Origin of the sequence: Vibrio sp. Isolate33 (assembly GCF_022397895.1) — a bacterium.
GTDB classification, from domain to species: Bacteria; Pseudomonadota; Gammaproteobacteria; order Enterobacterales; family Vibrionaceae; genus Vibrio; species Vibrio pomeroyi.
The window spans coordinates 115,343-173,013 of sequence record NZ_JAKEUP010000008.1; the positions used below are offsets into that span (position 1 = coordinate 115,343).

Annotated in this window: 54 protein-coding genes (2 of these 54 running past the window's edge); 30 read left to right on the top strand and 24 right to left on the bottom strand. The window is 42.3% G+C overall.

Features of this window, described 5'->3' with window-relative positions; translation table 11 throughout:
- The 12 genes from prc to rmf form a co-directional block, all read left to right on the top strand.
- Positions 1 to 1,964, top strand: partial view of a carboxy terminal-processing peptidase gene (prc, locus tag L1D37_RS13460; RefSeq protein WP_239848214.1) — the 3' portion only. It extends 31 nt beyond the left edge of the window; only the last 1,964 of its 1,995 coding nucleotides appear in the window; its start codon lies off the left edge, out of view; it ends in the stop codon at positions 1,962 to 1,964.
- 321 nt (positions 1,965 to 2,285) lie between these two features.
- Complete coding sequence (locus tag L1D37_RS13465; RefSeq protein WP_017630022.1) at positions 2,286 to 2,969, top strand: hypothetical protein; 684 nt, start codon at positions 2,286 to 2,288, stop codon at positions 2,967 to 2,969.
- Positions 2,970 to 3,186: 217 nt separating this feature from the next.
- On the top strand, positions 3,187 to 5,793 hold the full coding sequence (gene pepN, locus L1D37_RS13470) for an aminopeptidase N (protein ID WP_239848215.1): 2,607 nt from the start codon (positions 3,187 to 3,189) through the stop codon (positions 5,791 to 5,793).
- Positions 5,794 to 5,999: 206 nt separating this feature from the next.
- On the top strand, positions 6,000 to 6,218 hold the full coding sequence (locus L1D37_RS13475) for a DUF2835 domain-containing protein (protein WP_086711486.1): 219 nt from the start codon (positions 6,000 to 6,002) through the stop codon (positions 6,216 to 6,218).
- Positions 6,219 to 6,446: 228 nt separating this feature from the next.
- Positions 6,447 to 11,288 (top strand): NAD-glutamate dehydrogenase, encoded by a 4,842-nt coding sequence (locus L1D37_RS13480; RefSeq protein ID WP_239848216.1) that lies wholly within the window; start codon positions 6,447 to 6,449, stop codon positions 11,286 to 11,288.
- Positions 11,289 to 11,600: 312 nt separating this feature from the next.
- Positions 11,601 to 12,611, top strand: a complete 1,011-nt coding sequence (gene pyrD, locus L1D37_RS13485) for a quinone-dependent dihydroorotate dehydrogenase (protein WP_239848217.1) — start codon at positions 11,601 to 11,603, stop codon at positions 12,609 to 12,611.
- A 206-nt stretch (positions 12,612 to 12,817) separates the two neighbouring features.
- Positions 12,818 to 13,366: a cell division protein ZapC gene (locus tag L1D37_RS13490; protein ID WP_050642973.1), complete on the top strand. Its 549-nt coding sequence runs from the start codon at positions 12,818 to 12,820 to the stop codon at positions 13,364 to 13,366.
- 507 nt (positions 13,367 to 13,873) lie between these two features.
- Positions 13,874 to 15,994: a bifunctional 23S rRNA (guanine(2069)-N(7))-methyltransferase RlmK/23S rRNA (guanine(2445)-N(2))-methyltransferase RlmL gene (gene rlmKL, locus L1D37_RS13495; protein ID WP_239848218.1), complete on the top strand. Its 2,121-nt coding sequence runs from the start codon at positions 13,874 to 13,876 to the stop codon at positions 15,992 to 15,994.
- 25 nt (positions 15,995 to 16,019) lie between these two features.
- A complete protein-coding gene (locus L1D37_RS13500) occupies positions 16,020 to 16,280 on the top strand; it encodes a glutaredoxin family protein (protein ID WP_019823251.1) in 261 nt (86 codons plus the stop codon).
- Positions 16,258 to 18,174, top strand: a complete 1,917-nt coding sequence (locus L1D37_RS13505; RefSeq protein ID WP_057622362.1) for an ABC transporter ATP-binding protein — start codon at positions 16,258 to 16,260, stop codon at positions 18,172 to 18,174. The genes L1D37_RS13500 and L1D37_RS13505 overlap by 23 nt, the downstream gene beginning before the upstream one ends.
- Before the next feature lie 9 nt (positions 18,175 to 18,183).
- Complete coding sequence (locus tag L1D37_RS13510; RefSeq protein WP_239848219.1) at positions 18,184 to 19,893, top strand: DUF3466 family protein; 1,710 nt, start codon at positions 18,184 to 18,186, stop codon at positions 19,891 to 19,893.
- A 161-nt stretch (positions 19,894 to 20,054) separates the two neighbouring features.
- Positions 20,055 to 20,228: a ribosome modulation factor gene (gene rmf, locus L1D37_RS13515; protein ID WP_010440780.1), complete on the top strand. Its 174-nt coding sequence runs from the start codon at positions 20,055 to 20,057 to the stop codon at positions 20,226 to 20,228.
- A 270-nt stretch (positions 20,229 to 20,498) separates the two neighbouring features.
- On the opposite strand, the gene fabA is transcribed toward rmf, so the two are convergent.
- Together fabA and L1D37_RS13525 are read right to left on the bottom strand one after the other, a co-directional pair.
- Positions 20,499 to 21,014, bottom strand: a complete 516-nt coding sequence (gene fabA, locus L1D37_RS13520) for a bifunctional 3-hydroxydecanoyl-ACP dehydratase/trans-2-decenoyl-ACP isomerase (protein ID WP_017059675.1) — start codon at positions 21,012 to 21,014, stop codon at positions 20,499 to 20,501.
- A gap of 70 nt (positions 21,015 to 21,084) precedes the next feature.
- On the bottom strand, positions 21,085 to 22,737 hold the full coding sequence (locus L1D37_RS13525; protein WP_239848220.1) for a Lon protease family protein: 1,653 nt from the start codon (positions 22,735 to 22,737) through the stop codon (positions 21,085 to 21,087).
- A gap of 189 nt (positions 22,738 to 22,926) precedes the next feature.
- On the opposite strand from L1D37_RS13525, the gene matP reads away from it, so the two are divergent.
- The 4 genes from matP to L1D37_RS13545 all read left to right on the top strand — a co-directional run bounded on the left by matP (position 22,927) and on the right by L1D37_RS13545 (position 25,499).
- On the top strand, positions 22,927 to 23,382 hold the full coding sequence (matP, locus tag L1D37_RS13530; protein ID WP_239848221.1) for a macrodomain Ter protein MatP: 456 nt from the start codon (positions 22,927 to 22,929) through the stop codon (positions 23,380 to 23,382).
- A gap of 23 nt (positions 23,383 to 23,405) precedes the next feature.
- Positions 23,406 to 23,714, top strand: a complete 309-nt coding sequence (locus L1D37_RS13535; protein ID WP_239848222.1) for a DUF3634 family protein — start codon at positions 23,406 to 23,408, stop codon at positions 23,712 to 23,714.
- A gap of 105 nt (positions 23,715 to 23,819) precedes the next feature.
- Positions 23,820 to 24,134 (top strand): hypothetical protein, encoded by a 315-nt coding sequence (locus tag L1D37_RS13540; RefSeq protein WP_239848223.1) that lies wholly within the window; start codon positions 23,820 to 23,822, stop codon positions 24,132 to 24,134.
- A gap of 144 nt (positions 24,135 to 24,278) precedes the next feature.
- Positions 24,279 to 25,499 (top strand): hypothetical protein, encoded by a 1,221-nt coding sequence (locus L1D37_RS13545; protein WP_239848224.1) that lies wholly within the window; start codon positions 24,279 to 24,281, stop codon positions 25,497 to 25,499.
- 80 nt (positions 25,500 to 25,579) lie between these two features.
- On the opposite strand, the gene L1D37_RS13550 is transcribed toward L1D37_RS13545, so the two are convergent.
- Together L1D37_RS13550 and L1D37_RS13555 are read right to left on the bottom strand one after the other, a co-directional pair.
- The gene (locus L1D37_RS13550; protein WP_239848225.1) at positions 25,580 to 26,182 is read right to left on the bottom strand and encodes a DUF2971 domain-containing protein; all 603 of its coding nucleotides are present in this window, start codon (positions 26,180 to 26,182) and stop codon (positions 25,580 to 25,582) included.
- A gap of 337 nt (positions 26,183 to 26,519) precedes the next feature.
- Positions 26,520 to 27,119: a porin family protein gene (locus L1D37_RS13555; RefSeq protein ID WP_239848226.1), complete on the bottom strand. Its 600-nt coding sequence runs from the start codon at positions 27,117 to 27,119 to the stop codon at positions 26,520 to 26,522.
- Positions 27,120 to 28,160: 1,041 nt separating this feature from the next.
- Between L1D37_RS13555 and L1D37_RS13560 the strand changes: the two genes are divergently transcribed.
- A complete protein-coding gene (locus tag L1D37_RS13560; protein WP_239848227.1) occupies positions 28,161 to 28,526 on the top strand; it encodes a regulator in 366 nt (121 codons plus the stop codon).
- Positions 28,527 to 28,796: 270 nt separating this feature from the next.
- Here L1D37_RS13560 and L1D37_RS13565 read toward each other — a convergent pair whose 3' ends face one another.
- On the bottom strand, positions 28,797 to 29,231 hold the full coding sequence (locus tag L1D37_RS13565) for a hypothetical protein (protein ID WP_239848228.1): 435 nt from the start codon (positions 29,229 to 29,231) through the stop codon (positions 28,797 to 28,799).
- Positions 29,232 to 29,449: 218 nt separating this feature from the next.
- Between L1D37_RS13565 and L1D37_RS13570 the strand changes: the two genes are divergently transcribed.
- Positions 29,450 to 29,818, top strand: coding sequence for a regulator (locus L1D37_RS13570; RefSeq protein ID WP_239848229.1), 369 nt, complete (start codon positions 29,450 to 29,452; stop codon positions 29,816 to 29,818).
- A 289-nt stretch (positions 29,819 to 30,107) separates the two neighbouring features.
- Positions 30,108 to 30,470 (top strand): hypothetical protein, encoded by a 363-nt coding sequence (locus L1D37_RS13575; RefSeq protein WP_239848230.1) that lies wholly within the window; start codon positions 30,108 to 30,110, stop codon positions 30,468 to 30,470.
- 233 nt (positions 30,471 to 30,703) lie between these two features.
- Here the strand turns inward: L1D37_RS13575 and L1D37_RS13580 are convergent, their stop codons facing one another.
- The 12 genes from L1D37_RS13580 to L1D37_RS13635 all read right to left on the bottom strand — a co-directional run bounded on the left by L1D37_RS13580 (position 30,704) and on the right by L1D37_RS13635 (position 40,647).
- On the bottom strand, positions 30,704 to 31,345 hold the full coding sequence (locus L1D37_RS13580; protein ID WP_239848231.1) for a retron system putative HNH endonuclease: 642 nt from the start codon (positions 31,343 to 31,345) through the stop codon (positions 30,704 to 30,706).
- Positions 31,332 to 32,993 carry an AAA family ATPase gene (locus tag L1D37_RS13585; RefSeq protein WP_239848232.1) on the bottom strand — a complete coding sequence of 554 codons (1,662 nt, stop codon included), beginning with the start codon at positions 32,991 to 32,993 and terminating at the stop codon, positions 31,332 to 31,334. Before L1D37_RS13585 ends, L1D37_RS13580 begins: the two co-directional genes overlap by 14 nt.
- The gene (locus tag L1D37_RS13590; protein ID WP_239848252.1) at positions 32,986 to 33,933 is read right to left on the bottom strand and encodes a retron St85 family RNA-directed DNA polymerase; all 948 of its coding nucleotides are present in this window, start codon (positions 33,931 to 33,933) and stop codon (positions 32,986 to 32,988) included. The genes L1D37_RS13585 and L1D37_RS13590 overlap by 8 nt, the downstream gene beginning before the upstream one ends.
- 719 nt (positions 33,934 to 34,652) lie before the next feature.
- The gene (locus tag L1D37_RS13595) at positions 34,653 to 36,020 is read right to left on the bottom strand and encodes a zonular occludens toxin domain-containing protein (RefSeq protein ID WP_239848233.1); all 1,368 of its coding nucleotides are present in this window, start codon (positions 36,018 to 36,020) and stop codon (positions 34,653 to 34,655) included.
- The gene (locus L1D37_RS13600) at positions 36,020 to 36,361 is read right to left on the bottom strand and encodes a DUF2523 family protein (protein ID WP_017067264.1); all 342 of its coding nucleotides are present in this window, start codon (positions 36,359 to 36,361) and stop codon (positions 36,020 to 36,022) included. The genes L1D37_RS13595 and L1D37_RS13600 overlap by 1 nt, the downstream gene beginning before the upstream one ends.
- Positions 36,361 to 37,989, bottom strand: coding sequence for a hypothetical protein (locus L1D37_RS13605; protein WP_239848234.1), 1,629 nt, complete (start codon positions 37,987 to 37,989; stop codon positions 36,361 to 36,363). The genes L1D37_RS13600 and L1D37_RS13605 overlap by 1 nt, the downstream gene beginning before the upstream one ends.
- Positions 37,990 to 38,119: 130 nt before the next feature.
- Entirely contained in the window at positions 38,120 to 38,320 is a 201-nt protein-coding gene (locus tag L1D37_RS13610) for a hypothetical protein (RefSeq protein ID WP_017067262.1), read from the bottom strand.
- Positions 38,321 to 38,359: 39 nt separating this feature from the next.
- Complete coding sequence (locus L1D37_RS13615) at positions 38,360 to 38,584, bottom strand: hypothetical protein (protein WP_239848235.1); 225 nt, start codon at positions 38,582 to 38,584, stop codon at positions 38,360 to 38,362.
- Between the two features lie 3 nt (positions 38,585 to 38,587).
- Entirely contained in the window at positions 38,588 to 38,929 is a 342-nt protein-coding gene (locus L1D37_RS13620; RefSeq protein ID WP_239848236.1) for a DUF1293 family protein, read from the bottom strand.
- Positions 38,917 to 40,029, bottom strand: coding sequence for a replication initiation factor domain-containing protein (locus tag L1D37_RS13625; protein ID WP_239848237.1), 1,113 nt, complete (start codon positions 40,027 to 40,029; stop codon positions 38,917 to 38,919). Before L1D37_RS13625 ends, L1D37_RS13620 begins: the two co-directional genes overlap by 13 nt.
- Positions 40,019 to 40,219 (bottom strand): hypothetical protein, encoded by a 201-nt coding sequence (locus L1D37_RS13630; protein ID WP_239848238.1) that lies wholly within the window; start codon positions 40,217 to 40,219, stop codon positions 40,019 to 40,021. Before L1D37_RS13630 ends, L1D37_RS13625 begins: the two co-directional genes overlap by 11 nt.
- Positions 40,220 to 40,221: 2 nt before the next feature.
- Entirely contained in the window at positions 40,222 to 40,647 is a 426-nt protein-coding gene (locus tag L1D37_RS13635; protein ID WP_239848239.1) for a hypothetical protein, read from the bottom strand.
- A 130-nt stretch (positions 40,648 to 40,777) separates the two neighbouring features.
- On the opposite strand from L1D37_RS13635, the gene L1D37_RS13640 reads away from it, so the two are divergent.
- Positions 40,778 to 41,146, top strand: coding sequence for a DUF3693 domain-containing protein (locus L1D37_RS13640; protein ID WP_108145223.1), 369 nt, complete (start codon positions 40,778 to 40,780; stop codon positions 41,144 to 41,146).
- Positions 41,147 to 41,296: 150 nt separating this feature from the next.
- Here L1D37_RS13640 and L1D37_RS13645 read toward each other — a convergent pair whose 3' ends face one another.
- The 3 genes from L1D37_RS13645 to L1D37_RS13655 form a co-directional block, all read right to left on the bottom strand.
- Entirely contained in the window at positions 41,297 to 43,021 is a 1,725-nt protein-coding gene (locus tag L1D37_RS13645) for an ATP-binding protein (RefSeq protein WP_239848240.1), read from the bottom strand.
- Positions 43,021 to 44,205 (bottom strand): FIST N-terminal domain-containing protein, encoded by a 1,185-nt coding sequence (locus L1D37_RS13650; protein ID WP_239848241.1) that lies wholly within the window; start codon positions 44,203 to 44,205, stop codon positions 43,021 to 43,023. The genes L1D37_RS13645 and L1D37_RS13650 overlap by 1 nt, the downstream gene beginning before the upstream one ends.
- 115 nt (positions 44,206 to 44,320) lie before the next feature.
- The gene (locus L1D37_RS13655) at positions 44,321 to 44,686 is read right to left on the bottom strand and encodes a hypothetical protein (RefSeq protein WP_239848242.1); all 366 of its coding nucleotides are present in this window, start codon (positions 44,684 to 44,686) and stop codon (positions 44,321 to 44,323) included.
- Between the two features lie 258 nt (positions 44,687 to 44,944).
- Between L1D37_RS13655 and ccoN the strand changes: the two genes are divergently transcribed.
- From ccoN to uspE, 10 genes are all read left to right on the top strand, one after another.
- Positions 44,945 to 46,372: a cytochrome-c oxidase, cbb3-type subunit I gene (gene ccoN / locus L1D37_RS13660; RefSeq protein ID WP_050645360.1), complete on the top strand. Its 1,428-nt coding sequence runs from the start codon at positions 44,945 to 44,947 to the stop codon at positions 46,370 to 46,372.
- 11 nt (positions 46,373 to 46,383) lie between these two features.
- Complete coding sequence (gene ccoO, locus L1D37_RS13665) at positions 46,384 to 47,004, top strand: cytochrome-c oxidase, cbb3-type subunit II (RefSeq protein WP_004742292.1); 621 nt, start codon at positions 46,384 to 46,386, stop codon at positions 47,002 to 47,004.
- 9 nt (positions 47,005 to 47,013) lie between these two features.
- Positions 47,014 to 47,190: a CcoQ/FixQ family Cbb3-type cytochrome c oxidase assembly chaperone gene (locus L1D37_RS13670; RefSeq protein ID WP_004742291.1), complete on the top strand. Its 177-nt coding sequence runs from the start codon at positions 47,014 to 47,016 to the stop codon at positions 47,188 to 47,190.
- A complete protein-coding gene (ccoP, locus tag L1D37_RS13675) occupies positions 47,190 to 48,164 on the top strand; it encodes a cytochrome-c oxidase, cbb3-type subunit III (RefSeq protein ID WP_086711456.1) in 975 nt (324 codons plus the stop codon). The genes L1D37_RS13670 and ccoP overlap by 1 nt, the downstream gene beginning before the upstream one ends.
- An 85-nt stretch (positions 48,165 to 48,249) precedes the next feature.
- Entirely contained in the window at positions 48,250 to 48,729 is a 480-nt protein-coding gene (locus L1D37_RS13680; RefSeq protein ID WP_123301700.1) for a FixH family protein, read from the top strand.
- Positions 48,730 to 48,734: 5 nt separating this feature from the next.
- Positions 48,735 to 51,107: a heavy metal translocating P-type ATPase metal-binding domain-containing protein gene (locus L1D37_RS13685; protein WP_239848243.1), complete on the top strand. Its 2,373-nt coding sequence runs from the start codon at positions 48,735 to 48,737 to the stop codon at positions 51,105 to 51,107.
- The gene (gene ccoS, locus L1D37_RS13690; protein ID WP_017632473.1) at positions 51,107 to 51,343 is read left to right on the top strand and encodes a cbb3-type cytochrome oxidase assembly protein CcoS; all 237 of its coding nucleotides are present in this window, start codon (positions 51,107 to 51,109) and stop codon (positions 51,341 to 51,343) included. Before L1D37_RS13685 ends, ccoS begins: the two co-directional genes overlap by 1 nt.
- Positions 51,333 to 52,007, top strand: a complete 675-nt coding sequence (locus L1D37_RS13695) for a sulfite exporter TauE/SafE family protein (RefSeq protein ID WP_239848244.1) — start codon at positions 51,333 to 51,335, stop codon at positions 52,005 to 52,007. The genes ccoS and L1D37_RS13695 overlap by 11 nt, the downstream gene beginning before the upstream one ends.
- Before the next feature lie 86 nt (positions 52,008 to 52,093).
- Complete coding sequence (locus L1D37_RS13700; RefSeq protein WP_017632474.1) at positions 52,094 to 52,840, top strand: FNR family transcription factor; 747 nt, start codon at positions 52,094 to 52,096, stop codon at positions 52,838 to 52,840.
- 132 nt (positions 52,841 to 52,972) lie between these two features.
- Positions 52,973 to 53,923 carry a universal stress protein UspE gene (gene uspE / locus L1D37_RS13705; RefSeq protein ID WP_176681181.1) on the top strand — a complete coding sequence of 317 codons (951 nt, stop codon included), beginning with the start codon at positions 52,973 to 52,975 and terminating at the stop codon, positions 53,921 to 53,923.
- A gap of 123 nt (positions 53,924 to 54,046) precedes the next feature.
- Here the strand turns inward: uspE and ttcA are convergent, their stop codons facing one another.
- From ttcA to L1D37_RS13725, 4 genes are all read right to left on the bottom strand, one after another.
- Positions 54,047 to 54,940, bottom strand: coding sequence for a tRNA 2-thiocytidine(32) synthetase TtcA (ttcA, locus tag L1D37_RS13710; RefSeq protein WP_017632476.1), 894 nt, complete (start codon positions 54,938 to 54,940; stop codon positions 54,047 to 54,049).
- A gap of 311 nt (positions 54,941 to 55,251) precedes the next feature.
- Positions 55,252 to 55,902: a DUF2987 domain-containing protein gene (locus L1D37_RS13715; protein ID WP_239848245.1), complete on the bottom strand. Its 651-nt coding sequence runs from the start codon at positions 55,900 to 55,902 to the stop codon at positions 55,252 to 55,254.
- 120 nt (positions 55,903 to 56,022) lie between these two features.
- A complete protein-coding gene (locus tag L1D37_RS13720; protein ID WP_239848246.1) occupies positions 56,023 to 56,874 on the bottom strand; it encodes a glucosaminidase domain-containing protein in 852 nt (283 codons plus the stop codon).
- A protein-coding gene (locus L1D37_RS13725; RefSeq protein ID WP_029405598.1) for a hypothetical protein crosses the window boundary here: on the bottom strand, positions 56,867 to 57,671 show its 3' portion. 11 nt of this gene lie beyond the right edge of the window; 805 of the gene's 816 nt are visible here — the last part of the coding sequence; the start codon falls outside the window, past its right edge; it ends in the stop codon at positions 56,867 to 56,869. Before L1D37_RS13725 ends, L1D37_RS13720 begins: the two co-directional genes overlap by 8 nt.

The window sequence follows — 57,671 nt, forward strand, 5'->3', positions numbered from 1 at the left end:
CTGCTAGCTTTTGGCTAGCAGCTTCAGCTCAGGCTCTCGAAGCCAAATTAGATCAGGACGATTTACCTCTACTCGCTCCTGAGGTCCAACACGAAACTGCTAGTAAACGTGTTACTTCTCGATTTACTCGTTCTCACTATAAACACTTCAATCTCAACGATGATTTTTCTCAAGCTATCTTTAATCGTTACTTAGAGATGCTGGATTATAATCGTAATATCTTCACTCAAGCTGATATTGACTCTTTCTCTACTTCATCTAAACAAATTGATGATCAGCTGAAATCGGGCAATAACCAGATTGCATTCGATGTTTATAATCTGTCTATGCAGAAGCGTTTCGAACGTTTTCAATATGCATTGTCTTTGCTAGATACTGAGATTAAGTTTGATACCGATGAAAGTATTGAGCTCAATCGCAGTGAAGCAGAGTGGCCAAAAGATATCGCTGAAGTGAATGAGCTTTGGAGAAAACGCGTTAAATATGATGCGTTGAATCTAAAACTTACTGGCAAAGAGTGGCCAGAGATTCAAGAAGTTTTGGAAAAGCGTTACAACAATGCGATGAAGCGTATTACGCAGTCGCACAATGAAGATGCTTTCCAGATCTACATGAACGCATTCGCGCGTGAAGTTGATCCGCACACCAGTTACCTTTCTCCAAGAAATGCAGAACAATTCCAATCTGAGATGAATTTATCTCTAGAAGGTATTGGCGCTGTACTTCAAATGACTGACGACTACACCGTTATTCGTTCTTTAGTTGCTGGTGGCCCAGCGTCAAACAGCAAACAATTGAGTGATGGCGACCGCATTGTTGGTGTTGGTCAAGATGGCGAAGAGATTGTTGATGTTATCGGCTGGCGTTTAGACGATGTAGTACAACTTATTAAAGGCCCGAAAGGGACCAAAGTTAAGCTACAGATCTTGCCAGACGGTAAAGATGCAAAAAGTCACGTTGTCACAATTGTTCGCGATAAGATTCGTTTAGAAGACCGCGCTGTTAAATCAGAAGTGATCGAGAAAGACGGCAAGAAGATTGGTGTATTAGAAGTACCAAGTTTCTACGTTGGCCTTTCTAAAGATACCGATAAACTGATCACTGAGCTTAAAGAGCAAGGTGTTGAAGGTATTATTGTTGACCTTCGAAACAACGGTGGTGGTGCACTGACTGAAGCAACCGAACTCTCTGGTTTGTTTATCAAAGAGGGACCTGTTGTTCAGGTTCGTGATAGCTACGGTCGTGTCAAAGTGAACAGCGATACTGATGGTCAAATCAGTTACCAAGGTCCGTTAACGGTATTGGTGAATCGCTACAGTGCTTCAGCATCTGAAATCTTTGCAGCAGCGATGCAAGATTACGGTCGTGCAATCATCTTGGGTGAAAACTCTTTCGGTAAAGGTACGGTGCAACAGCATCGCTCTTTGAATCATATTTATGATTTGTTCGATAAAGAGTTGGGCTACGTTCAATACACAATCCAGAAATTCTACCGAATCAATGGTGGTAGTACGCAAAACAAGGGCGTAGTGCCTGATATTGCTTACCCAACGCCGATTGATCCTGCAGATACTGGTGAAAGTGTTGAAGACAACGCTCTTCCTTGGGACAGTATCGACAAAGCGAAATACTCAGTGTTACAGCGTAACGATGAGCAAATCGCAGCGTTGACGGCTAAACACCAAGCTCGTATCGCAACAGACATGGAGTTTGGCTTTATCGCGCAAGATATTGAAAAATATAAGGCAGATAAAGACGACAACGACCTTTCTCTTAATGAAAAGGTTCGTCAACAAGAGAGTGATGATGCGGATGTGCTTCGTTTAGAGCGTATCAACCAACGTCAAAAAGCTGCTAAGTTAGAGGCATTTAAAACGTTGGATGATATTCCAAAAGACTACGAAGCCCCGGATGCTTATCTTGATGAATCAGTTGCTATCATGCTGGATATGATCAAGAAATAAACAAAATACCTGTTAAAGGTGATTGTTTAAAGACGTACTATTTTAAAAGCGAGCTTAGGCTCGCTTTTTTTGTACCTGCGTTCTTGCCATAAATGATGTGATGTTAACGGCATGCTTCCTCGGTTTTCCACTTGTCCTAGAACCATTGTTATCGGTTTTTCGAGTGTGAAGTGCACCGTAGAAATAACTAAACTTAAGTATTATTTTTCGAGTGATAATGACATTTAAGTTACTTCGCACTTAAAATTTAGTGACTTAGATCATATTTTTTCGCTTTATATTCATTACGTGCCTAAGCTTAAAGAAAACGAGGGGACGCTTATGAAATGGATTCTACTATTTTTATCTTGTTTAAGTTTTGTGGCTTTTGGGAGCGAGGTCGCTTCGAGTAGCCAACAATCAAAAAGTGATAGTAATCTATCCCATTTTGACCTTCCTTTACTGCTCGGCGATTGGTATTTGATGAACCCTGATCCTGAGCAAGGTACTGAAAACTTTAGAGCAATCAAGCTCACTCTTGATTCAAACTACTCATTCACTATCGATATCCAAAAGAAAGACTACAGTGTTGATCATTGGGAAGGTTTGTATAACGCCAATGAAGACACGATTATTTTGGGTTTGAATACCTCAGAACCTCAGGTTTACGCGTACAGCAGTAATCACAACATGCTGAATCTTAACGGTGTTATGTTCACCAAGGCCTTGCCAAATGCATTGGCGGGAATCTGGTCAAGTGCCGAATTGTCCGGAAGTGATTTACGTGCAAGTAACATTCAAAAAATGGATTTGGTTCTTCAACCAGACTTTATATTCATGTTCCGAGTATCCGATGAAGAAGGTGGTGAAGTTATTCGTCGCGGGGTGTATTACACCGAAGGTGACCAACTAGTGTTACTTTATGAGAATGGTGAACACGGTACTCGTTATACACTGAACAGCGATGTGTTAACGCTGCAAGGTGAAGAGGGAGACATGTTTGCGGTACTCAATCGCATCCGATAATCGTGAGTTTTAGCAGTAAAGTCGTACTCGTTGATAATATTGTGCACAGTTCATTTCTTAGGCGTTCCTGTCTGATTTGATTGATAAAATAGTAAAACATGGAGGCATTTTCTTACAATGCCTCCTTTTTTTAATATTCCCCTTGTTTTATTGGCGCTCAACCTTTAGATATATACAGTTAAAAATAATTACGTATAACGATCAAAAGGAACCCGTCATGGCACATACACCTCAAGCCAAGTATCGTAAAGATTATCAATCACCATCTCACACGATTTCTGAAATCGATCTTACTTTCGATTTGTACGACTCAGCATCCATTGTTACGGCTGTTTCTAGTGTTAAGCAGGAGAAAGACAGCACGACATTAGTACTTGATGGTGAAGGCTTGAAGTTGGTTTCTGTTTTGGTTGAAGGCAACGAATGGACTCAGTACGAGCAGTCTGAAACTCAGCTTACGCTGAATGACCTTCCAAAAGAATTTACTCTAACCATCGTTACTGAAGTTAACCCTGAAGGGAATAGCGCACTTGAAGGCTTGTACAAGTCGGGTGGCGCATTCTGTACTCAGTGTGAAGCCGAAGGTTTCCGTCGCATTACTTACTACATGGATCGCCCAGATGTGTTGGCGAAATTCACCACAACGGTAATCGCAGACAAAGCAGAGAACCCATTCTTATTAAGTAATGGTAACCGTGTAGATGAAGGTGAAGCTGAAAGTGGTCGTCATTGGGTTAAGTGGCAAGACCCACACCCAAAACCAGCGTACTTGTTTGCTTTAGTTGCGGGTGACTTCGATGTACTCCGTGATGCGTACACCACACAATCGGGTCGCAAAGTTGACCTAGAAATCTTTGTTGATAAAGGCAATCTAGACCGAGCGAACCACGCGATGGTTTCTTTGATTAACTCAATGAAGTGGGATGAAGAGCGTTTCAATCTTGAATACGACTTAGACATCTACATGATCGTAGCCGTTGATTTCTTCAACATGGGTGCGATGGAAAACAAAGGCTTGAACGTATTTAACTCTAAGTTCGTTCTAGCAAACGACCAAACTGCAACGGATACAGATTACCTAGGTATTGAAGCAGTAATCGGTCATGAATACTTCCACAACTGGACCGGTAACCGAGTGACTTGTCGCGATTGGTTCCAGTTGAGTTTGAAAGAAGGTTTAACGGTATTCCGTGACCAAGAGTTCTCGTCTGATCTTGGTTCTCGCGCGGTAAACCGTATCAACAATGTACGTATCATTCGCGGTCCACAATTCGCTGAAGATGCAAGCCCAATGTCTCACCCGATTCGCCCAGAAAAAGTGATAGAAATGAATAACTTCTACACTTTGACAGTGTACGAAAAGGGCAGTGAAGTGATCCGTATGATCCACACGTTGTTGGGTGAAGATGGTTTCCAAAAAGGCATGAAACTGTACTTCGAACGTCACGATGGTACGGCCGCAACATGTGAAGATTTCGTAGCAGCAATGGAAGACGCATCGGGTGTTGATCTGTCTCAGTTCCGTTTATGGTACAGCCAGTCTGGTACGCCGACGCTGTCTGTTGAAAGTCGCTACGATGCAGATAAGAAACAGTACACGTTAACAACTCGCCAAGTAACAGCGCCAACGCATGAGCAAACTGAGAAACAGGCTCTGCATATCCCTCTAGATGTCGAACTGTACACAGCATCAGGTGATGTGGTTGAGTTACAATGTAACGGAAAGCCAGTTCATAACGTATTAAATGTTAAAGAAGCGGAACAAACTTTCGTGTTTGAAAACGTTTCTGAGCAACCAATCCCATCACTGCTTCGTGAATTCTCTGCGCCAGTGAAATTAGAGTACAACTATTCAGATGAAGAACTTATCTTCTTGATGGTGAATGCACGCAATGAGTTCTCTCGTTGGGATGCTGGTCAAATGCTATTGGCTAAGTACATCCGCAACAATGTTGAAAAAGTTCAACAAGGCGAAGCGTTTGTACTTTCTGATTCTGTGGTTGATACATTCCGTGGCGTACTACTGAGTGATTCGCTAGAACCTGCCTTTATCGCAGAGATGCTTTCATTGCCAAGTCATAACGAAGTATCGGGTTGGTACGAGCGTGTTGATATTGATGCTGTCGCATCTGTGCTTAACTCAATGAAGGTAACACTGGCAACAGAACTTGAAGACGAACTGGCTGCGGTTTATCACAGTAATGCATTAGCGGAATACACAATCGATCACGATTCGATTGGTAAGCGCACTTTGCGTAAAGTTTGCCTAAGTTACTTAGCACATACAGAGCAGGGCAACGATTTGGTTGTTGCCATGTACCAGCAAGCAAACAACATGACAGACACAATGGCAGCGATGGGTGCGGCAAACAGCGCACAACTGGCATGTCGTGAAACTCTGATGGGAGACTACAGTGACAAGTGGAAACACGACGGTCTTGTTATGGATAAGTGGTTTGCTCTGCAAGGTACGAACCCAAGTTCAAATGCGCTTGAAGTGATCAAAGAATCTATGTCACATCAAGCGTTTAGTTTGAAGAACCCGAACCGTACACGTAACTTAGTAGGTTCGTTCTTAAACATGAACCCGGTACAGTTCCATGACAAGTCAGGTCAGGGGTATGCGTTTGCAGGTGAGATCTTACGTGAGCTAAACAGCAGTAACCCGCAAGTTGCTTCTCGTCTGATTGATCCACTTCTTAAATTCCGTAAGTACGATGATGAGCGACAAGCTCTTATCAAGCAGGAACTTGAGACATTGAAGAACATGGATAACTTAGCAAAAGACTTATTTGAGAAAGTAACGAAAGCACTAGAAGCTTAAGTTATGCCTTCTCAAGGTTAACGGTTTACTTATAAGCTGTTTACTTATAAAGGAAAGTCATCAGTGGTAGAGGATATCTGCCACTGATTTTTTGTTTCTGGTTCATCAAATTTTCGATAAGCTAGAGCAGTTTCAAGCTCAGTTTTACCGTCAGACATCGTTAAGTGCCAAAAAATACCGGCACTGTATATTTATACAGGTATCGTATGAATCACTATATTTTCCAACTTAACATCTCATATCAGCAGTTTTTGGCCAGTTATTCTGGTGCGGCAAGTAAAGTTCAAGTGATAACAACAACTGGATTACGTTTACAGTTACCTGCAACTCGGTTCAGACCATTTCTTACACAAATAGGGGTTAGAGGGCAGTTTAGACTGACAACTGACCAAAAAAATAAGTTTATTAAGTTGGAAGCTCTGTAAACCTTGGCGTGCCTAGTGAGTTAAAAGGAATCTTAATCACATAATCAAACATTTCACCTCTTACCACCTCCAAAACAATTAACTATTTCTCAATAATGCTTTTACAATAAATGAATGCATTACCTTTGCTTAACTCGTTAGTAGAAAAGCGCTCAACGGCACGATTCAAACACCAGATTAAGTGATCCCCCTAATAATAAAATATAATTCTAATTGTGGAGTGTGACTATGACCGCACGTGAAACTGTGGTTCCAGTTTTACTTGAAAAAGTTTACAAGCTGATTCAAGACAAACTTGACCTTGCTCATCGACCTCTCGTAACTCAACTTGCTCAACACTTGTTTAGTAACGTTTCTCACGACGACCTAACTCAGAGAAACGAATCCGATTTATACGGTGCTGTAGTTAGCTTATGGCATCACATCAATGAAAAGAAAGCCGACGAAATTTCTGTTCGTGTTTTTAACCCGACAGTAAGTCGCCAAGGCTGGCAGTCTACTCACACTATTGTTGAGATAGTGGTACCAGATAGCCCATTCCTCGTTGATTCTGTAAAAATGGCATTAACTCGCCTCGACCTCTCTTCTCACCTTATGCTTCACAACCCAACTCAAATTTCTCGTTCTGACTCAGGAAGTGTTGTCGGTGTGAGTAACGATGAAGGTGTGTTCCAGTCGCTTTTCCATATTGAGGTTGACCGTCTTAGCAGCAAAGCAGAGATGGCAGCACTTAAAACAGAACTGCTGGATATCTTTACTGATACTGGCCTTGTTGTTAACGACTGGCTAAAAATGGTTGAAAGGCTGAAAGAAGTCACCAACCAAGTTGAAAAGCAAAAAGAGACAATTCCGGTAGATGCTCAACGCTTCGATGAAACGCTGGCTTTCCTTCGTTGGTTAGGCGAGCACAACTTTACGTTTATGGGTTACAAGGAATACGACCTTGTTTCTGTAAATGGTGACACTGAACTGCAACCGACTAAGGAGCAAGGCCTTGGTTTGTTCGCAAACTCAGATCGCGTCCGCAACGTTAAGTTGTCTGAGTTTTCTGACTCAGCACGTTTAGAAGCTAAAAAACCGTATGTACTTATCGTAACGAAGGGCAACACGGCTTCACGCATTCACCGCCCAGCTTACAATGACTACATCGGTATTAAGAAATTCGATAAGAACGGTAAGGTAATTGGTGAGCATCGCTTCACTGGTCTTTACACTTCTGCCGTTTATAACCAAACAGTTGAAACGATTCCTCTCGTTCGTGAGAAAGTAGAGCGTATCCTAAATGCGAGTGGTTACCGTGAGGGGTCATACTCTTACAAAGCTCTGCACAATATTCTTGAAAACTACCCACGTGATGAACTGCTTCAAGCTCGAGAAGAAGAGTTACTTGAAGTGGGTACTGGCGTAGTTCAAATGCAAGATCGTGATCTTCTGCGTCTGTTTGTTCGCAAAGACCCGTTTGGCCGTTTCTTCAGCTGTATGGTTTACGTAACAAAAGATCGTTACAACACTGAACTTCGCCGTCAAACACAACGCATCTTGAAGCAGTACTTTGGTTGTGAAGAAGAAGTCGAATTCACAACTTACTTCTCTGAAAGCCCACTGGCGAGAACGCACTATATTGTTCGTGTTGATAACAACAACATGGATGTGGACGTGAAAACAATTGAGCAAAATTTAATGGAAGTATCGTCTACGTGGGATGACCGCCTGTCTGAATCAATCATTGCAAACTTCGGTGAGAGCAAAGGCCTTCCATTGTCGAAAGAGTACATGCGTGCATTCCCGCGTTCGTACAAAGAAGACATGATGCCAGGTTCTGCGGTAGCGGACATCGAGCGTTTGGAAGCACTGAGCGAAGACAACAAACTGGGTATGCTTTTCTACCGCCCTCAAGAAGAAGCTGCAGATTCTAAAGCAGTTCGTTTGAAGTTGTTCTACCACAGCGATGAGCCAATTCACCTTTCTGATGTGATGCCAATGCTTGAAAACTTTGGCCTGCGCGTTATCGGTGAATCTCCTTATGAAGTGCGTAAAACCAATGGTGTGACATATTGGATCCTTGATTTCTCTATGCTGCACAAGAGCGACAAGACCATTGATCTTCGTGAAGCTCGTGATCTTTTCCAACAAGCCTTTGCAGCAATTTGGGCGGGTGAGTTAGACAGCGATGGTTTCAACCGTTTGGTGTTGGGCGCTGGTCTTTCAGGCCGTGAAATCTCAATCTTACGTGCTTATGCTCGTTACATGCGTCAAGTGGGTTTCCCATTCAGTCAACAATACATTGAAGACACATTGTCTCATTACCCAGATTTAGCAAAAGGGTTAGTGAGCTTATTCGGTAAGCGTTTTGACCCGAAACTGAAGGGCAGCGCGAAAGGCCAACAAGATCTTATTAAGAAGATCACTGAACAATTGGATCATGTAGAAAGCTTGGATGATGATCGTATCATTCGTCGCTACATGGAAATGATCACTGCAACGCTTCGTACTAACTACTACCAAGTAGACGAGAACAAGCAGTCTAAACCTTGGTTGGCTCTGAAAATGAGACCAAGCGAAATTCCAGATATCCCGGCGCCGGTTCCTGCGTTTGAGATTTTCGTATATGCACCAGACATTGAGGGTGTGCATCTACGTGGCGGTAAAGTAGCACGTGGTGGTTTACGTTGGTCAGACCGTCAAGAGGATTTCCGTACTGAGATTCTAGGCCTAGTTAAAGCACAACAAGTTAAGAATACCGTGATTGTTCCGGTTGGTGCTAAAGGTGGTTTCGTTTGTAAGCGTCAACACATGATGTCTGGCCGTGACGAGATTTTTGCGGAAGGTCAACGTTGTTACAAGCGCTTCATCCGTGCACTACTAGATGTATCAGACAACATCATCGAAGGTGAGGTTATCCCACCTAAGAGTGTTGTTCGTCACGATGAAGATGATCCGTACTTGGTTGTTGCAGCCGATAAAGGTACCGCGACATTCTCAGATCTAGCGAACTCTGTATCTGATGAATACAACTTCTGGCTAGGTGATGCGTTTGCATCAGGTGGCTCTAACGGTTACGACCACAAAGCAATGGGTATCACCGCAAAAGGTGGCTGGGAATCGGTTAAGCGTCACTTCCGTGAAATGGGCATCAACTGTCAAACGACAGATTTCACTGCGATCGGTGTAGGTGATATGGCGGGTGACGTGTTTGGTAACGGTATGCTGCTATCTAAGCACATTCGTATGCAAGCGGCGTTTAACCACATGCACATCTTCATTGACCCGAATCCAGATTCAGCATCAAGCTGGGTAGAGCGTGATCGTCTGTTTAATCTGCCTCGCTCAAGCTGGGAAGATTACAATAAAGACCTGATTTCTCAAGGTGGTGGCATCTTCTCTCGTCGAGCGAAGTCTATTTCTCTAACGCCTGAAATTCAGAAAATGTTGGGTACCAAGAAAGCATCAATGGCGCCGAATGATTTGATCAAAGCGATCTTGTCTATGCAGGTTGATCTACTTTGGAATGGTGGTATCGGTACTTACGTTAAGTCTTCAAGCGAGACTCATACTGATGTGGGTGACCGTGCAAATGACGTTCTACGTATCGATGGCCGTGACCTGAAAGCTAAGGTAGTTGGTGAAGGCGGTAACTTGGGTATGACTCAACTGGGTCGTATCGAATACGCTCTTACTGGCGGTCGAGTTAATACGGACTTCGTTGATAACGTTGGTGGTGTTGACTGTTCCGATAACGAAGTAAACATTAAGATCTTCTTGAATGGTTTGGTGTCGAACGGTGATCTTACTGTTAAGCAACGTAACCAAGTGCTTGAGTCAATGGAAGACGAAGTGGGCGAAATCGTACTCGATGATGCTTACTGCCAAGCTGAGTCAATCTCTGTTACTGAGCATCAAGGTGTAGGCTTAGTGAAAGAGCAAATCCGCTTCATCCACACAATGGAGAAAGCAGGGTATTTGGATCGTGGTTTGGAATACATCCCCGATGACGAAACGCTTCTTGAGCGTGAGAAGCAAGGCCAAGCGCTAACAAGACCAGAACTATCAGTATTGATCGCTTACGGAAAGATGGTACTGAAAGAAGATCTTGTGAGTGATGATATTGCGAATGATGAGTTCCATGCTCAACAGTTGATGCAATACTTCCCAACTGAGTTACGCCGTAACTACTCTCAACACATGGATAACCATCCACTGCGTGCTGAGATCATTGCGACCGCACTTGCAAACCAAATGGTTAACGAGATGGGTTGTAACTTCGTGACTCGTTTGCAAGAAGAGACGGGCGCAAACATTGTTGATATTGCGAATGCTTACGCGGCATCTCGTGAGATCTACGGCTTGGGCAAAGTGCTTAAGAGCATTCGTGAACTGGACAATATCTCAAGTTCTGAAGCTCAATATGAGTTGCTTTACCACGTGCGTCGCACGCTGCGTCGTCTAGCGCGTTGGTTGCTAAGAAACCGTACTGGTAAACAATCAGTGAACGCATTGATTGAACTGTACCAAGGTGATGTGGTTACTATTACTGAGAAACTGGATGAAAACCTAGTAGCTTCAGAAGTAGAAGAGCATCAAGCAATGGCTCAGGTATGGATTGACCAGGGTGTAACCGCAGAACTGGCGAACTCAGTGGCTCGTTTGTCTAGCTTGTACTCAGCACTGGATATATCCACAGTTGCTCGTGAAACGGGTAAAACAGTACAACAAGCGTCTAAGCTTTACTTCAACCTTGGCGACCGTTTGTCTCTGCACTGGTTCTTGAAGCAAATCAATGGCCAAGCGGTAGACAACAACTGGCAAGCGCTGGCTCGTGCAGCATTCAGAGAAGATCTGGATTGGCAGCAACGTCAGCTAACAGGCCAAGTACTTAACTGCGGTTGTGGTTCAGACTTAGATGTTATTAAAGCATTGGACGACTGGATGGAAAGCAATTCAGTTTCTCTACATCGTTGGGAAAGCATCTTGAACGAATTCAAAGTGGGTTCTGTTCATGAGTTTGCTAAGTTCTCAGTGGCGTTACGTGAGTTGATGTTACTGAATCTAAACTGTATGTCGAAAGACTAATAGTTAGATAGAAACGAAAAACTATAAGGGCAGGCCATTAGGTCTGCCTTTTTCGTTTGGTTAAACAGTTCTCGATAAATTAACTATTCGTACAAGTATCACAGTATCAGTGAGCTGATGGCAGAACAGGTATAAGGAACATTCCTAAAAGATAATCTGGGCTTGAAACGGTAACGTTTGCTTAATAATGAACCTCATTCGTTAGCAAACTCGATTATCTTACCCTTACAGTCAGTAATAGATTGAATAGTTGGGTAAATAAGTAAATAATATCGCCCCGTTTACACGGGGCTTTTTTCTATCGGAGGCACAATGCTTTACCGTCTAGCCAGAACTGGCTTTTTCCAACTTGATGCCGAAAAGGCACATGATCTTGCAATTCAAAATTTCAAACGCTTCACAGGTACACCTATTGATCTTTTGTATCGCCAACAATTACCTCACCGACCTGTAGAGTGCATGGGTCTTACTTTTAAAAACCCAGTTGGCCTTGCGGCTGGCTTAGATAAAAACGGCGAATGTATCGATGCATTTGGCGCAATGGGTTTTGGTTTCGTAGAAGTAGGGACTGTTACTCCGCGTCCGCAAGCGGGTAACGACAAACCTCGTTTGTTCCGTCTTGTTGAAGCAGAAGGCATCATCAACCGCATGGGCTTTAATAACCTAGGCGTAGATAACCTTGTTGAGAATGTTAAGAAGTCGAACTTCGACGGCATCTTAGGCATCAACATCGGTAAGAACAAAGACACACCAATTGAAAAGGGCGCTGAAGATTACTTGATCTGTATGGAGAAGGTATATCAATACGCTGGTTACATTGCTGTGAACATATCTTCACCAAACACTCCAGGACTTCGTTCTCTTCAATACGGCGAAGCACTAGACGATCTATTGTCTGAACTGAAAACGAAACAATCTGAACTAGAAGAGAAGCATGGTAAATATGTTCCTCTTGCTCTTAAGATTGCACCGGATCTAAGTGACGACGAAATCAGCCAAATTTGTGAATCATTGATCAAAAATAAGATCGATGGTGTGATCGCAACAAACACAACATTGGATCGTTCAATCGTTGAAGGCATGAAGCATTGCGACGAAGCGGGTGGTCTAAGTGGACGTCCAGTTCAATCTCGCAGTACTGAAGTTGTTCGTAAACTTTATCAAGAGCTTGGTGACCAACTGCCGATCATCGGGGTAGGTGGTGTTGATTCGTATGTTGCTGCAAAAGAGAAAATGATGGCAGGCGCTAAGCTTGTACAAGTTTACTCTGGTTTCATTTACAAAGGTCCAGGCCTTGTAGGCGACATCGTTAAAAATCTTTAAACGGCAAGACGCTTTTATTTCTGAAAAGCGACAATCTGGCATCGTCTTAATAAAAGAGACACTGTAACTCACTGAGTTGTAGAGAAAAGCGACAAGAAAGAGGAATTCATTTCCTCTTTTTTTTTGCCTATTGCTCAGTAAAATTACTGTAATTGAAGGTAATTTTGCGTTTTACCTAATGGAATGGTTCAACAGTGTGAGACGAAATGATGCTTAAACCTAGCGATACATGGAGTTGGTATTACGATGAGCAGCAATGTTCATTAATGCTAAACCTCGGAGAGGATATGATTTTCAAAACGAATCTGGTCCGCAATAAGCTGGTGGACTGCGCGTTTAGAGATAATGAATTCACCGTTGATGACGCATCTTCATACCAAACCTTCAAAGAACAAATTTCTGGCTTAGAACTGTCTGAGCCTCGCCAAGCTGAACTGGCACTTTATTGTGTGGCAGCAAAGCGCTTCCATAAGCCTGTACAGCCTAAGAGTTGGTTCTTCGACTCACAAGGCACTGGTCATGAATATCCTCAAGAAGGGGATATTGTACAAATGAATAACGAGCATAGCTTAGGGTATTTCATTGTATTAGAAGTGGGAGAGTGTGCGAGCCTATGTGCATTTGTCGACCTAGAAGAGTTCCTATTAACGCCTTCAAAAGGGCTTCGATTTGGAGACTCAATTAAGGTGATGCACGATAGAATGATAGACGCGAACGCTATCCTTCATCAGACACACATAGCGATGGTGGGTTAACCTCCAATCTAGTACATCATTTCTACCACGCATCGCAGCACACAAACGTATAAATCTTCCTCAGAATCGGCTTAATAGCCGATTTTTTTGTGCCTAAAAAACCTCACCCTGATAAATACATCACTGCTTAACCATTTAAATAGTGAACTTACGACTATTTTTTCACCTTAATTTCTGCCCATTTTCATCGCCAGAAGAGTAAATTTACCATCTTTATTCCCTGTTTTTGGTCTTTTGTAGCTAAGTTTCACCCATAAGTTACCTTTGGTATATACCAATTTTAGGGTGAATATAAATTCACATTGCTACTTTGGTTAATAAGTGGTCAGAAATGAAGTTGGTTTGATAGGTCTTATGTTCTAAGGGGATGTGGGTAAGCGATCGCTTCAAGACTGTGCATTTGCTAGCCAGTTAGTCGAAAGATTCAATGAAAAGACGCGTTTAGTGTGATGCTCTAGTTACAAATTCAGGTATAATCGAGCTCATTTTTATCAATAAAAGAACACTATGAATCAATATCTAGCGGTTACCTCAAACGGCCTTGAGAATTTATTAGTTGAAGAACTAACCCAACTAGGGATTACAAACGCAAAACCTGTTCAAGCAGGTGTTAAATTCAAAGCGACCAATGAGCAAATTTATCGTTGTTGTTTGTGGAGCCGTTTGGCTTCTCGATTTGTACGTGTCCTTTCTGAATTCACTTGTATGGACGACATGGATTTGTACCTTTCAACCACTGCGGTTAACTGGGTAAATCAATTCCATAGCTCTAAGCGTTTTGTTGTTGACTTCAATGGTACGAACAACGAAATCCGCAACAGCCAATACGGTGCGATGAAAGTAAAAGATGCCGTTGTTGATTGTTTCGAGAAGAAGTCCTTGCCTCGTCCTTCTATCAGCAAAGAGAACCCAGATGTTCGTATTCACGTTCGTCTACACCGTGATAAAGCGATTCTTGGTGTTGATATGGTGGGCAGCGGTCTCCACCAACGTGGTTACCGCCCAGAATCAGGTCGTGCTCCGTTGCGTGAAACACTAGCTGCTGCAATCCTTCTTCGTAGTGGTTGGGATGCAACGAAACCTTTCTTAGATCCTATGTGTGGTTCAGGTACGTTAGTGATTGAAGCTGCAATGATGGCTGCAAACCTAGCACCGGGTGTTAAACGTCAGAAGTGGTGTTTTGAATCACTAGAAGATTTCGAACCTGAGCTTTGGGCTGAAGTTAAAGCAGAAGCGAATGTTCAAGGCCGTCGTGGCGTTAAGAAAGTAGAATGTAAGTTCTATGGCTACGACAACGATGAACGCATGATCAAAACAGCGCGCGACAATGCTCGTCGTGCCGGTGTTGAAGATCTGATTGAATTCGAAGTAGGTGATGCAGCAAAACTTAAACGCCCTACAGAATTTACTGATGGCGTGATTGTTTCTAACCCACCTTATGGTGAGCGTCTAGGAACTGAGCCTGGTCTAATTGCACTTTACACCGCATTCGGTGCGCAACTTAAAGCTGAATTTGGTGGTTGCAACGCATCTATCTTCTCTAGCTCAGACGAGCTACTAAGCTGCTTACGCATGCGTGCAGACAAACAGTTCAAATTGAACAATGGTGCGTTACCGTGTCACCAAAAGAACTACTCAATTTCAGATCGTCCGATATCAGAGCGCCCAACAGGCGAGCAAGAACAATTGATTGCACCTGATTTCGCGAACCGTCTTAAAAAGAACATCGGTAAAATTGGCAAGTGGGCTAAGAAAGAGCAATTAGATTGTTATCGTATCTACGATGCTGACTTACCAGAATACAATGTAGCGATTGATGTATACCCAGGTCACCTTGTGATTCAAGAATACGCAGCGCCGAAAGATGTACCGGAAGAGAAGGCTAAACGTCGTCTGACCGATATTATTCGTGCTTCTATTCAAGTAACGGGCGTTGAAGCAAACAACGTTGTGCTTAAAGTTCGTCAGAAGCAGAAAGGTCGCTCTCAATACCAGAAATTGGCTCAGGACTCATCGAACCTAGAAGTGAACGAATACGGCGTTAAGCTGATTGTTAACCTTCACGATTACCTAGATACCGGCTTGTTCCTAGATCATAAGATCACTCGTCGTCGTATCGGTGAGATGGCCGCAGGTAAAGATTTCCTAAACTTGTTTGCTTACACAGGTAGTGCCTCTGTTCATGCTGCTGTGGGTGGCGCGCGTTCTACGACAACAGTAGATATGTCTAATACCTATCTAGAGTGGGCTAAAGAGAACATGGAGCTTAATGGCCGTGTTGGTCGTCAACATCAGTTTGTTCAAGCTGACTGCCTACAATGGTTGGTTAAAGAGCAGGGCTCTTACGATCTGATCTTTATTGATCCACCTACGTTCTCAAACTCTAAGCGTATGGATCAATCTTTCGATGTTCAACGTGATCACATTCAGTTGATGGAAAACCTTAAGCGTCTTCTTCGTGAAGAAGGCACGATTGTGTTCTCTAACAACAAGCGTCACTTCAAAATGGACTTGGAAGCTCTCGATGAGTTAGGTCTTAAGGCTCAGAACATCTCAGCTAAGACACTTCCTTTGGACTTCTCTCGCAATAAGCACATTCATAACTGCTGGTTGATTACACATAAGTAGTTAAGAGATTGTATAAGGATATATAGTGCTGACTCTCTACAGTACAGAAGGGTGCCATCTATGTGAGATGGCATTCCAACTCACGGAACAGTTAAACATTAGCCATCACGTCAACGTTGTCGACATTGCATTTGATGATGAGCTCTTTTCCCGTTACGGGGTCACTATTCCGGTGCTCAAATTTGAAAGCTCTGACCTTTCTCAAAGCTCAGAGCTTAACTGGCCATTTGGCTTGTTAGAACTTAATGATTGGTTAAAGAAGAATGGCATTACTTACAATTCATAATGGGCAATTAGCGTTTGGCGATCACCCATTATTAGATCGTGCGGACTTCGCGCTGCAAGAAAACGAACGTGTGTGTTTAGTAGGGCGCAATGGCGCTGGTAAGTCGACATTGATGAAAATCCTATCTGGAAACATCATCATGGACGACGGCAAGATGCAAATCACGCAAGATGTGGTTGTGTCTCGTCTGGAACAAGATCCACCGCGTAATGAGCAAGGTACAGTTTATGACTACGTTGCTGGTGGCCTTGCTGAAATCGGTGAACAGCTGAAGATCTATCATGATCTTCTGGATCTCATCGCGACAGACCCAAGTGAAAAAAATCTAAATCGTCTTACTCGCGTTCAAGAACAGCTGGATCATGCCAATGCATGGCGTTTTGAAGATCGTGTAAGCAATGTATTGGCGGCGCTTAAGCTGACTGCAGAAACCAAACTGACGGATTTGTCTGGTGGTTGGCAACGTAAAGCAGCACTTGCTCGTGCGCTTGTGTGTGACCCTGACGTGCTTCTACTTGACGAACCGACTAACCACCTGGATGTTGCGACCATTGAATGGTTAGAGGGCTTCCTGAAAGACTTCCGCGGTTCAATCATCTTTATCTCGCATGACCGTGCGTTCATTAAATCGATGGCAACACGCATTGTTGATCTTGATCGCGGTAAATTGAGCTCATTCCCGGGTGATTACGAAAACTACCTTGTTGAGAAAGAAGAAGCGCTTCGTGTTGAAGAAATGCAAAACGCTGAATTCGATAAGAAGCTCGCTCAAGAGGAAGTATGGATTCGTCAAGGCATCAAAGCTCGCCGTACTCGTAACGAAGGCCGTGTACGTGCGCTTAAGAAGCTACGAGAAGAACGTTTGAACCGTCGTGAAGTGCAGGGCAAAGCTGTTATCCAAATCGATGATGGTCAGCGTTCTGGCAAGATTGTATTCGAAGCAGAAAATATTAACTTTGGTTTTGAAGGTAAAGAGATTGTTAAAGACTTCAGCTTCAACATCATGCGTGGCGATCGTATCGCTCTGATTGGTCCTAACGGTTGTGGTAAGAGTACTGTGCTTAAACTGCTTCTTGACCAGCTTAAGCCTGATTCAGGTCGTCTGCATTGTGGTACTAAGCTTGAAGTCGCTTACTTCGACCAATACCGTGAAATCCTAGACCCTGAGAAGTCTGTAATTGATAACCTAGCGGACGGTAAGCAAGAAGTGACAGTAGGCGGCCGTGAGCGTCATGCACTAAGCTACTTACAAGACTTCTTGTTCTCGCCTAAACGTGCTCGTACTCCTGTTAAAGCACTATCTGGTGGTGAGAAAAACCGTCTGTTATTGGCGCGTATTTTCCTTAAGTCGAACAACTTGTTGATTCTCGATGAGCCAACCAACGATCTAGATATCGAAACTTTGGAACTTTTAGAAGATTTGCTTGCCAACTATCAGGGTACGCTTCTTTTAGTGAGCCACGATCGTCAGTTTGTTGATAACACAGTGATGACAAGTTGGATCTTCGAAGGTAATGGCGTTATTGAAGAATTTGTTGGTGGTTACCATGATGCTCAGCAGCAAAGAAAGCAGGCATTAGAGTACCGACAGGTTGAAAAGCCATCAAAGCCTGAGAAAGTAGTTGAGGAAACTCCCAAAACTGCGCCAGTTAAGGCTAAACCTAAGAAGTTATCGTATAAGCTACAACGAGAACTAGAAGCGCTACCAATGCGTTTAGAAGAATTGGAAACTCAAATTGAAACTCTTCAGGAAGAAGTCAACGATCCAAGCTTCTTTTCAAAATCTGTAGAGCAGACACAACCAGTATTAGATAAGCTATCTGCAGCAGAGCAGGAGCTTGAAGTTGCTTTTGAGCGCTGGGAAGAGCTCGAGGCACTACAACAGGAAAGTTAAGAATTAATAATGACTTGTACTAAATTTAAATTAACAACAGTTGCAGCATTAGTTTTTGCTGCAACTAACGCCAACGCTGCGCTTTACAAGGTAGTTGAAGTAAAGCCATCCTTTGCCGATGACGCTAAAGTATCTGAAATTTTTGGTGTAGCTATTCAGCCAGCGACCGTTTCTGGAACAGAGAGTTGTTTTACTACCGATAGTGTCGGTGGGGTTGCGTGTGACGACTTTAAATTGGCTGGCGAGACTCGTAATGCTGTTGACGGTATCGGCTATCGAGAGGAAGTCCCTTTCGCTATGGATGCTCCGTTCCAATACATTCAAGAACGTGACGACTTTGAAAACTACTGTTACCGAGAACTTAGATACTCAACTTGCGAAAGCTGGGCGGACAATCGCTGGGCAACTTGGAGTAAAGAAAGCGATCTTAGTTATGTGAATGCGAAAGCGTTTGTTGGTGAAGGTGGTGGCTCTATCAGTTCGTTTAACGTATCAATTACTGCTCTTGATGATTCAGGTGCGCCTTTAGGTATTGAATCAAATGGTAATGACATTCGCTATAATGCATTAACAACTGTGCCTCTTGTAGCATCGTCAGAGTCTCGTGCTTGGGGCGCTTTAACTGTTGATAATGCCGGCACAGATATTGTTTATAACTTCGGTAGTATTTCTGTTAAAGGTCCGGCAACCGAAACTTCAAACACGACATTTAGTTCAAAGGCTGCGATCTGGAAAGATGGCGAAGTTCACGAATTTAACTGGACTCGTGGTGGCAATGCTCAAGAAGGTGATTACTTTGCGCAGGGGAGCATGCGTGACCTTGCAGTAAATGATGGAAAGCTGTACGGCGTTGGCTTTGATACAGTTAACGGGAATGGCGAGCTACAAGACATGAACGCCAGTGTCTTTGTGAGTGACTCATTAGATATTTCAGGAGCGACTTGGACAACGAAAATTATTAGCGGTGCTGAAGTTAATTCAGGTTCGTCGAATGATGATGCTAGATACAGTAACTCTGTAGCAACTGACATCAACGATAACTTGTTTGCTGTAGGCTATTCTAAACGTAATGGTTATGTGCCAGAGAGCGGCAGTGCAGGCAACAAGATTTTTGTTGTGACTGATGCATCTGCAGCAACTCCAACTGCAACGTACTTGTCTGGTGGTATCTTCTTCGGCGGTTCGAGTGGTGAAGCTAAAGCTGTCAACAATTTCAATGAGTTTGTAGGTCAAATAGATGCAGAAACGACTCGTGAGGTTGATGGTAGTGAACGTAGACATCGTGGTTTTATCTATCCTTACAATGTTTCAACATCGACTGATGAACGTCGTGTAGACATCTTTAACGGCCAAGCTTGGTGGTTAGATGATCTAACCAATGACGGCAACGTTTCTGGAGACAACAACAAGTTCCGAATTATTGATGCTTCTGACATCAATGATGCGGGCGTTATTTCTGCTACTGCTATCAAGTGTACAGTAGGCGGAACAACTAAAGCGTATGATACAACGGCACATAACTCTTACTGTGGTGGTGCTGCATCTAACGCAGTAGAAGAGGTTGTTGCAGTTAAGCTAATCCCAATTGCTGGTGCTACTAAAGCTGATATTCAGACGCGTAGCACTGATACAGAGAAAGTTGATCGCCAAGGCGGTAGTCTAAGTTGGTTAACTTTGACTGTACTTGGTCTATTAGGGTTCCGCAGAAAATTTAAATAATTTTATCTCTTGAGCCCGAGTTCACAATTCTGAACTCGGGCTTTTTTTCACCTTGAGAAAAGTAAAAAATTGTTCGATTCTTAAAGTTGGAGTCACAAAAACTCCGCAAAGTTGTAATCATTGTATGTTAGTAAATGGAACACCCGTATGAGGACTGCACTATGAAGAGACAAAAGCGTGATCGACTAGAACGAGCACAATCTCAAGGTTACAAAGCTGGTTTAAATGGTAGGTCGCAAGAAGCTTGCCCATATAGCCAAATGGATTCTCGGTCTTATTGGTTAGGTGGTTGGCGAGACGCCAAAGATGATAGAAATGCAGGTCTCTATAAATAGATAGGGCGCAACGAATTCAAGGTCAGGGCTCCATTGTTGATTGCAACAATTGGAGCCTTGTTAGTTTCTGAGAGACAAGAAGGGATTGGACTCGAAATGGTGCGTGAGACGGTCTAGTCGCTCTTGGTGAGCTCTCTTGGTAGGCGTAGCTGGTGGACTGATATTAATCCTATTACTAAAGTAGCAATACATCTTAGCGCACTATAACTAAATGTATTGAGGTGAAAATAAAGCAGCCATGGGCTGCTTTATTAAAAATCTAATATTTAATTAGAATGCTGACGTATCTTGGAAAAGGCCAACTTTCAAATCTTTAGCAACATAGATCTCTTTGCCATCAACCAGCACGCGACCATCTGCAAGGCCCATTACTAGGCGACGGTTAACAACACGCTTCATGTGGATCTCGTAAGTTACTTTTTTCGCAGTAGGTAGGATTTGACCTGTGAATTTCACTTCGCCAACACCTAGAGCACGACCTTTACCTTCGCCGCCAACCCAACCAAGGTAGAAGCCAACAAGCTGCCACATTGCATCAAGGCCTAGACAACCAGGCATTACAGGGTCACCAGGGAAGTGACAGTCGAAGAACCAAAGGTCAGGAGTAATATCCAGCTCAGCAAGAACTAAACCTTTACCGTAGTCACCTTCAGTTTCAGACATTTTAGTGATGCGGTCCATCATCAACATGTTCGGTGCTGGTAGTTGAGGGCCTTGTGGCCATAGTTCGCCTTGGCTTGATGCTAGAAGCTCTTCGCGAGTGTAAGAATCACGTTTGTTTTGCATTATCAATTACTCCGATTTTTGATAGGTGCATATTAGTGAACAGGTGTACGCTAAACAAGTCCGATCAGTACTAGACAAACCAGTTTTTAATGCGTCCAACAATTCCAATAGGGTGCTCATGTCTTTCAAAGTTTTCAATACGTTCCGCGATTTTACTCAGAACGCTTTCTTGTTCGTCGTCTCTAAATGGCTTGTTCATAATGAGAGGAATGGCTTCATCTACATTAGACACAGACCAAATATGGAATTCTTCATTCTTGATGCTTTCAATCAGGTCAGGTTTTAGCGCAAGATGTTTCAGGTTCGATCTTGGAAGGATCACGCCTTGTTCGCCTGTTAAGCCTTGGTGCTTACATACATGATAGAAGCCTTCGATCTTCTCGTTTAATCCGCCAACAGCTTGTACACGACCAAATTGGTCCACTGCGCCTGTTACTGCAATCTGTTGATTGATTGGGTATTCAGACAAAGCGCTCACCAAAGAACACAGCTCCGCAAGAGAAGCACTATCGCCATCGACTTCGCAATATGATTGTTCAAACACCACTGAAGCTGCATACGGCAGGGGATCTTCAAGGTTCAGTGCACTACTTACGAATGCCTGCATGATCATCATGCCTTTTGCGTGAAGGTTACCACCAAGTTCGGCTTTTCGTTCCACATCGGCAATATCACCATCACCAAAGTGAATAACACATGAAATTCGTGCTGGCTCACCATACGATATCGGGTGCCCCGGAACATCGATAACAGTCAGACCGTTGACTTGCCCAACTTGTTCACCTTCAGTTTCGATAATGACTTGGCCATCTCTAATATCATCAAGTGCGCGTTCTGGAAGGTACGACTCACGGTTGTATTTGTGCTGCTGGGCTTGTTGAATATGGTGGATGTCAATCTCACCATTGTCAGCCTCAATCAAAGCCTCGTTGAGTAGCGCATTGTGCCAAATTGGACACAGTGGGATATAGCTTTGATCTTCAGTTTCTCTTGCGCCAGCAGTGAGAATTCCAGTCAGCGCTTTCTGCGTAATATTTGGAAGATCATAACGCTGTTGAAGCCACTTAAGGTATCCAAGGTATTGAATTAAAGTCTCTTCTGAAATTTTAACGTCTTGTTCTATCTCACTGAATAGACAAAAACCCGTTTGAATATCGCTGTCTAGATAATCAAGGTCACCTAATTGCGCTCGGTCTCCAACTACAATCAGCTTAATGTTGTAGGTAAGAGGTAAAGTCGGAGATTGATTAAGGTGCTCAGGGTTGCTGTTGATTGGCTCTACGGCTTCACCAAGAAGCGCAGATTTTAGCAATAACCAGCTTCCTGGGTTTGCCAAGATCAAGTTTGCTGAAACGATCAGGTAACCATTGTTTGCTCTTGCCAATAAGCCAGGTTTTGTCGCAATAACTTTGCCGTCTTTTGATTGAACTTGGTCAAACAGAGAAGCAGCATTTAAAGACTCAGTTTTTATAACCGGTAGAGTATGGTCATCTAAAGCCGTAACTAAAGATTCAACAATCATTTGACGATAGATCGAGTTGTCCGGAGCGTTTACGAGTAAAACACGCGAAAGGTTAGATAAGCGGACAAAGCGTGTTAGCGCGTCATTGAATCTATGTTGAATGTCTGAAAACGGGAAAGGCGAGATGTCAGGGAATTGCTCTAATTGAGCGCTATATTCGTCGTACTGAGGCGTAACATGTCGCCAATCTACTTGAGTCATTTAAGTTTCTGATTATGATAATGAGGTAGGGAGTATATAGAAAAACCGATCTCGCTTGTAGCTCTATGTTGTAGTTACTAATCACTAAGCTAATATAAGTATGATCTTGGTCTATTCTTTGAAGACTATAATTGTTAAATAGCCCTTTATGGGTTACGCTGTCACTAGGATTAACTCTCGAGATTAGACATGAAATATCAGCAACTTGAAAACTTGGAATGTGGTTGGAAATGGAACTATCTGGTCAAAAAATGGAAAGAAGGTGAATCGATCACCTGCCATATTGATTCAAGTGAAGCTGATGTTGCTATACAAGCCTTATTGAAGCTCGAACACCAGCCGACAGGCGTTCTTGATTGGATATCTAATAACATGTCTCCAGAGCTCGATAACAAGCTTAAGCAGGCTATCAGAGCCAAGCGTAAGCGTCACTTCAATGCTGAACAAGTTCACACTAAGAAGAAATCGATCGACCTTGATTATCGTGTATGGGAAAAACTTTCCCAAAGAGCGAACGAGTTGGGTTGTACGCTATCTGATGCCATCGAATATTTAGTAAGCGAAGCATCTCGCAGTGAACAAGCTAGCAAGACAGTGACTAGTCTCAAAGAAGACCTGAGTAAACTCCTTTCTGACGATAAATAATCATAAACTGTAATGGTGACATTATGATGTACGTAATCTTAATTGGTGCAGCGTTGGTTTTTTGGTTAGTCGCAATTGATAGACCAGTACTAAAAATCCAATTCAACGACGGGGCGATCGAGCAAGTTAAAGGTCATCTACCACCGAGCTTTAAACATAACCTTCAAGAGATTGGTCATAACAATGCTTTTAAAGGTGAGTTAAAAGTGTATGCGAAGCGCTCAGGTTACAACCTTAAATTTACTAAAGACGTACCAAAAAGCGTCCAACAGCGTATTCGCAATGTGTTCCCGCATAATGGCTTTAAATCTAAAGGTTCAAAGAAGGCGTAATTGTCGATCAATATGTCTTACGTAGTAAACTGTCATACAAAGCTCATTCCCAGCCTACCTTAAACTCCAGCATACTGTTCTTAACTTTTACTAAGAGAGAACAGTATGAGATATCTCGTATTCTTGTTGTATTTTTTATCCTCAGCCGCCGCATTGTCCGACGATTCATTAATCAATCCTGTTGCAAAGAAGATCAAAGACACCGTCATCAAAGGGCTAAATAAAAGTCACGTTGATATGAATGGCTATTGTGACCTTATGATTGAGATGAAGCACTCTAAGGGTTATACAAGAATCAAAAACGTGAGGACATCGGGAGATAGCAAAGTCTGCAAACAGGCAAAGAAGCACTTACCAAAGAAAAAAAAGTTCAAATACAGCTTTCCAGAGAAATACATTCGAATTCAAGTTATGGGTTAGCTAAAAATGATGCACTATAACTAAATATCCTTAATTTTCTTGAAACAATTTCGTGAACCAATCTCTAATTTCTATTAATATTAGTTTTATTATCAAGGCAGGATATGCCGACAAAAGAACGCTTAGGGCAAAGGAAAGTCACGGTTGTTGTTAGCAAATAAAAGTTATTCCCCTGAAGTCATAGAAATCTCTAGGAAAGTTTCGATCAACGTCGAGGCTCGTTTTACAAAGTGGTTAATATCACCCCAATATAAGCTTGAGCAGTCTACGGTTGATACACTGCTAAGTTTAGAAAATAGATATTGTGATAGTGTTATTTTCGATGAAGCCGACCGTATTTCTCATAATCAACGTATTTTATTACGTTGCGAACAAGACCGAGTGAATGCACGTCGCGAGAAGGTGGCAGCTAAACAACAGACATTGCGATATGTGATTGACGATGTCAGCGATGCGGCATCTGCACTAATGTTAGAAAAGTTGCAAGGAACCTTAATCAGTTCATTGTTTTCAGAATTACCAGACTACAATCAGTTCGCTACTGTAGCTTATTCACCATCTTTAAACTTTTCTAAACTCCATGAAATATCGGCGAAAAGTAGGCCGTTGAGCTCAAGTTTAATCGAATTTGTTTCTAACCGTGAGTTCACTGAAAAGTACGGTAAAAAATCTAAAGTTATTCTCGATCCTAAAGTGGCAGCACGCCAAATTGGCATTGAGAATTGTCGCTTATTATTCCCTCTGTTAATGAGCCAGCAATTGATTAAGTGGAACGATGGCAACATCAAACACATCACGCCAAAGGTGTGGCAACACTTAGTCGTTACCTCCAATGCAACACGAATTCGTCTTCAAGAAACATCGGTTAAAGAACCCAATGTAGGGATTCTACTTGGTGTTTTGAGAGTTCTACCTTTATTTTTGATTTGTAACCATTTTTCATCGACTTTTGAAGATGCATTGGTGAAAACCATGATCGGGTACCGAGATGCAAGTGACAAGCATGATGAATATTATGCTTGTACTGAAATTCTTCCCAACACTCAGTTTCTTGAGTCCATGGTAGAGCAGCTAGAACTTAAACTACTTAAGAAGCTCGTTGAATTCATAGATTGGAGCCCAAGTAATCAATTTATTAAGAGGGCACTTCTTGAGGAAGTGAATGACATTCCTGTACTTGAGAGAACAATCTATGGTGCGGCTTTGGCCCAGGGAAGAAAGTTCTCTATTTTCGAAGCTTTAGATAACAGCGAGTTATTTAACGTCAAGCACCGGCCTTACTGGTTTTCTACCGTTCAAATGTCTTTGGCAACGATCGAAAAAATGCAAGATCGAGTGCTGGGCAAATTGACGAATACTATGTAGTTAAAGAGAGCCGCATTGAAAGTGTGGCTCTCTTTTGTTGCACTGTCACTTTTTAATGCTCTGATTTAGATAGATAAAGTCTAACTGACGACTTCGAACGTACATGAATCTCGCTTGGCTACAGCCTGTTTCACGGGGATTCCAAGGCTTTGACATGTCATCAGGACCTTTAGCTTTCTGTCTGCAGGGGCGTGCTCTGAAAGGATAACCGCGCTTAAACACTCTTTATTTAGATACAACTTATTTCCGATGATCTCTTCATCGGATAACACCCAACGAAACTCCTTTTCATAACACCAGTTTGAATGTTTAACTTTAAAGATGTCTGTTCCCAGCTTTGAAGTTCTTGACTCACTTAATGATGCTAAGCTGAATATGTTTGGGTTATCTTCATATTGGACTTCAAAACAGTTGAGGTTCAGCTCCCCGTCATAGTTATTGAGGTCATACTCGATACACATACCTTTGAAGTTGTCGCCATATTGAGACCAAAGTATTGGATGGTTGTTCGATTGAGAGAAGCACATAACCTTGAAATTATTCTGAAGTCTTGTGTCGCGCAGGACGTTGAATTCAAATGGGTTATTAAAGGTTTTAGCGTAATCAAACCATAACGAGCACTCAGATATAGACTGTATGTTTCTATCGTGGAGCGATCTGAACTTATAAAGTTTAGGCAACATATCAAACACCTAGTTTACAAAATTGCCTGATGTTAACACTTTAACCCACAATAGAAGCCTGAATGCATAGCATTTGATTGCTCAATCACTTAATTTATTCATATAACTGCTTGATAGATCAAAATTTAAACACTAAATGGTGGTCTGTTTAAGTCTTTGTTTTACTGTGTGGAACTAGGCAATAAATCTCTCGGATTTTTCGAATAAGATACAACGTAACTTTATTCGTGGTGAAAGTCACTCTATAAAGTTGAAGTCGAGTGGGGAAAGTGAACGTTTAAAAGCCGAACTCAAAAGAACGGCTTAATTTGAAATAAAGCTTACGATTGAATCTAGATTAGAAATGGTACCTTGCACCGATGTAAGCCGTTTGAGATGAAACATCGACGGAGTCTATTTCAACACGCGCATTTCGGTAACCAAGATGAATATCGATATGGTCTGTAATGATCGCACCAAGCTCACCGCCAACCTGATAAGCCGCTTCAGATTCCGAACCTGACATTCCGAACGCTTTTGCTTTCATATCCATAGAACCAACGCCAGCTAATAGAGACACATACAGATCTAATACGTCACCTTTAACAATAAACTTAGGCTTAATATTTACAAAGAAAGCTTGTCCTTCAACATCCATTACATCGCTATAGTTAACTTTTCCGATTTTGCGGTACTCGGCCTCCAATCCTAGTTTAACAACATCGTGGGTATTGAATTCGTAGCCGCCAACTAAGTTATAGCTGAAGTCTGATAAATCAGATGAATCTTCAATTGCGCTACCACGGTATTCTAATTCCGTTTCATTATAAAAGCCGACGTCAACACCTGCATAAAAATGACCATTTACCCTAGAAGAGTTCTCGTTGTCACTTGCAAACGCGTGTGAGCTGACACCAAAAGCGGTGAACAAGGATAGGGCGATCATACTGATTTTCATATTAATCCTTTTAGATAATGAGTTTTTTATTCCAGAAGATGTTAACAAACAAAAGAGACACTAGTTAATGTGAAATCTGTCTAAATATCTGATTTTAAAGACTTACTAGTAATAGATATGTCAGCATCTCAGTTGTAAGACAAGTTATGGTCGTCTAGGAAGTGACGAGTAGGATTCGTGTTGCGTTGTAACTTTTTGTCAACTGAGACAGCTGCTTAAGTCGAGTGCCGTTACTTAATTAAGCTTGTTATTAATAACAAGGCTAAGCAAAACTAGGAAGCTGTGGAAGCTACTGATCACAAATGATGTTGGTTGATAGAACTTGGTAGTTAACACAGTCTTCATAGAAGCTTGCTAAGGAATACGTTGGGTTTTCTCGAGTACTTATTAGCTCTGTGAGAAGAAGTAGCCAGCTTTCTTAGTTCGTTGGTAATAAGGGTTCAGTAGGCAATTTTTGATCTGAGTAATTAGTTTTAGAAATAGAGTTTCTTTTTTTGTTGTTGGCGTTCAACGTATCGATCGAGGTTCAGGATTAGTTTGAATCGGCTTTGGTAGTTGGACACTGCAGAATGATTGTCGTGAGAAAATTTAACTGGATGATGGACAGCTCAAAACAGAACTCAGCGTGTGGCGTTAGGAATAAGTGCGGTCGTGTGTGTGAAATCTGGAACAAAACTGCCAAAATGTACACAAGATTCGCATACAACACCGCAGTTATAGGCATAAACAGAAGCTATTGTAAGTTAGAGGATTCAGAATAGAAGTTCTCGTTGGTAAAGTTTGTGTTCAGAATGAAATAAACGTTAGCCAGATATATAGTTATTAGCTTGAAGGACTCATAAAGAATATCGGTGAACTTAAGAAGCTGAGTTACGAGATGCAACGGTTTTAACGCGAAACGATGATAACAATGCCCTTAGAATTGATTATATACCACTGCGTATTATGTCACGTTAAGTTAAATAAACTCTTATTATTCATAGTGTTATCATTAATTGGCTCATGTCGTTTTAATTGCTTTCAGAGGTTGGAGGGCGTTAGGTGACTAAAAACCAACTTTTTAGAGAATTCTATTGCCGTTTATCTCTAGAGGAGACTGCGGAACTATGTTTTAAAAATGTGACGACAGTCAAACGTTGGGATAAAGGAAATCCTATTCCGAATGAATGTAAGAGATTGATGAGGCTTTGTTCTTATAGAGAAGTTGGCATTTCTGATGACTGGGTAGGGTTCTATGTCGAAAATGGAAAGTTTGTTTTGCCAACGGGACAAAGATTGACTGCAAGCCAAATACTGTTAGGGGCTGCTCTATTAGAGATAGGGTCTAACGAAGATCAGAAAACAGCCAGTTCACTAATAAGGCTTGCTCGTTGCATTGCCAAAACACTTAACAAACCCACCACATAAACGCTATCGCCGTTCGGTGTTCATCAAGCTCCAAATTAAGGCTATGAGCCAACCAGTACCAAAGAAAAGACTACCAACTATGTTAAGTGTTGATATTGCAGTTTTATGTGGGTGGTCTTTTCGTCTTGCGATGGTTGTCGGTAGTAGAAAAATGTAAATGATGATGCTGAATGCAATCACATAGAATATAAGTTCCACGATGCTGCCTTATAGTGTCTAGGGAGGGGCGAGTTACGATATGTTTCTCATGAGGTAAAACTTAATGTGAGGTCAATTTTCTTCTAGAGATTTAATCGCCATTTTAATCTCGGAAATTGGTACGTGTTCACCAGCGTTGACCTTTCTTAATCTTTCTATATGAACTGGCGAAACTTCATGACTAATTGAGACTAAGTGAGTATAGGTTTCAATCATCCTATCAAAATCTTTTTGTGTCAGTTTAAAAGCAGCCTTGTTTCCACAAGAGCAGCAAGACCAATAGCCAGATTTTTCTTTAGCAGATTGTGAGTTTTGAGATGCCCAGGCTAGTAATACAAATAGCCCACTTATGACAAAAATCACTAAGCCAGTCGAACCAAACAAACAGCTAAAGAAAAAAAGTATAATCAAAGAAACGAAGTACATTACGTGATTTACAGAACCCAGTATAAATTGCTGCTCTGTTACACAATCACAACTACTGCATATCTTTTGACGTATTTTCATTACTGTAAGCCTTGGAGTATCAAACTGAAAAAGAGCTCCGTAATTTTACGTAAATAACATATGCCGTACTAATCGAAATAAATCGCTTTAAAACTCGCAAATACCGCAGTGTCATGGTTAGTGACTGAACTATCATTAGTGCGCATTATGTCTGATTATGTTTAATGCTGCATATCTTATAAATGTAGTGCAACCTCTTGTATTTAGAGGTTTTATCATTGAAGTATCGCGAAATGAGTAAGAATTACATTTTTCGAGAGTTAGAGTGCCAAATGACGAAGGAAGAGGTTGCTGAACTGTGTTTTAAAACTGTGAGGACTGTCACGGGTTGGGATGAAGGAAAACCGATACCTCCTGAGTGTAAAAGACTTATGCGTATGGCAAAAGGTCGAGAACTCAGCGTTAGTGATGATTGGGACCAGTTCAAAATGTTATACGACAGTATGGAGCTGCCGACAGGTCAAGTGGTTAGGCCGCAGCAAATTTTGGCAGGAATAGCGCTTTTGGGGATTCAATCAGAGTTAGAGATTAAGACTTCAACACACTTGCTTAGCCTTGCTAGAGCGATAGCTAATATCAAGAAATAGGATTAGAAAAGTATAGTTGTATCAAGGCGAATTCAAAGGCTAGGCTATCTCGCAAACTAGGTGGCTTTTTCATGATATGGTTAACTCGACTGGCGCAAAGATAGACCTTGTTTAGTGGATTAGCTAGCCCTCCTTTTAGGTCATATCAAGGAGAAAGAAGCCGGACTCATTGAGTTCGGCTTTTTAAAAACCATATAAAGACTAATATGTTACGACTTTTTATTGTATACAAAATTGCGGATTAGATGTTTAATACAACCCTTGTAACGGTTTAAATAGGAAATACTTGATGACTGCGGTAATCCCAAGCGTTTGTAAGTTCGATAATGAAAAGTACCAATGTAATGGTTGCGACAAAACCTTCACGTTAGATCAAGTGCATAAGAAATGGCGTTGTCCGGAATGTCAGAAAGTGATTGATATCTATGCAGTTAATGGCAAGACAAAAGTTGTTATCAACAGAATCGAGCCAACTGCTCTTAAGGCTAAAGCTTACATTTACCTGACAAAGTACGTACATTTAGGGCCTTATGAAGTTAAGAGCGTAGAAACGTTACAAAATGGTAAAGTAAAAGCGATGATTATTGGCAATGGACCAGTAGAGTTTACACATGTTCAGTATGTAAATCGTCATGAAGGTGGTTGGAGTTAGTAGAATTTTCATTATAAAAAACCGGACATTGCATCCGGTTTTTTATAAGCAGTGAATAAAGAAAGAAACCAGCTCAAACACTGTGAGTTATTTGAGAAATTCTCGTTAACCTCACACTTTCTTCATGCCAATGTCATAGGTGTAGTTCTGTTCGCTAATGTTTTCGTAATATCGCATAGGTAGGACTCGGGATCATCATCGCTAGTATCAGCTCATGAGTTATTTTGTAGTCATTAAGTTAGTTTGCTCATTTTTTTTTTAAGATACTGAACGACTACACCTGAATAGGGGTCTAGTCTACCTTCCTGGTTTACTGTATTGTACCTCGTCAACAAAGACCTTATCTCTACTTGAGTACGCGTTCCTCTTCGGCGACTTAGTTCTTCTCTAATCCCCTCTAAGGCTGCTTTTCTATTTCTTACAAGCCACTTTTGATTCAAATTAAGTACAGATTCTATTTGTGTTAGGAAGTCAGCGTCACTGGATACGATTTTTCCTGTGCTTTTGTATTCAACAAGGTTTTCAATATGCAGCGTGCTTGAGGGTGAATATTTTAGCGTCTGCGAACCCTTTTTTGTATCGCAGGTTTGCTGCTTGCCAGGTTGGCCTTCATTTCCAAAACAACAACCTAGAAGGTTTTTGTAGTCAAGTTGTAAACTAGCGTGAGAAGCTTGACAGTTAAAGTGTTCTATCTTCATTGAGTCTTCAGAAATAGCACTCATGCAGTACGCACATATGAACCCTTGCTCCGCTAGCAATGCGCTTCTAATTTTCTTTTTAACTGTATCGAAACCTGGTCCATCATAAATCGCATCCGGGGAAGATCTATAACGCCTTAGTTCAATTGGTTCATTTGCCTTGTTAATCTTCTTCATCTTCACACCACTCATAGGCTGCTTTTAACCTGACCCTCATTTTAATAATTTCTGGGGTACTACCTTTGGTTTGAATTTCAAGCTCATCTATTAGCTTATGTGCGTGCGCTAAAGACGTAGTAGTTTCTTCATCAATTAAATTAGAGATCTCTTCGAGTTTTTCGAAAACGAATTGTGACTGAGAAAGTTGCTCTCTATCCTGTGGGGTCATTAACATGTCTAAAACATCACTACTATCCAGCCCGAATGTTTGCTTAGGCCTAACTAGAGCGACGCTTTCATTTGATTCCTCAAGTATAAATACATGTTTAGGGTCAACTTCGCTTAAAACCAAAGGGGAGTGGGTTGTCAAAAAAAACTGACAGTTAGGAAAATTTTCGACAAGTTTATTTGCAAGCTCTCTTTGCCACTTGGGATGTAGATGTAAGTCAAATTCATCGATTAATACGATCCCATTACCGTGCAGAGGGTTTTCTCGTGAGGGATTTAGAATAATCAGCCTTCGAGCTATATCTAAAACTAAAGCCAACAACGTTTTTTCGCCTTGAGATAGTTTCATCACGCTAATCGAACTGTTGTGTTTGCGTATAACAAGGTCGAGGTACGGCTCTACTTGTACACGAATATCCGAATATCCTTCCATGAAATTCGAGATTACCTTATTAACGAGCTCTCTTACTTTTAAAAGTTCACTTGTTGATGCTGAAGAAGCATCAGTGTGGTCAGTTTCTTCATCACTTTTTTGTGAAGCCAACTGAGCGAAATCCTCTATGGATAGAGAGTCTTTTCCTAAGTGTATCATCTCAGATAATTTAGCTAACAAATCATCGTTAATTTCTAACGTCCCTTTAGCCACAACGTTGTCTGAGTTGGCTTTGCGCTTGCTCAGAATATCGTCAATATTTTTATACCATTTAAAAAAACTACTGAAATCTGTTTTTCCAGTTAATGATTTATGGTAAGCATCAAATTTATCCGTGTTCGTAGAGGAGTATATGTCGGTACTCTTAATATCCTTAGGGTTTACATCATAAGAACGCATAACGTTGTAATATGACAAGAGAGGTAGATTAAAACTTTTATCATATTCGTTGGCTATCTTATAAAAAGAACCAACTTTTTTGATATCAGAATATTTACTTCTAGTTTTGACTCTACCATCTTTACTTTTAGATAATTCGATGTCGGCGGAAAGTTGACTATTAAACTTAATGTTTGTAGTTACAGTACTATAGATTGAACTATTAAATATGTTAATGTCCTCTAGTTCAATAAAGTCTCCAGAGCCTCCATTTTTGTTAATGCTAATACTTAACCAACTTAAAGATAGGTCGATTGCATCTAAAATAGTGGTTTTGCCAGCACCGTTATTACCGATAAAAACATTCAGATTATCGTCAAAATTTCTAAGTTTTAAGCTATCAAAAAGACGGAAGTTCTCTATGTTTAGTTCAGTTACTTTTAGGTTCTGATTTTTGAATATGTCAAAAGCTTTATGCAAGTAAGCTTCAGATTGAGCCTCATCTTTGTCTACAAACTTTCCCTCCTTGAAGTAATCGGAAAGCTGTAAAGCAGAATAAAAGTTACCTTGCTTGGCCTTTGCTTTTAGAGAACGGATCGTCTTTTTAAAACTGATTTCTCTATTCATCGCCTTTATCCCTAATTAGTTTAGATAGAACATCAAAGCCATATTTTTTAGATAGCCTGTCTACAAAATGGGGCTCTATGTTCTGAGCAAATGATAGAAGACCTTGTACGTAATGGATATCATCCGTATCTAACTGTTTAACCGTATACTTATGTACAAGCGCCGAAATTAACCTTTTGCGTTCTCTTCCTATAGAAAGTTCACTAGCGTTATTAATTGTCACGCCAGTGATATGCCTATTGTGTGCTTTTGAAGCAAAAATAGTCTTAAGTTCGTTAATGAGGATTTTATGACTGTAATCTTTTGTTAAAGTATCTTTGACTAGCTGAGGTATGTTGAAGAGAACATCCTTCTTATTTGTTGAAAATGTTAAGTCATCAGCGTAGCGAGTATAAGTAATCTGCCTTTTTAGGCAGTGCAATTTCATTTTGGCGTCAAAAATAGACATAACAAAATTTGAAATTAGTGGTGAGCTCGGAGCACCGACACTTAATACCAGCTTCTCATCGTGAGATTTCGTTTTATTCCAGAACAAAAGACGAGTGAGAAGCGACATCTCAGCATTGGAAAATCGAATTCCTCGCCTTATCAAAATATCTTCAAATAGTTCTGGGTCAATACTGTTAAAAAAGTCGTTAAAGTCCATTTTTAATAAGTACTGATGATTCTTATGCATTTGGGCATTATCTTTGATACTGAAACCTGTTCTATATGCGAAAGCTGCAGGGTGCACAGTAAGTGCTGGTTTAAGGATATCAGTCAAAGCTCGTTGATAGTCTTTTAGCAGTTTAGAAGGGTGTGCAATTACTCGTCTGCCTGAAGTTCGCTTAGGTATTGTGTATACCTTGTACTTGTTGGGAGCATTGTTAGCGAATGACTTTATAGAAGACCTGGAACGTCCCAGCTTGATTTGTAGTTTTGAATATAGTTGTTGTCTCATAGTATCCAAGCTAGATATCCAAATAAAACTGCCAGCATAAGCAAAGCTATAGTGCTGGCAGGAATCCCTTTACTAGAGGAAGCGGTTTAAAATTTACTTCCGGACGAGGAACGAGTCGGGCCAGAAAATTTTCAACCGCAACCAAAATTGTTCCCCAATAAATTTGAGTCTGGCGTATCGCCCGACTAGACCAATAAAACTAGTCCAATTAACGCTAAAGGGTCGCTTGAGTATAGCGTTTCATTTCTTTTTATTCAATAAGATATCATGTAATCAATAAGGTACTAACCACAAGCTTTCTTGAGTCCTTGAATCTGAAATTATGTTTAGGCAAATGTGACAATGAAGATCATCGCTCCTTTGTTTGAGTTTTGAAAGTTATTATAGGCAATTCACAGACCGTGTGATGTTGTGTCGAATTTACCCCCGTGATACAACACGGGGGTTGCGTTCCTCGCTTCGCCGTCACTCCGCGCTCAGTCTCGCTTGTCGTTCCTTACTCGTTCGGAAACGTCCTCAGCAAAGCTATAGCCAAAGTAGATATGTATGAGGGGATACGAACCAACAAAAGCAAAGATCGCTTGGCAGGTAGAAGGGATTCGTGTGGCTTGGCACTATCAAGCCACAAGTTGATTTGGTGAACGTGGTGGGATGGTCTCTTACTCGCTACGCGAGCGCGTTCTGTATTGTTCGCGCGCTCACAATGAAAGCCTTAGATATTAGAACAGTTGGACGTTCGCTCGACTTATTTCAGCATCTACCGTTGAGGTTGTATGTGGTTTGCACGTAATCAGCTTAGACAGCTGGCCGCGCTTCAACCTCAATAGGCACGCATCAATCACTTCATAGTTTACGTCATACGTTTTTAAGAATCGTTCATTCAAAGAGTACACGCCATCTTCGGCTAGAATCTCTAGGCTCAAATCAATGCGCGAAGCGCCATTCTTATGAGCAAAGTTAATTCCGGTAACGAACGCTTTTTTAATACCGTCAAAAGGTAAGATGCTAGCTATAGGAACAACCTCAGAAATACCATTGAGATTCCTTTGATGATTACCCCCAGAAGAACGTACACCACTAGCACTTTGAACACTCGACTCAGACGAGCTCGAATCTTCCCCAAGTAAGGCACTTTCAAGTTGTACCGTTTGCGCTTCCTCCATTTCCTCATTAGAACTAATAATGCGATTGGATACCTCATAAGCTACATACCCCATACAGAAAATTGCTAAAAGAAAAATGCCAATGGCCTTTGGGCTACGAAAGACAGTGTTCATCGCTCCGGCTTGTTTGGCAATGCCGGTTCCCGTGGACTTGTAGAGTAGAAACGAATCCAGAGGGATTTTTTTGTTGGTGATGTTGATGTCTTTCGTTTTTGGTATGACTGGCGTCGACACTGATTTGTCATGCTTCCAAATTAGAGGATCGCGTTTACGCCAAAAGAATTGGTCGCGGCCTTTGTGGAAGAAGTTCTGCTCGCCACATGCTTTGATTCCTGAATCGATTTGTTTCCAATCCGGAGACAACAACTCGATATCCCAGTTATATTTTCGGTGGCGCATGAAACCTTCGTTGAACGTGTGTGGATAGATGATCCTTCCTTGTTCATCATATTCAGCGATTCCGCGGTCATCGATTTCCGACTCTTGTAATGCATCCATGTCAGCAGGTGTATAGCGAGAATAGAAAAAGCTGAGATAGGATTCCGGCAGTAGGCCATCGTTGCCGCCATCTTTAGAGATAAAATCTTCGACAGGTTTATAGCTCACTTTTCGCATGTCAAAGCCGATGTTCTTAGAAAAGATGTCCTGGCACTCATCAATCACAATCAAGGCACCAATGGGACACCAACAGAAAAAGTGCGTCCATAAATTAACGCCTGCATTGTCTCGTGATGACACTCGAATCAGCTTAGAAGTGGAGGGGAACTTGATATCAAAACGTTCTTCAATCACCTTTAAGGGCTGCATGCCCTCCATGTTGGTGACAACCACTTTGCCTGCTTTCAAGGCTTGATAAATTGAGAAGTAAGCCGTGTATGCTGACTTGTAAGAGCCATTTGCTCCGGTTCGAATTGTAATGGCCATTAGCGTGTCATCCTCATTACAAAAGCCGTAGTAAAGAAATTGGCGAGGATAGAAAGACCTTGAGGGATACCAAACTTAAACGCATAGAACCGAATCTCATCAGGCATAGCATTAAAGGTGGCCGCTAAGATGTCATTAAAGCCAAGCTCTTCTAGCAGTATCTTGGCCGAGTTATAGGAGAGCTTGATAAACTCCAATTCAGCTTTGAGTTTTAACTTCAGTACGAATAGCTGAATGTAGCTGAACAAGTCCATTGTCATTTGAGGGATAGACTGAAAGAAGTCATAGATGAATTGGAACTGCAAAGAGATCCAATTGAAAAATGCGTAGATAGTTTCCATTATTCACCTCCTAACATGCGAATACCCATCAATACGAACATAAACAAAATGACCGCTTTGATGATTTCCGCGTTATCAAGTAATGCAGAAAGAACGCCCGTCTTGAAACTGTGTGATTGGCCGTCGATGTTAAGGTCAAGAACGTGCTCTTGGTATTGACCGTCGTTGAACGATTCGGTATCAAACGACAAGATATTCTTGAATAAGTCCATTTGAGTGGACAATTCGGTTCTCAGTGAATCAATATCATCGGTAACTTGTTTGGTTGCTTTTTCACTGATGAGAAAGCCCGAGCCATTAAAATCAGAAGTAGGGACGTTGAACGTATTACCTGAAAGCAGGCCGTTCTTTAAGTCATTAATGTTAGCTCCAATAGCGTTGATAGTGTCACCATAATCCCCACCGCCATCGATACCATCAATCTGAGAAGACAAAGCGCTGAGTTGAGTGTCGAGAGAGTCGAGTTTTCCATCGACAGCAGTAACTTGCTCAGACAGGCCAGATACATTAGTTGTCATCTCTTTTTGAGATTTTTCCATACGTTTGAGTATTTTCTGATTGGCATGAGCTTTAGCAGCATTGCGTAATTGTTGTTGATTGGTCGCACTCAAAATGGCTTCTGAATTGTCTAAGTTGCTTATTCTTTCGAATATTCGATTAGAAAGGGTGAGGTTTTCAGAGGTGTTGTTCTTAACCTGCCAAACGTTGTAAGCATTATCGTTCATCATAGTTTCTAAGTTGGTGAACTTAGGACTCAAGTCAGTAACGAACTCGTCAAGGTTACGTTTCATTTTAGAAGTTTCGTTTCGAAGCACCGTGCCTAATCCGGTGATTTCAGCGTGGTTTTTAACGACTAGCTGGTTGTTGAACATGATATCTTGTCGAATCGCAACAATGCCATTGACGATAGTCTTATTCAGCCCTCCATTATAATAATTTAACGCTTCATTAAACTGATTACGATTGATGCCTGTTCGTACCAATTTATCGATGACTCCAATAAGGTCATTTTGGTTTCCGGCTAGTTCTCTTACTGAATTCGACCACGCTCTAGTGTTCATACAATCCAAACCACCAACACAGTTGTAGTTCTTGATTTCTTTCAGTTCAATCAGCTTGTCATAGTCGGATTGAATTCGATCGGGGATACCATCTTCATCTGTGTCAGCAACCACGTTGTCATTGGTATCAGGATTCGCATCGGAGTGGTTTGGTATACCGTCGCCGTCCCAATCTTCCTCGCTGTCTAAGATACCATTCATGTTAGCGTCACCCTCCCAAGGGAAAGGTTTCGCAGAGTCACCAGAAAAGCTATCACCGCGAGAGCACTTTTGACCAGTGAACGTGAATGAGTTGCTCCACATACGTTTGGTCGGGTCAACACTCACTGAGATTGAGCCTGAGTTAAGCACACACGCTGAACCATATTGGCCAATACACGCAGAGGTTGGGCTTTCGCCCCATATGTAAGCATCATAGGTATAGGTTCGAGATTGGGACTTCAAAACCTCACACACGGAAGTACAAACACCGGATTTATCGACTTCACCTAAAGGGCAGTCAATCGCGTGTGCGTAACCGCTTAGAGTCATGAACATTATCAAGAGTGCGTTTCGTATTATTCTCATAATCAAACCCTAGATATAAAAAAGCCTCCAAATCAGGAGGCATTGATACCCGTATATACGCCATATACGAATGACATAGCCATAACCACTCCTAACAGAATGGTTACGACTTGAGAGGCTAATTCACCCATTAGCCACGCATTGCACCCATGATTGCGCGAAGACCAAAGCCAAGAGCGCCAAGGCCTATAAGACCAACGACTACAAGACCGTAGTTAGATTGACCAGAGCTCACCGCACCGTTGATAGCCGTTGTTACTGCTGAATCATCCGCGAAAGAAGACGTAGATACTACTAGAGCTGAAGTTAAAGCCAATAGACGTGTTTTCATAAAATGTTCCTTTAAGAGTGTGTTACTTAGAGTTGTGTCTTAGCCTTTGCCAAGACTTTTTAAAATTCGTCCGAGCACATGACCCGAAACGAAAGAAAATAAAATCCAACCGGATACCGTTGAATACAATTGAGCGTTGATATCTAACGATTGAGTAGATGAAATGTAAGCCGCATATTCATCTTTACTAAGCATTACGAACTGACAATCTAAGGCTGTTGATACCTTGAGATAACCGTCTTGAGTTGCCGCAATGCAGTTCATGGGTTACGCCTTACGCATGAATGAATCGAAGTGTTTTTTAACTTCGTCATCGACAGGAACGAGCTTGTTTACCAAGATATCGAGTGGATCATTTGGATTAGCACCAAAGCTCAGTTCGTATTCGCGGTTAGCAACGAAAGCACGTGTTTGGATGAGCTGACGAGCGTAGGCCACATCAATTTTCAGTGCTTGTTTGTTGTATGGGATGTCAGTTGAGAAGCCGATGCCCGTTTGTTGAAACTTCTCGTTATCGACTTCTTCTACGGCACGAAGGACAGACAGCTCCGCGAACTCCATATTAGATTTAGGGAAACGCTTGATAGAGATACCAGTTATTGTAGGCATATTCTTGACTCCAAAATTTCGATTTTCTGTTTAGTGTATTCGTCAGGAATGCCTAACGAGGTTTCAAAGTTGGCGCGTCTATGGTGTGTAGGAATGAGCATTCCGAATGCTTCACCCAAGTCACCCTCAGTCATTGCAACAACTTCAGAAAGTGCTTTACCACATTGACGACGAACCCAAGCAATACGAGCGAAGAACTCAAGACCTGCTTTCTTTTTGTTAAGCTCAATCTTCATTGGTTCGGCAGGGTCGATACTGGCCGAGAAGTCACACAGACCAGCAAAGGCCGAAGCAGGCGAGGCGAGTAGTGCCAAATCGCACTTCTTCAATTCCACTTCATTGCGGTACCAAATCACTTCAGGGTCAGCGATGTTTTGCTCAAACTTCTTGTTGTACACACGCCAGTAGATTGCAGAGGTACGAGAGCCAACAAGAACGGCTTCCTCTGATAATTCACCGGATTGTGAAACGCGCTTATGAGGAACCATTGTCGGACCACGACCACGAGAAGCAGTGCGAAATGCTCCCTCATAAAAACATTTCTCAGCATACTTACAGTCAAAGATTCCGGTGTAGTCATCCACACAGAGATCTAAACGGGCTAGGCGAGTGATACCCAAAAGTGACAGCCACCAATGCACCTTTTTGTGTGTGGTGAAGTCGAACAACTTAGCGCAACCCGTACCATTGATTTGCACATAGACCGTGTCATTGTTACCACCAACACCGACCAAGCCACATTCAACCGTTCCCGTAGAATCGTAAATCACCATCGAATCCTCATAGCCATGTAAGCCGCGGCCACGCATAGGAGAGATACGAAAGTTAAAGACTTTAGACATGAACTCATCAAACCTATCGGCCAAAACTTTACGGCATTTGTTACGGTGTAACTCTATTGATTTCTCTATAGCTTCTGGTGAGTTAAGGCGACCGTTAACGCTTTGCTTTTTAAACTCAGGAAACTGCATGTTGATAAAGTCTTGTTCATTCGAGTTATCCAAATGTCTAAGCGAACCGTACGAAAACGAAAAGGCTAGGTGATCCACTTGAACCGGACGAATCTCATCATGAAACTTATGTGGTTTTTTAGATGGCACTGAACACGCCCTTAACCAAAAGCTCTTGGTAGTTGTCGTCAGTGATTTCAATAATCTGAAATGACACCATGCCGTAATGAACCTCCATGAACTGGAAGAAATCACGCTGAGTCTTAAAGAAGTTATGACCCCAAGGAAAATAGGCGTTGATGCCGTGATTAGCTTCGTTGTCGAAGTAGATAGAATCCATGATTAACTTCTCAATGATTGAGCAAGTTTGTTTGCGAATGAATTAACGGCAAGCTTCATAGCTACATCACATTCTTTGCATAGTGTTTGAGACGTGAAATTGTTCATACACGCAGTGCAAAGTGAATTTGTAGGAATCTTTAAACCGTAGAACGAGCAGAACTGTTCAAGCTCTTGGTTGTTATCAAACGTGAAAGTGAAAGAGTCACTAGAGTTATAAAGTGGATTCTTGTAACTGACAGTGTGAAATAGTTCTTCACCAATTGTGCGTTGGCCAAACTCAAGTTCGCTAACAAGGAAGTCAAAACAGATTTCTAGTGGCGAGTTATGAAGAGACACGGACGCGTGTGTAAAATCTGGGTAGCTAGAGAAGCTAACGTGTTCAGATTTCAAAACAGAGCCGTATTGAATAGATTCAATTTGGAACATAGAAGCCACCAGAAGTAGTAAGTACGATGATTTCCGTACAGTAAATACGATAAATCTCGTAGTGGCAATACGATAAAATTCGTGTTTATGAGCTAGAATCGAGCTAGAGGAAACAAACGAGGTTTTCAAAATGTACACAAAGAAACTCATAGATGCTTATAAAGAGCACATGAACTATGTCCAATATAAGCAAGTCGCATCTGATTTAGGCATTAGCACTCAAATGCTAACGGATATTCGAAAAGACCGAGCATTTTTAAAAGAGAATCAAGTACTTATGCTTGCTGACATTGTTGGTGAGGATAAAGAAAAGGCATTAGTTGGTCTTGCGTTAGATAAAGCAAAAACGTATGAAGCACAGACACTGTGGAACAGCATTGCAAAAAAGTATAACGGGCTTGGTTTAAGAAGCATTTCAATGGCTTGCGCAGGATTAGCGTTGATGGCAGCCACCCCAAATAAAGCACTAGCCAACTGCGTATTATGTATATTATGTTAAATTGGGTTTGGTGTTTATTAGGCAGGTATCTTTATATGATGCCCTGCCTCTTGTTTCTGCTCTGAATTAGCGTTCTATTTAACAGTAAAGCTATTTACCATAAAATACCTAATAAACATATTTCCTAATCTTCGATTAAGAATACGTTTATTAGATCTCAAGCATTAGTCGATCAATAGCTTCTGTGATCTCTTTGGTTCTTACTGGTTTGGTAACGAAATCATTCATACCAACATCTAAACATGAAAATCTGTCTTCTACTGATGTGTGTGCTGTTAGAGCGACGATTGGTGTTTGGATGTTTGCTTCTCTCATGTATTTGGTTGTGGTCAATCCATCCATGACAGGCATCGACACGTCCATTAGGATAATGTCTATTGAATCGTTGCCTCTTTCAATAAAGCCAATTGCTTCTTCACCATTACTTGCGATGAAAACTTCATGGCCTTGTCTTGTTAGGATTAACTTAATCACCATTTGATTGGTTGGATTGTCTTCCACAACTAAAACTGAGTATCGGCTTCTTAGATCTCTCGCACAGTCACCTTGTACATTGTCAGCAAGATTGTTCGTTACTCTGGTAAGCACTGGTAACTGTACTTCAAATCTAGAGCCTTTTCCTGGCTCACTTTCTACAGATATACGTCCACGCATTAGTTCAACAAGTCGTTTGGTGATAGCCAAGCCTAAGCCAGTGCCACCAAATCTGCGTGTGATTGTGCTATCAGCTTGAACAAATGGACTGAACAATGAAGCCAGCTGCTGCGAGCTGATGCCAATCCCGGTGTCTTCTACCGTTATATAGAACGAACTTTGCTGGTATTTGATAGACACATGCACATGTCCTTGTTCAGTGAACTTAATCGCGTTGCCAATCAGATTAAATAAGATCTGCGCCAAACGGCTTGGGTCGAGATAATGAAGTTCACCTTCAGGGATGTCGCTGGTTATGGTTAGCGCTAATCCTTTATCGTCTGCTGTCTTCTTTTGTTCAGACAAGACAAACGTTACAGTGTCTCTTACGTTGCTCCATTGAGGCGACAACGAGAAACATCCAGACTCGATTTTTGAAAAGTCCAATACGTCGCTGATGATCGCTAACAACAACTCAGACGATGCGCTCATATTAAGCAGTATAGACTGTTGTTCGTCGTTCAATGATGTGGATTTCAGCGTATCAATTAAGCCGATAATCGCGTTCAACGGAGTTCTTAATTCATGGCTCATCATGGCTAGGAATTCAGATTTGGCCTTGTTGGCTCTTTCTGCATCTTTCCTTGCTGTGACTAGTTCGGCGGTACGTTCTCGAACTGTGGCTTCAAGCTTTTCTTTGTTTTCAATATCGAAAACTGCACGTTCAATCAGAGGTCTAAAACGGTTAAGCGTCGCTTTGGTTTCAATGCTGAAGTGTTTGGTGTTGGAGTGTATAAAGATGATCACGGACTGTGTGAGTCCACTATCAATTCCGGTAATCAGAACTGAGTTAATCTGGTCGAGAACTATGGGATGCAAAGAGTTGAATTCACCCAGTGATTTGGGTTCAAAAAGGATAGCGCATTCTCCATTGATGACTCGAGATAGCTTACCGCAATCTGTCCAGTTCATCTGTTCGAAGACTTTGTTATTGGTTAACAGGGTCTTGAAACTACCTTCGTTCCCTACCCTTGATACCACGATAAAGTCATCAAACTTAATGTACTTTTTGAGCACAAACTCAAGGCTAGAAAAGATCTCGGAGATGTTACTCGCCTTACTGATTGCAGAGATGGTTGATAGGATTACCCTATTCTCTTCAGCCAGCTTTCGCTCACGGGCTTTCAGTTTTTGTAGCTCAATACGTGCTTCTTGCAGCGCTTCTTGACCTTCCGATCCCATTACTTCTTTAACCTATAAAACGTTGCTGACGACACCATTAAGTTTCCGTGCGCGTTCTCACCACCAGAGAGCCTGCCTTGTTCACCAAAAGTGAATGGGCATATGTATGGAAGCCCATTAAGTGCTTGATTTATTTGGTCACAAACCTCATCCATGTCTTGCTTTAGGTTGAGCATTGGGCCCGCGCAAAAGATGTTGATTGCACCGAGTTTCTCTTCGAGATCCATATCGTTGTAATAAGATGAATGAATGATATTAGCGGCACGGCTTATCAACTGTTGTTTGGAGCCTTGCATTAAATAGATAGTGTCGCCTTCACTGATGTCGGTGAAGAGCTCGATCCCATTACACTCTGTTTCTCTAATAGAGTGAGACAGCTTGAAATATGGGTAGTCATAAGACGAGCCGACCTTTCTTCCCAATGGATAAACAGACGATTTTTCAAAGATATAGCCATCATCGCTGCCACCTAAATGGAAGTTTGTCCATTCGTTATAAACGGTGACTGCTGGCCTATGGTCTATTTCTAATAATATTCTGTTTCGTACTTTGGTCACGGTGCCTGAGTAACGCGTAGGGGTGTGACCAGCACTGAATGAGGAATAAATAGACTGGGATGCAAATACGACGGTTAAAGACACACCATTGATAGAGAGTGACTCCTCGGTAAAGATGCTCCAATTTCCAGAAACCTGATTGTCCGCAGCACTGCCTCCGATAATGGGTACCTCTGTACCGAACTTGTTATCGATGGCAGCCATCACCTTCTCTTCGTTCCCAGGTGTGGAATGTAACAAGATAAGATCGGGGATTTCACCTTCACGGTTGGCGTTTTTAAGTGCTCTATCTATCGCGCTAAAGGTGCTTTGTTCTATAGACTCGCCAAAGTGTTCGATACCCGTCCCATAGGCGTTGATGCCTGAGTCATAAATGATGAGGACGCCAATTACTGGGCCTGAATGGAACCCAGTTTCGGTCATAATACCGTGACAAGTGGTACAGCCATGGATAGGAGTGTTTGGGAGAGCATCTACGAAATATCTCTGCACAGCGAGCGTGGAGTACTCTTCTGTGCAGTAACAAATAAGACAGGCAATATTGTCAGGGTTTTCGACCCCACTGAGCAACTCATCTACCGCGATTTTATCGTCTAGCGAATAAGAGACTTTTGATAGAAATTTCATAGATTTCTGGAAACTTTATTAATGTTGCCTTTATAACACTTTAATGCATTGTGTTTCATTGATTTGGTACATATTTCTATCAAAAGCGCTGAGGTGTGTCCAAGTTTTCGCTCGATTACTCTTTAGAGAGGTTTACAGAAAACGTGCTTATCTGTTGTGGAAATGTAACTGTTATTGAGGAGCTATTATCATCGGTTTGTAACAGCCAATTTGAAGGCCCTTTCTCTTCCAAAATTCCGCTTTCATTGTAGCTAATGATAAATTTGCCAGTTTTAGATGTTTCGATCGAATAGCCCAGGTTATCGTCTGAAATTAAAACATTATGATTATCAATGCCAAATTCACAAGGTTTTGAAACTATACAGTTTACTGTTTCGTTATTATCGTATGTTACTGTTCTCCAAGTAAATGCAGCTATTAAAATAACCAACATGACGATAATTTGAACAAGCCTGCCTTTTGTTAGCTTTTGTGCCGCCATTATAATCTTTACTCCTTGTTACAAAGTTCAAAGTTTTTAAATAAAAATCCAATTCCAGACCAAGCGTAAGGTTACTACTCTGTCATTGATTTGTTAATTCAAGTATAGTGTCGCGTTGAAAATGCCACTTTTTTTTAAAATCAGCAAGTGGAAATAAAGCCCTGAATAGGCTGCATTTCCTTTTCTAATTTGGGTGGCATTACGACGTGAGTCGTGTTGGAAGTAAAGTGTAGTAAATAAGAAATTGGAAGCATGCAAATGAGCCAAGAAAAGCAGCTTGAACAAAACTACAACTATACGGTCGTCCGTCAATTTACCCTCGTTACAATTTTGTGGGGTATTGTCGGTATGGGCGTTGGTGTTTTGATTGCCGCTCAATTAGTTTGGCCACAGCTAAACTTTGATACGCCGTGGTTGACGTACAGTCGTTTACGTCCCCTGCATACTAATGCGGTTATTTTTGCGTTCGGTACAAGTGCGCTGTTTGCAACATCATATTATGTTGTGCAACGTACCTGTCAGACGCGTCTCTTTGGTGGCCCTCTCGTAGCCTTTACCTTTTGGGGTTGGCAAGCGATTATCCTGTCCGCTGCAATTACTTTACCGTTAGGTTTGACCTCTGGTAAAGAATACGCAGAACTAGAATGGCCAATCGATATTGCTATTACTCTTGTGTGGGTAGCTTATGCGGTCGTGTTCTTCGGAACTATGATTAAGCGTAAAACATCGCACATTTATGTAGCAAACTGGTTCTTCGGAGCCTTCATCATCACGGTTGCCGTGTTGCACATCGTTAACAGCCTAGCTGTTCCTGTATCTGCGTTTAAATCGTACTCGATTTACTCAGGTGCAATTGATGCAATGGTGCAATGGTGGTACGGACACAATGCGGTAGGCTTCCTATTGACAGCTGGTTTCCTAGGTATGATGTACTACTTCGTTCCTAAACAAGCTGGTCGCCCTGTTTATTCTTACCGTTTGTCGATCGTTCACTTCTGGGCTCTTGTGTCTCTGTATATCTGGGCTGGTCCTCACCACCTACACTACACTGCACTTCCTGACTGGACTCAGTCTCTTGGTATGGTTATGTCTTTGGTTCTGTTTGCTCCTTCTTGGGGTGGCATGATCAACGGTATTATGACCCTATCTGGCGCGTGGCATAAGCTTCGCTACGACCCAATCCTACGTTTCCTAATCGTTTCTCTATCATTCTACGGCATGTCGACTTTCGAAGGCCCAATGATGGCAATCAAAACGGTTAACGCACTATCTCACTACACGGACTGGACTATCGGTCACGTTCACTCTGGTGCGTTAGGTTGGGTAGCAATGGTTTCTATCGGTTCGGTTTACCACTTAGTTCCTAAACTATTTGGTCAAGAGCGTATGTACTCTGTATCTCTAATCAATGTTCACTTCTGGTTAGCAACGATTGGTACGGTTTTCTACATTGTTGCAATGTGGATCTCTGGTGTGATGCAAGGTCTGATGTGGCGTGCAGTTAACTCTGACGGTACATTAACTTACAGCTTCGTTGAATCTGTAGAAGCGTCTTACCCGTTCTACTTTGTACGTTTCCTAGGTGGTTTCATCTTCCTATCTGGTATGTTCTTAATGGCATACAACACGTACAAAACTGTTTCTGCACCTAAAGATAGCCTTAAAGCTATCGCTCAACCGGCTTAAGGAGATTTAGAATGAGCTCAAATTCAAATAATCGCCATGAGTTGGTAGAGAAGAACGTTGGCCTACTAGCGATCTTGATCGTTATTGCTATCAGTTTTGGTGCTTTAGTAGAAATCACCCCTCTTATCTTCCAAAAGCAGACAACTGAACCTGTAGAAAACCTACGCGTTTACTCTGCTTTAGAAATGGAAGGTCGTGATATCTACATTCGTGAAGGTTGTAACGTATGTCACAGCCAAATGATTCGTCCTTTCCGCTCTGAGACTGAACGTTACGGCCACTACTCTGTAGCTGGTGAAAGCGTTTGGGAACACCCATTCCTATGGGGCTCTAAGCGTACTGGTCCTGATCTAGCACGTGTTGGTGATCGTTACTCTGATGAGTGGCACCGTGTTCACCTTATCGACCCTCGTGAACTTGTTCCTGAATCAAACATGCCTGGTTTCCCATGGCTTGCTGAGAATGTACTTGATGGCAAATTGACTCAACAGAAGCTTGAACTCTTCCGTAATCAATTTGGTGTTCCTTACACAGACGAACAAATTGCTAACGCTAAACAAGATGTTGAAGGAAAAACAGAGATGGATGCAATCATCGCTTACCTTCAATCGCTTGGCCACGCAATGAAATAAGGAATAATTATGGACATTATTACATTTCAAAGTGTTTGGACTGTGACTGTTTTTGCTTGCTTCATCGGCATCGTTTGGTGGGCATACGGCAAAAACCGTAAATCACGTTTCGACGAAGACGCGAACCTAGTGTTTGCTGACGACGAGCCAGCAACAAGTTCTAAAAATGAAGGAGTGACAAAGTAATGAGTACATTCTGGAGTATCTGGGTTAGTGCGATTACGATTGGTACCCTAATTGGTTGTGCTGTCTTACTTCGTTGGTGTTTTAAAGACAAAACAGGCGTTGAAGAAGGTCATGATATGGGCCATGAATACGATGGTATTCGTGAGCTTAACAACCCACTACCAAAATGGTGGACATACCTTTTCATCAGTACGATTGTTTTTGCAGCGGTTTACCTTGCTCTATACCCAGGCCTTGGCAACTTTAAAGGTCTACTAGGTTGGACAAGTTCAAACCAAGAAGTTCGTAGCATTGAAGAGTCTCGCTCTGCAATTGCTGCTGCGCAAGCAAACAAGCAGTTAGATGCGTACGCGAAAGAGCTTGATGATGCAGACACCTACTTCGGTGAAGCATTCAGAAAGCTTGCTCACGACGAAAACGGTTTACGTTCAATCCCTGACATTGCATCAGATGCTGACGCAATCAAAGTGGGTCAACGTTTATTCTTGCAAAACTGTTCTCAGTGTCACGGCTCTGATGCACGTGGTCAGAAAGGTTTCCCTAACCTAACTGACGACGCATGGCTATATGGCGGCGAACCTGAGGCTATCGTAACAACAGTTATGCACGGTCGTGTTGGTCAAATGCCAGGTTGGAAAGACGCGCTTGGCGAAGAAGGCGTAAAAGAAGTAGTTAGCTACACTCTTAGCCTTTCTGGTCGTAGCGTAAACGCACGTGAAGCAGAAGCTGGTAAAGCTCGCTTTGTAGTGTGTGCTGCGTGTCACGGTACTGATGGTAAGGGTAACCCTGCTGTTGGCGCTCCTGACCTGACTGACCGCGATTGGTTGTTTGGCGATTCACGCGCAGATGTAACTGAAACAGTTATGTACGGACGTTCTGGCGTAATGCCTGCTTGGAAAGACATTCTAGGCGAAGACAAAGTACAACTGGTTTCATCTTACGTGTGGAGCTTAAGCAACTCGGATAATAAGTAACATTTCAATAACAGCCTCTTTCTAAGAGGCTGTCTTTCCTTTATTTTATAACCCCTTCTTTTTATTCTTTTTTGAGATATTTTTTATGGTAAAGCCTTGGTATAAACAGTTTTGGCCGTGGTTCTTAATCGCGTTGCCAGCAACAGTAGTTATTTGGACGATCATGACGGTTATTGTGTTTACACAGAACTCTGTAGACCTAGTGACTGAGGATTACTATAAAAAAGGAAAAGGCATTAATGTCGATATTTCGAAAGTAAACATCGCTAAAGAACTAGGCCTGTCAGCTTTAGTTAACGAGAAAGGTAACTCGGTTATCATTACTCTAGATAAAGGTAAACTTGAACACTTCCCTGCGATTAGCGCGATGTTCGTTCACAGAACGCTGCCTGACCGTGATTTCACTCAACTGCTTACTGCAGATGCGCGAGGCAACTACACCTTGACTCTAGACCACGAAATGCAAGGTCCATGGTTTATCGAGCTGTCTCCGCACGATTCAGAATGGTTAGTGCAAGGTCGTATGAACTTCCCTATTGAAACTCCTACTCAACTAACGAACTAAAGCTTATGTGTGAATCCTGTTATCACTGCGGTGAAGATGTACCAGCGGAAACGGATTTTAAAGTAGAGATCTTAGGATCGACTCGTAAGATGTGTTGTCCGGGTTGCGAAACCGTAGCCCAGACAATCGTTGATAGCGGTTTGGTTTCTTACTACCAATATCGCACCGCTCCTGCTGAAAAAGCTGATCTAGTGCCAGAGCAACTGCTGGCACTCAGTCATTACGACAACGAAGATGTTCAATTAGAATTCGTTCGTAACTCCGAAAATATCTCTGAAGTGACATTGTCACTAGAAGGTGTCTCTTGTGCCGCCTGTGCATGGCTTATTGAGAAGCAAGTCTCTTCTAAACAAGGTGTTGGTAGCATTCGTGTGAATACCACCACTAACCGTGCCCTACTTAGCTGGGATAACACGCAAGTTAAACTGAGCGAGTTGTTATCTGCAATCCATACCTTAGGCTACAAAGCGGCGCCTTTCGAGGCAGACCAACAAGAAGCGGCCTACCACCGCTCAATGAAGAACTACTTGTATCGCCTTGGTGTGGCTGGCCTAGCTACCATGCAGGTGATGATGCTGGCAGTAGCGCTATACCTTGAAGTGTTTGGTAATCTTGAGCCTGAGTTTAAAAACTACTTCCGTTGGGTCAGCTTGATCTTCGCAACACCGGTTCTACTCTATTCTGCGTTGCCTTTCTATATCAATGCATGGCGAAGCATCAAAGGCCGAACGTTAGGTATGGATGTGCCTGTGTCGATTGCTCTTTTGTTTGCCTACGTGGCGAGCTTGGTTGCAACCGTGACAGAAAAAGGCGAAGTGTTCTTTGAATCGATTTCGATGTTCACCTTCTTCCTATTGCTTGGTCGTTTTCTTGAAATGCGCGCACGTCGTAAAGCGGCTGCAGCAAGTGGTAACCTGCTTAAGCTCGTTCCTGCAATGGCGACAACGTTAGACGGCGAACAAGTTCCAGTGAAAACCTTAAAAGTAGGCGATCAGATCCGCGTACTTCCAGGTGAGCATATTCCTGCGGATGGCAAAGTGCTGTCTGGCCGAATCCACATCGATGAATCTATGCTGACTGGCGAATCTATCCATGTGGTGAAAAACGAAGGCGATACCGTCTTTGCTGGCACATTGAATGGTGACGAATCATTTGAACTGGAAGTGATGACGTCTAAAGCAGATTCAGTGATTTCCAACATCGTACGCCTACAAGATGAAGCGCAATTGTCAAAACCTCGCATCGCAGAAATTGCGGATGTGGTTGCTCGATACTTTGTCGCTGTGATTCTGGTTATCTCGTTCGGTACTTGGTTTTATTGGCATCAAACACGCCCTGAAGACGCGTTTTGGATCATGCTTTCGGTACTTGTTGCGACTTGTCCGTGTGCTCTATCCCTTGCCACACCGACTGCGATTACTTGTTCAACCTCTCGTATGGGTAACTTTGGTATTTTGCTACGTAAAGGCCATGTATTTGAGACCTTGTGTAAAGTGAACCACTTAATCATCGATAAGACGGGTACATTGACTGAGGGTGATATTCGTATTAGCCAAGTAGACACCTTCTCAGACGTTGATAAAGATACATGCTTACAAGTTGCAGCAAGCCTGGAACAACACGCGAACCACCCTATTGCTAAAGCATTCAAGAGCTATGTTTCTGATGATATCGAAGTAGAATCGGTTAACAACGTGATTGGCTCGGGCATTACTGGTGAGTGGAATGGTCAAGAAGTAGCAATCGGTAGTAGTGAGTTCATTCTTGGTGAATCTCAGCCTTCCGAAAGCAACGGTATCTACCTGTCATTGGCTGGTCGCCATATCGCGACATTTACTTATGAAGATCCGATTCGTAAAGAAAGTATCGAGTTCATTAAGCAATTCAAAGAAGCAGGTATCAAAACCACCTTGCTGACCGGTGACTCGTTGATTAACGCAAAGCCTGTTGCTGAAGAGATTGGTATTACCGATATCGTTGCGAACGCCAAACCAGAAGACAAGCTGGCTTACCTCAACTCTAGAGACGCAAGTGACATCACAATGATGGTGGGTGATGGTATTAACGATGCTCCTATTCTCGCGGGTGCTCACCTTTCTGTCGCTATGGGCGGCGGTACAGACGTGGCCAAAGCTTCTGCAGACATGGTCTTGTTGGGTGATAAACTCGATAGATTATTGAAGTCGCGTACTTTGGCACTAAAAACGCGTAAGATAATCCGCGAAAACCTAGCGTGGTCATTGGGATATAACCTACTTATCCTTCCATTGGCTGTCGCCGGTTTGGTTGCTCCTTACATTGCCGTTGTTGGCATGTCTGCTAGCTCTATTATTGTTGTGTCTAACTCGTTAAGGCTTTTAAAAGAGCAAGGTAAATAATGGAAAGTTTATACATACTCATTCCAATCGCGATCGTACTTGTATGTATCGCTGTCGGTATCTTTCTATGGGCCGTTAAGAGTGAACAGTTTGAAGACCTTGAGCGCCAAGGTCATAACATTCTGTTTGATGAAGACGAAAAGGCTCACAATCATTCGGACAATAAGCCTGTTAAGAATGAAAAAGCTAATACAGAAAGCCAACCTAACTTAGATAAAAAGAATAATGACGCCTGATTGGATCGGAGCTTTTGTTGTTGGATTGATCGGCGCGGGACACTGCATGGGAATGTGTGGTGGTATCGCGTCGCTTCTTTCGATCGGTAATGCCAAACCTTCCCCTGTTATCCCTCTCCTTTATAACCTTGGACGCTTATTAAGTTATGCCGTGATTGGTGGCGTGATAGGTGGAGCAATCTCTTCGATTAGCCAGCTCAGCGATTTTAATGCTTTGCTCGGCTGGCTACGTCTATTCGCTGCTGTCTTTATGATCATCTTAGGCTTATACATTGGCAAATGGTGGTTCGGCTTGTTGTTCTTTGAAAAAGTCGGCCAGAAGCTTTGGCGTTATATATCTCCAATCGGTAAGTCTTTTCTTCCGCTCAAACACCCAAGCCACGCCCTGCCTTTTGGTTTTATCTGGGGTTGGCTTCCATGTGGCCTTGTTTACTCAATGCTAACGTGGGCTGCGGTATCGGGAAGCTGGTACAATGGAGCGGGCATCATGCTTGCCTTCGGTTTAGGGACGCTTCCAGCGATGCTGACGGTTGGTATGGGCGCTAATTTCCTCAAAAAACTGCAACAAGCTGACTTATTTCGCCAACTAGGCGCAATTTTAATCCTCATTTACGGTTTCTATACCGGTTATATGGCATTGCAGCTCATTATTTATACCGTATAGCCATTCTTTAAATCCGGTTTTTTTACTACCCAACTGGATAAAGGAATGCTAAAATATTGACGTATATCAAATAGTGAAAGATTGTTATGATTTCTGAAAAGCCTGTGACGAAACGTGTTCAGTCTGGCGGCTGTGCAATCCATTGCCAGGATTGTAGTATTAGCCAGCTCTGTATTCCGTTTACTTTGAATGAATCTGAACTCGATCAACTTGATCAGATCATTGAGAGAAAAAAGCCTATTCAAAAAGGCCAAGAGTTATTTAAAGCCGGTGACGAGCTTAAATCTCTATATGCTATTCGCTCTGGAACGATCAAGAGCTACACGATTACCGAGCAAGGTGATGAGCAGATTACTGCATTCCACCTAGCGGGCGATCTTGTTGGCTTCGATGCGATTACTGGTGACCTACACCCTAGTTTCGCACAAGCACTAGAAACTTCTATGGTATGTGAAATCCCATATGAGATTCTCGATGACCTATCAGGAAAAATGCCTAAATTGCGTCAGCAAATTATGCGCCTGATGAGTAACGAGATTAAAGGTGACCAAGAAATGATTCTGCTTCTTTCTAAGAAGAACGCGGAAGAGCGTCTTGCTGCATTCCTTTACAACCTTTCTACTCGCTTCTCTCAACGTGGCTTCAGCCCACGCGAGTTCCGCCTAACGATGACTCGTGGCGATATTGGTAACTACCTTGGTTTGACTGTTGAAACAATCAGCCGTCTTTTAGGTCGTTTCCAAAAAGCAGACATCTTGAGCGTTAAAGGCAAATATATCACTATCGAAGATCACGATGCGTTGATGGAACTTGCTGGCGTTTCAAAAGAATAGTCTAGATATCAATGATGTAGTTCAATAATGAGCTACATCATGTTTCTCTCTTAAAACCTCTTTTATTTCTCTTAATCTCCCCATAACTACGCTACATTATTTATATGTTCGGTCTGAAAAGTAGGCTTAGTTATGAGTATCTATAACAAAATTTTAGTTGTCGCAGACATTAATCACGATGAGCAACCTGCTCTAGTTCGTGCTATCCAACTTGCTAAGAAAAGCACCTCAACAAGCCACATCACTTTCTTTTTGTCGATATACGACTTCTCGTATGAAATGACATCTATGCTCTCTGTCGATGAGAGAGACGCAATGCGTAAAGGCGTGATTCACCAGCGTGAAATCTGGATGAATAAAGTCGCAGAACCTTACCTTGATGATTCCATCGAATTTAACGTTCAAGTGGTTTGGCATAATCGCCCCTACGAAGCGATCATTGCTGAGGTCTACAGTGGTGGACACGACATCTTGATTAAAGGGACGCGTAAGCACGACACCTTAGAATCAGTTATTTTCACACCAACTGATTGGCACCTATTGAGAAAGTGCCCTAGCCCTGTGCTACTGGTTAAAAATGATTTCTGGCCTGATAACGCGAAGATCTTTGCTTCAGTTCACGTAGGCTCAGAGACAGAAGCTCACCTAGAACTTAACGATACGATGGTTGATAGATTACTTGAAATCACAGGTCGTTTGGATGCAGAACCACTCTTGGTTAACGCTTATCCTGTGACACCGGCGAATATCACTATCGAACTGCCTGAGTTTGATCCTACGTCTTACACTGACGCCGTTCGTGGCCATCACTTAACCGCGATGAAGGCACTACGCCAGAAACACGGTATGTGTGAAGAGCAAACTGTTGTTGAGCAAGGCTTACCAGAAGATGTGATTCCACGCGTAGCGTCTGAAAATAACGCCGCTATGGTCATTTTAGGTACAACGGGCCGTACTGGCTTGTCTGCCGTGTTTATTGGTAATACCGCAGAGCATGTGATCGATAAGATTAACTGTGACGTGTTGGCTCTTAAGCCGTCTGGTTACGTTAGCCCACTCGACCCTAACCTTTCGAAAGGCTAAGTCGTTTAAGCACAGAACTTCACGACAAGTTCAACTCATAAAAAAACGCCTCAAGCATTGCTTGAGGCGTTTTTTTTTGTCTATCACTACTTATACAGAATAACTTCAGCGAGAATCATCTCGTTATACGTTCGTCACGTCTATGAACATTGACTCATCGATGTTAGAAGATGAAATCTCAGCTTCTTGGAATTCGTATTCTTCACGTTCGCCACTACGGTCTAGCGGAAGGTTTACGAAATCAAACAGCTCGCGGTCAGCCAGTTGGCTTGGGCTAACGTTTTGAATTGATTTGAAGATCTTCTCAACACGACCTGGTGTTTTCTTGTCCCAATCAATCAGCATCGCTTTGATGTTCTGACGTTGTAGGTTCTCTTGTGAACCACATAGGTTACAAGGAATGATTGGGAACTCTTTGTGTTCTGCGTATTTGATTAGGTCCGTTTCACGACAGTAAGTCAGTGGACGAATAACAACGTTACGACCATCATCAGAGCGAAGCTTTGGTGGCATTGCCTTTAGACGTGCACCGTGGAACATGTTCAGGAACATAGTTTCAACGATGTCATCAAGGTGATGACCAAGTGCGATCTTAGTTGCACCAATCTTCTCAGCGAACGAGTACAAAGTACCACGACGCAGACGAGAACATAGGCCACACGTTGTTTTGCCTTCTGGCACTTTCTCTTTAACGACTGAGTATGTGTCCTTGTCTACGATGTAGTAAGGAATGTTCAGCGTTTCAAAGTATTCAGGAAGAATGTGCTCAGGGAACCCAGGTTGTTTTTGATCTAGGTTTACCGCTACAACATCAAACTTGATAGGTGCTGCTTCACGTAAACGTAGCAAAATGTCTAGCATCGCAAATGAATCTTTACCGCCACTAATACATGCCATTACTACGTCATTCTCTTCGATCATGTTGTAGTCGATGATGGCATTTCCAACATTTCTTCTCAGACGTTTCTGAAGTTTGTTGAATTCAAGTGTTTCTTTTCTATTATCGTTTTGGTTCATTGCGACTCTCACACCGTCGTATTACCGACTGTAGATTGCTAGTGGGACTGTTTTAGGGCGTGGATTATACGGATTTTTATTTCAGGTTGAAATAGTAACTGCAGGATAAACAAAGCGAGTAATAGAAAGATTCGGTTTTATCTTGCGATAAGGGCTGTGATTTTTCGTTGAGCTCTAAGATTTTGAGAAAAACAGGCATTCACAAATACGAATCGCATTGTTAGTAGAAAAAGAAAAGCAGCCTATTCCTATAAGGTTCGGCTGCTTTTCATTGAGCTGTTTAAGCTCTAGTTAGGCTTGTTAGGCAAACTCTATTGCGCAGGAATGTAAGGTAATACGCGAATAGTAGGTTCTGGCAACGTGATGCTGTCACTTCCATTCAGTTCTTCTAGGGTGAATTTCGCACGCCCTTGTGTGATTGGGATTTGCTTACCGTTAGACAGCGCGATGTTGCCTTCAAGCTTGTTATTAAATTCCAAGGTTAACCCTTCAACATCCGGCGTGAACCAACTGGAGAACATGCCGCTGACGTCTTCTAACATCGCTTGCATCTGCGGCAACAGGTTTTCCAGTTGTGAGACCTCGACCTTTCCAGCTAAAGGCTCTTGAGTCATTACAACCAAAGAGTACGCACACTCTTGCTCTTGAGTTTGAACAAAGATAAGCGGGTTTGCTGAACGAAGGTTTTGATCTACAGGTAAAAGTAGCTCATGCGTTGGAGATACTTTTAGCTCTTCGTAATGTTCTTCTTTTTCCATCCATGCTTTGCTGATGTGACAAATGGTTTGAGCTTGTTGATCCACAAAGAAGACTGCAACTTTGACGTCATCGTGCCCTTCTTTGGTGTTGTTTTTGAGCTGTGTGTAGAGCTTAGAATACGTGAACATGTACTCTTGCGCTGCAGCGGGTAAAGAGACCCCAAGGCTTAGAGAGGCTAATAAAGCGAGTGCTGTCTTTTTCATTATTATAATCTTGTCGAAGTTGAGCGTTTATAAATAGAAAGAGCAGCCATGAGCTGCTCTTTATGTAATGTCGATTGGTTTAGCCTACTATGAAAGGCAACCAACTGATATCAAATCGAGTTACTTTTTCCAGTATACCTCGTTGTGACGGATCATAGCTTGTAAATCAGTCACATAGTCTGAACCTCGCTCAGAATATTTTAGCAACCCATTGGTAAGCTCTGTAGCTGTGCTCATCGTAAGCAAATCATCGCCTTGTGCCGCAAGTTTGGCGCGGATCGCTCTTAAATCGGCATATGCACGATTTCGGTTCAGGTTCATGAAGTAACGGTGTACAGACTCCTGGCTCGAAGAGAATGTTGCCACTTCATGAGAGCTACCTTCGTTACGTTGTAGCGGAACAAGGCCACAACCTTTGGTGTAACACCAGTGCCCGAAATAGTTGTTCGCTTGAGTTGCAAAGCGCGATGTACCCCAAGCCGACTCGTTTGCCGCCTGAGTTAACACAAGCGCTTCAGGTAGCACGTTTACACGGTTCAGCATCTCTGTAAGCCAAGCTTGATCTAATCCTGACGAAGGTACAGGCAAGCTGTACAACTTCCCTAACCTTTTTGCGTATGACACATCTTCCGAGTCAATGTTCGAAATGCCAGCGTCAGAAACCTTAGTCAAAAACGCGCGCTCTTTAGTGATGCGTTTGTTTTCGATATTGATACTTGGGCGTAAATAAGAAAAGAAGGTGTCTTTCTTCTCGTTTACATCTTCAATGGCAGCAAAGTTCGGTGTATTTGAAGCCACGGTTAAGTTGCCGAACTGCTGTTCAGAATCTTGGCTTGTCTTACTTGCACGACGTCGCTCTTCTTCTTGTTGGTAAAGAAGTGGCCCAACTAATGAGATCGAGCCAACAAGGGCAAGTGCCGTCACTTTTAGTGCAAGAGATTTGCTTGAGCTTGCTTGAACGTTATTACGCATCGAATACCTGCGGGTTTTTATTGTTATCGTCGTTATTATCGTCATCACTCTTCGGGTGTTCAGAAGCAATCACCTTAAGTTTGATGCCAAACATTTCGCGGTAAAGAATCCCTTTCACATGGAAGAAGAAAGGCAAAACGAAGATCAGGCCAATGCCGTACATCATTGCAGCGACGATGAACATCAACATAACGAGCAAGTAGATAGATGCAACGGTGAAGATTTTCTTATTCACAGCACGTAATGAAAGCAGCAGCGATTGCATTGGTGGCACTTTCTTATCACAAATCAGCAGAATTGAATGGCTGAACGCAAGCGAGAAGTAAATCGACAAGAACGGCAGAATCATACCCGCGATGCCTTGCAGCATTAGGCTAAACAGAGTCACCAGAATAACAGGAACCGTGAACTGCAAACCTTTACCAATATGACGCACTTTAGTTTGTAGGCCAGCTGCGTGGCTCATCGCCATCAAACAGATGCCAGCATAGATAGGCGCGCTGATCACTTCATAGCTGAAGTTGGCAATAAAAATGGATTCAACGATTTGTGGCGTAAACGCCTCTGGATCGATAACCGCATCTAAGATAACCGCAGGATCACCCAGTTGCAGTTTTAGTGCGATATAAAAGATAGCCAGTTGCACGAACATCAGAGCAACAATCGCAGGGGAGAACGAAAGAAAGTGACTTATCGTATGTTTCCAAGCTTCTTGGAATACAGCCGTTGCTTTGAGCTCATAATCGCCGGAAAGTGCACGGTTGATACTACCGCCCAAATTAAAATCTTTTTCGATG

What these genes read in the sequence shown, in the direction of transcription:
- L1D37_RS13535 (WP_239848222.1), top strand. Translation starts at nt 23,406, where the DNA reads ATGATGTACGTAATCTTAATTGGTGCAGCGTTGGTTTTTTGGTTAGTC.
- L1D37_RS13510 (WP_239848219.1), top strand. Translation starts at nt 18,184, where the DNA reads ATGACTTGTACTAAATTTAAATTAACAACAGTTGCAGCATTAGTTTTT.
- pepN (WP_239848215.1), top strand. Translation starts at nt 3,187, where the DNA reads ATGGCACATACACCTCAAGCCAAGTATCGTAAAGATTATCAATCACCA.
- ccoO (WP_004742292.1), top strand. Translation starts at nt 46,384, where the DNA reads ATGAGCTCAAATTCAAATAATCGCCATGAGTTGGTAGAGAAGAACGTT.
- ccoS (WP_017632473.1), top strand. Translation starts at nt 51,107, where the DNA reads ATGGAAAGTTTATACATACTCATTCCAATCGCGATCGTACTTGTATGT.
- L1D37_RS13630 (WP_239848238.1), bottom strand. Translation starts at nt 40,219, where the DNA reads ATGGATTCTATCTACTTCGACAACGAAGCTAATCACGGCATCAACGCC.
- L1D37_RS13635 (WP_239848239.1), bottom strand. Translation starts at nt 40,647, where the DNA reads ATGTTCCAAATTGAATCTATTCAATACGGCTCTGTTTTGAAATCTGAA.
- L1D37_RS13565 (WP_239848228.1), bottom strand. Translation starts at nt 29,231, where the DNA reads ATGAAAATACGTCAAAAGATATGCAGTAGTTGTGATTGTGTAACAGAG.
- L1D37_RS13645 (WP_239848240.1), bottom strand. Translation starts at nt 43,021, where the DNA reads ATGGGATCGGAAGGTCAAGAAGCGCTGCAAGAAGCACGTATTGAGCTA.
- L1D37_RS13550 (WP_239848225.1), bottom strand. Translation starts at nt 26,182, where the DNA reads ATGTTGCCTAAACTTTATAAGTTCAGATCGCTCCACGATAGAAACATA.
- L1D37_RS13700 (WP_017632474.1), top strand. Translation starts at nt 52,094, where the DNA reads ATGATTTCTGAAAAGCCTGTGACGAAACGTGTTCAGTCTGGCGGCTGT.
- pyrD (WP_239848217.1), top strand. Translation starts at nt 11,601, where the DNA reads ATGCTTTACCGTCTAGCCAGAACTGGCTTTTTCCAACTTGATGCCGAA.
- ttcA (WP_017632476.1), bottom strand. Translation starts at nt 54,940, where the DNA reads ATGAACCAAAACGATAATAGAAAAGAAACACTTGAATTCAACAAACTT.
- L1D37_RS13715 (WP_239848245.1), bottom strand. Translation starts at nt 55,902, where the DNA reads ATGAAAAAGACAGCACTCGCTTTATTAGCCTCTCTAAGCCTTGGGGTC.
- L1D37_RS13695 (WP_239848244.1), top strand. Translation starts at nt 51,333, where the DNA reads ATGACGCCTGATTGGATCGGAGCTTTTGTTGTTGGATTGATCGGCGCG.
- L1D37_RS13585 (WP_239848232.1), bottom strand. Translation starts at nt 32,993, where the DNA reads ATGAATAGAGAAATCAGTTTTAAAAAGACGATCCGTTCTCTAAAAGCA.
- rlmKL (WP_239848218.1), top strand. Translation starts at nt 13,874, where the DNA reads ATGAATCAATATCTAGCGGTTACCTCAAACGGCCTTGAGAATTTATTA.
- L1D37_RS13600 (WP_017067264.1), bottom strand. Translation starts at nt 36,361, where the DNA reads ATGGAAACTATCTACGCATTTTTCAATTGGATCTCTTTGCAGTTCCAA.
- L1D37_RS13685 (WP_239848243.1), top strand. Translation starts at nt 48,735, where the DNA reads ATGTGTGAATCCTGTTATCACTGCGGTGAAGATGTACCAGCGGAAACG.
- ccoN (WP_050645360.1), top strand. Translation starts at nt 44,945, where the DNA reads ATGAGCCAAGAAAAGCAGCTTGAACAAAACTACAACTATACGGTCGTC.
- L1D37_RS13580 (WP_239848231.1), bottom strand. Translation starts at nt 31,345, where the DNA reads ATGAAGAAGATTAACAAGGCAAATGAACCAATTGAACTAAGGCGTTAT.
- L1D37_RS13670 (WP_004742291.1), top strand. Translation starts at nt 47,014, where the DNA reads ATGGACATTATTACATTTCAAAGTGTTTGGACTGTGACTGTTTTTGCT.
- L1D37_RS13590 (WP_239848252.1), bottom strand. Translation starts at nt 33,933, where the DNA reads ATGAGACAACAACTATATTCAAAACTACAAATCAAGCTGGGACGTTCC.
- L1D37_RS13540 (WP_239848223.1), top strand. Translation starts at nt 23,820, where the DNA reads ATGAGATATCTCGTATTCTTGTTGTATTTTTTATCCTCAGCCGCCGCA.
- L1D37_RS13490 (WP_050642973.1), top strand. Translation starts at nt 12,818, where the DNA reads ATGATGCTTAAACCTAGCGATACATGGAGTTGGTATTACGATGAGCAG.
- uspE (WP_176681181.1), top strand. Translation starts at nt 52,973, where the DNA reads ATGAGTATCTATAACAAAATTTTAGTTGTCGCAGACATTAATCACGAT.
- L1D37_RS13595 (WP_239848233.1), bottom strand. Translation starts at nt 36,020, where the DNA reads ATGGCCATTACAATTCGAACCGGAGCAAATGGCTCTTACAAGTCAGCA.
- L1D37_RS13605 (WP_239848234.1), bottom strand. Translation starts at nt 37,989, where the DNA reads ATGAGAATAATACGAAACGCACTCTTGATAATGTTCATGACTCTAAGC.
- L1D37_RS13465 (WP_017630022.1), top strand. Translation starts at nt 2,286, where the DNA reads ATGAAATGGATTCTACTATTTTTATCTTGTTTAAGTTTTGTGGCTTTT.
- L1D37_RS13640 (WP_108145223.1), top strand. Translation starts at nt 40,778, where the DNA reads ATGTACACAAAGAAACTCATAGATGCTTATAAAGAGCACATGAACTAT.
- L1D37_RS13505 (WP_057622362.1), top strand. Translation starts at nt 16,258, where the DNA reads ATGGCATTACTTACAATTCATAATGGGCAATTAGCGTTTGGCGATCAC.
- L1D37_RS13525 (WP_239848220.1), bottom strand. Translation starts at nt 22,737, where the DNA reads ATGACTCAAGTAGATTGGCGACATGTTACGCCTCAGTACGACGAATAT.
- L1D37_RS13480 (WP_239848216.1), top strand. Translation starts at nt 6,447, where the DNA reads ATGACCGCACGTGAAACTGTGGTTCCAGTTTTACTTGAAAAAGTTTAC.
- L1D37_RS13655 (WP_239848242.1), bottom strand. Translation starts at nt 44,686, where the DNA reads ATGGCGGCACAAAAGCTAACAAAAGGCAGGCTTGTTCAAATTATCGTC.
- L1D37_RS13620 (WP_239848236.1), bottom strand. Translation starts at nt 38,929, where the DNA reads ATGCCTACAATAACTGGTATCTCTATCAAGCGTTTCCCTAAATCTAAT.
- L1D37_RS13720 (WP_239848246.1), bottom strand. Translation starts at nt 56,874, where the DNA reads ATGCGTAATAACGTTCAAGCAAGCTCAAGCAAATCTCTTGCACTAAAA.
- matP (WP_239848221.1), top strand. Translation starts at nt 22,927, where the DNA reads ATGAAATATCAGCAACTTGAAAACTTGGAATGTGGTTGGAAATGGAAC.
- L1D37_RS13610 (WP_017067262.1), bottom strand. Translation starts at nt 38,320, where the DNA reads ATGAAAACACGTCTATTGGCTTTAACTTCAGCTCTAGTAGTATCTACG.
- ccoP (WP_086711456.1), top strand. Translation starts at nt 47,190, where the DNA reads ATGAGTACATTCTGGAGTATCTGGGTTAGTGCGATTACGATTGGTACC.
- L1D37_RS13475 (WP_086711486.1), top strand. Translation starts at nt 6,000, where the DNA reads ATGAATCACTATATTTTCCAACTTAACATCTCATATCAGCAGTTTTTG.
- L1D37_RS13555 (WP_239848226.1), bottom strand. Translation starts at nt 27,119, where the DNA reads ATGAAAATCAGTATGATCGCCCTATCCTTGTTCACCGCTTTTGGTGTC.
- L1D37_RS13680 (WP_123301700.1), top strand. Translation starts at nt 48,250, where the DNA reads ATGGTAAAGCCTTGGTATAAACAGTTTTGGCCGTGGTTCTTAATCGCG.
- L1D37_RS13650 (WP_239848241.1), bottom strand. Translation starts at nt 44,205, where the DNA reads ATGAAATTTCTATCAAAAGTCTCTTATTCGCTAGACGATAAAATCGCG.
- L1D37_RS13615 (WP_239848235.1), bottom strand. Translation starts at nt 38,584, where the DNA reads ATGAACTGCATTGCGGCAACTCAAGACGGTTATCTCAAGGTATCAACA.
- fabA (WP_017059675.1), bottom strand. Translation starts at nt 21,014, where the DNA reads ATGCAAAACAAACGTGATTCTTACACTCGCGAAGAGCTTCTAGCATCA.
- L1D37_RS13575 (WP_239848230.1), top strand. Translation starts at nt 30,108, where the DNA reads ATGACTGCGGTAATCCCAAGCGTTTGTAAGTTCGATAATGAAAAGTAC.
- rmf (WP_010440780.1), top strand. Translation starts at nt 20,055, where the DNA reads ATGAAGAGACAAAAGCGTGATCGACTAGAACGAGCACAATCTCAAGGT.